The sequence below is a fragment of the Bradyrhizobium sp. 1 genome (genome assembly GCF_023073315.1).
Lineage (GTDB): Bacteria > Pseudomonadota > Alphaproteobacteria > Rhizobiales > Xanthobacteraceae > Bradyrhizobium.
In genome coordinates this window covers 452,690-507,367 of record NZ_JADPJH010000014.1, presented here as the reverse complement: position 1 = coordinate 507,367, position 54,678 = coordinate 452,690, and the positions used below count along the sequence as shown (strand labels likewise).

The window sequence follows — 54,678 nt, the reverse complement described above, 5'->3', positions numbered from 1 at the left end:
ACGGGTTCGCTCCATGATCCAGAAGTAAGGTTGGCGGGTGCGACTTTTCGTGATTTGCGCGGAACACATATGAGGCGTATGGAAAAAACGCGCGCGGTATCGAACTCGACAAGTTGACTGAACGTCCCGTCTGGTTGGCCCAACCGGCTGCCCGTCGGCGTTCAAGTCGGCACGTGAGTGGCGACGCCATGACGCAGCTGGCGAGATCTCGGCCGCGACGCCTGATCGCCGCATTCCCGACACGGCTCCTCGCCGTGACGCCGCAGCTGGCGGCGTCAACTCGCTTGGATCACGAAGCTCCCTTGGATCACGAAGCCAGATATGTGAACGTCTTCACTCGTCTTGAGCGCGTGTTGGCCGTAAGACCTCGCATCGGTCGGCCGATGCGACTCGTCCGGTCATCGCGCATGCCTCCAAGCACCTTGTTATCGCTTGCAAGAACAATGGATGGCTCGTTGCTTGATCATCGAGCGCCAGGTCCGGGAGTCTGTTGCAATGATTTCAAATCAAGCCACAGTTTATGTCGTTGATGATGAAATCCAGATACGAAACGCGATCGGAAGCCTCTGCGAGGAGACGGGGCACCAGGTGAGATTGTTTGCCTCGACGGACGAGTTCCTGAACGAGAGTCTTTCCGGCGGACCGTCATGCCTCGTGCTTGACGTCCGCTTTCCCGGCACGTCGCCGACCGGGCTCGAGCTTCAACGCAAGCTCGCTGAATCGGGCGTGCCGATACCGATCGTCTTCATCAGCGGCCATTCGGACGTCCGTGTCTCCGTCGAGGCCATGAAGCGCGGCGCGGTCGAGTTTCTGCCAAAGCCCTTCCGCGAACAGGAGATCCTCGATGCGATCAGGCACGGCATCGACCGCGATCGCAGGCGGATGGAGCGCGAAGACACAGTGCGCGGAGCACGTCAGCGCGTCGAGAGGCTGACCGCCCGCGAACGGGAGATCATGCTGCTGATGGCGGAGGGGCTCGTCGCCAAGCAGATCGCGGCAAGACTTGGGGTCAGCGAGGTGACCGCGAAGGTCCATCGCGCCAGGATGATGCGAAAGCTTGAGCTGCGTTCGCCGATTGAAGTGGTGAAATTGATCGACAGCATGGGGCAGGAGACTGCGCGGAGCAGTACGGGACAGTCGCAAGCCTAGGCTGCGCGTGGCGACCTGCCGCACAACGCCTAGTCCGTACCGATTAGCATGAACTGCAGTCTGTCGCGCAGGCCGCAATCGGTTCAGAGTCATCCCACGATGTCGAGCTCCTCCAAGACGGCATCTGTAAATTGATCAAACACTTGAACAGAAGGGATACTCCATGCGCAAATTGCTCCTCGCTTCCATCGCCGTGTTCGCTCTGTCGTCCGCCGCGCAGGCAGCCAACACGTCGACGACCGTTCAGGTCGGCATCATCAACGGCTCCAGCGTCTCGCAGCAGGGGCCGACGAATAACAGCGCGTCGTTGAGCCAGCTGGGCATCGTGAACAGCGGGACCGCTGCGCAGGGGACGACCAGCATTGGGCTGAACAACGGCAGCTCGATGACCCAGGTCGGCGTCCAGAATTCGTCGTCCACCGCGCAGGTAGCCTTCGGCAGCAACGCGAGTCAGGTCAACCAGAATTCGTTCGGACCGCCGGCAGCGCAGAGCAATTCCGCGGGTCTGTTCCAGTTCGGCTTCTTCGGAACGAACTCGAGCACCGTCTCGCAGACTGCGCACTAGGACAGCTCCGGACCGTCCGGGCGCGCCACAGCGCGGCGCGCCCGGACGACGGCCGACATTCGCGGAGGAAATGACATGCGAACCAAATTTCTTGTCGCGACAGCCGTCGCGTTCAGCTTGCTCGCTGCTGTCGATGCCCAGGCCGGCAACTCGGCCAGCGTGTTGCAATTCGGCGCAACCAGCAACTCCTTCATCTCGCAGAGCGGAGGCACCAGCAACAGCGCCACGACCATGCAGTTCGGTGCCACCAACACCGCGACGACGCTCCAGATAGGCTCGCTCATCGGCGTTAACACCTCGGTGATCGGGCAGGGCGGCACCACCGCGACCGCGACCAACTCGGCGCAGGCCGGCCAGGCCGGAGGCTCAAATTCGAGCCTGATCGGGCAGATCGGCGCCAACAACGCGGCCGGCGTAGCCCAGCTCGGAATCCTGAACGGCTCGACTGTACTCCAGCAGGCTCCATAATCGCGGTGAGGCATGTCATGAAATACATTCCAGGCGTCGCTTGGGTCGCGCTTCTCGCGCTCGGTTGCGCAACTGGGCCGGCCGGCGCGCAAAGCGTAGACATCAAGACCATCGTGTCGGTCGGCGGTCCGCCGGTGGTGCTGAACCAGAACAGTCAGCTCAACATGGCGGGCGTGTTCATGATCGGCGGCAGCACCAGTGCGACAGTGACGCAGAACGGCACCAATAATGCCACGGGCATCCTGCAATTCGGCGGAACGAATTCGGCATCGATCGGGCAGGCCGGCATGAACAATTTCGCCTTTGTCGGCCAGACCGGCCAGTCGGCGACCAGTCTGGTGTCCCAGCTCGGCACCATGAACACGGGCGCAGTGGTGCAGTTCAGCGCGGTCAACAACTCCACGATTGTCCAGAACGCACCTTGAGAGGCGCGTGAACTCATCGGCGTCGGGAACCAGCGGGGAAGCGCGATGCGATATGGCAGAGAGGCCTTGAAGCGGGTTCTGGCCGTGGCGGCGCTCTTTGCCGCCCTCGGCGCGGCGACGCCGGCGTCGGCTGGATCGGTCCAGCGCAGCGTGACCAACCGGAACGTGAGCATCGAGACGATCGTGCAATTCGGCGACAACGTTCAGCCTGTCACGATCGAGGAGAACAGCCGCGTCAATATCGCGCGGGTGATCCAGATCGGCGGCACCGGAACGGTGGATGCCACGATCATCCAGAACGGCACGCGCAATTTTGCCAACGTGATCCAGGTGGGCGGCACCACCAACGCGGCGGTCGGTCAGTCCGGTCTCAGCAACACCGCCGACATCACCCAGATCGGCAACTCCACCAATACGCTCCTGCTTCAGATCGGCGACATGAACAGTGGAGCGGTGAGGCAGTTCGGACGTTTCAACTGGCTGGCGATCTTCCAGTTCAGTCGATGATGATGGAGGTGTGACATGAGATTGCTCCTACTCGCATCCGGAATAGGTTTCATCGGCGTGGTCGCGATGGCACCCGCCGGGGCCGGCGATGGCCACACCACGGTGGTTCAGGACGAGAACGGGACGGCGGCGATTACGCAAAGCGGCGATCCGGCGCAGGCCGAGGTCAGGATCGAGAAAGAGCCCGGGCGCACCACGGTGTACCGGCGCAGCGGCGGAAACACCGCCATCGTGTCGCAGGGCACCGGCAATGCGCAGGACATGCTCGACTGGCTGCGCAAGCAGCATGGCCGCTGACGCGCGAAGGCCCACCGTCCCGGGCGGACGATGGGCCTCGACGTGAGCGGCGTTACCAGTTGCGATAGACGCCGGTCAGTGTGCCGTTATTGTTTCCTTCCGGGCCGACATCGCCCTGTGTCGAACTCGGCGCGGGGTGATTGGAGCCGTTGAGCGCGCCATACCGCCCGGTGGCTTCCGGATGGTATGCGCGCGGCTGAACCGGCTCATAGGCGGGAGCGGTACGGTCCCAGCCGGCGCGCGGTCCGTTCCAGCCGTAGCCCTGTGCCGACGCGGCCGTTGTGCCCGCGACGAGTGACGCCGTGATCAGGCAGAGGAGTTTTGACTTGTTCTGCATTGAAGATGCTCCCTTGCTTCTTGTCGGGGCCAACGACCGCGATGGGGGAGCGTTCCGGACTCCGGCGGCGGGTGCGATCAACTCCGATCAACAAGTTATGAAGCATTGTTTCCTGGAACGAAGTAACTGAAATGAGACGGGAATCCCGCGCGTTCTGCCGCACCCTGTTCCCTGTTAATCCCGTGCCTTAACCAACAATTAATTATACGTTTGCGGGTGGGTGACGGCCCGGCCTAGCGTGCGGTGGGGAGCCGCCGAAACGAGTTGGTGCGTATCATGATGTCCAGATCATATGGGGCGCTCGTCGCCTCGCTCAGCGCAGCCGCGCTGCTCCTTAGCTCCAGTGACAGTTTTGCCAGGCCCGGCGGCGCCGCGCCGCATGGCGTCGTGGCCACTGCTGCGCCTCCCGGCGCGGTGGCGCGTCCGCCGATCGCACCGGGTGCCCGGTTCCGCGGCCGCAACACGCCTTGGGTCTATTGGCCGGGCGGCGGCGGGTTCTACTACGGCGGAGGAAACGACAACCAGCCCTTCGTCGATATCGGACAGCCCGTTACCAACGACGTGCGCTACACCTACACCTATGACGTTCCCTGGGACTGGACCCATCGCTTCCCGCCGAACGCGGTGCCGTCCGACCGGCCCTATGTGCCGAGCTGTCCGACCGAGCAGGTGACGGTGCCCGGCCGCAGTGGCGGCGAGCACACCGTCAACATCATGCGCTGCTACTGAGCAGCGCTAGCCGAGCTCGAAACTGGTTACGCCAAAGACACGGTCGATCCGCAGCGTCGGAATCGGCCCCGTATACATTCGCGCCGTCTCGAACACCGGCTTGAGCCCGAGCGCTTCCGCGAGCGCGACGGCCTCGCCATTGATCGCGGGGACATCGAGAAAGATCTCGCCGCCGCCTGTGCTTGCGAGTAACGCCTGCACGATCTTCTCCGCCGTGCCGCGATCGTCGGCGACGAGCGGGCCGATCTTGTAGCCGCTCCGGCATCGCCGGATCACGCCCCAGGCGGCAAGCCTGCCATCGCGCAGCAGCGCACGGCCGACATGGCCTGGTGCCTTGATCCAAGCGCGCAGGAAGGCGCTGCGCGGCGCGGGGAAGACCGTGGCGTCGTCGGCTTCCACGAGCGCGAACGGGACTTTGTCGAGCGCGACGACATCGGCGGGCGCTGGCGCCGCGGCGACGGTGCCGCCATAGCGGATATTGGCGTAGGCCAACTGGAAGCCGGATTTCTTGTAATTGTCCTGCTGCGCCACGACGCCGTCGAGTCCGATCACCCGCGAGCCTGCATGCGCGACCGCCGCGTTCCATATCCGCAGGCCGTGGCCTGAGCCGCGAAGCTCCGCGCGCACGATGTAGAAGCCGAGGAAGGCGAAGCGATCATCGTAATTGACGCAGGAGATGGTCGCGACCGGCTCGCCGTCGATCTCGCCGATGAAGAAGCCTTTGATGTCGGGAATGGCGAAGCAGGCGGCGTCCGCAAGGCCCGGATTCCAGCCCTCGGCGGCGGCCCAGTCGATCGCGATGGAGATCTCCTCGGGGCGCAAATTGCGGATCTGCAAATCGCTCATGACGGATGCCTTCGACGGTGGACCAGCCGACGTGTCTGGCTGTAGAAGCCCTCATGATAGGCCGGGCCGGCGGCTCGCCTCAACACAGGGATGATCATCATGGCAGCAGAGAAGGTCGCACTCGTCACCGCCGGCGGCAGTGGTATGGGGGCGGGCGCTGCCCGGCGGCTCGCGGCCGACGGATTTCGCGTCGCGATCCTGTCGTCCTCCGGCAAGGGCGAGGCGCTCGCGGCCGAGCTCGGCGGCCTCGGCGTCACCGGCTCCAACAAGTCGAACGACGATCTGAAGCGCCTCGTCGACGGCGCGCTTGCCAAGTGGGGACGCATCGACGTGCTCGTCAACAGCGCCGGCCACGGGCCACGCGCGGCGATCACCGAAATTACCGACGAGCAGTGGCACACGGGCCTCGATACCTATCTGCTCAACGTGATCCGTCCGACCCGGCTGGTGACGCCGGTGATGCAGGCCCAGAAGGCCGGCGCCATCATCAACATCTCGACCGCCTGGGCGTTCGAGCCGAGCGCGATGTTCCCGACCTCCGCGGTGTTCCGCGCCGGCCTTGCCGCCTTCACAAAGATCTTCACCGACACCCATGCGGCCGACAATATCCGTATGAACAACGTGCTGCCGGGCTGGATCGACAGCCTGCCGCAGCTCGACGCGCGCCGCGACAGCGTGCCGATGAAGCGTTACGGCAAGGTCGAGGAGATCGCGGCGACGGTGTCGTTCCTGGCGTCCGAGGGTGCTGCCTACATCACCGGCCAGAACATCCGCGTCGACGGCGGGCTGACGCGCTCGGTGTGAGGCCGGCAGAATCGAATCGCGTCGGCGCTGCTTTGTCTTGACGCGACACCGTTGCGCGTTGCGGGCCTGCGTTGCGCGCCACTGCCGCGGCAGGGCAGATGTGTGGCACGTCGGCCACACTGGTTACACTTCGCACGCGATGGGCCGCAAACTACGTCACAGTCCCTGTGAACTTCGCCGCAGTCCAAGACGGGAGGCGGCGCGGCACCTATCCCAACTCTGCGCCGGATCGCTCCCACCCGCGCGCATGCGAAAACGCGAGCTCAATCGCGTGGGGCAAGGACATTGGAATGAAGAAGTATTTGCTGGCGGTTGTCTCAGTTGCCTTGGGCACCGCGTCCGTGCATGCGGCCGATCTCGCGGCGCATTACACCAAGACGCCGGTCATGGCGCCAGCCTACAACTGGACCGGCTTCTATGGCGGCCTCAACGTTGGCTATGCGTTCAATGATCCGACTGCGACCTTTACTGCGAATGACATTGTCTCCAATTCAATTATCGGAAACCTCGGTACTGCCGCAGCGCCGGTTGCCTACGATGTCAAAGGTGTTCTCGGCGGCGCGCAGGCTGGTTACAATTGGCAGGTGTCGCCGAATTGGTTGATTGGTCTTGAGGCGGATTTTCAGGGCAGTGACATTAAGGGATCGGCGGCGACTCCTTACGCGGTCATTGGGCGACCGGGGCAGATTGAAGCGCAGCAGAATGTCGAATGGTTCGGAACGCTTCGCGCTCGCGCTGGATTGCTCGCGACCAACAAGCTGCTCGTCTACGGTACGGGCGGCTTGGCTTACGGATCGGTCCGCGAAGATTCCATTCTCAGCAACACAATAGGTTTCACCGCCGTGGCCGGGGGCACTGTAAGCGCTGTCTGCGCGGCTTCAGTAGCCTGCTACACGGGACCGACGACCAAGATATTGACCGGATACACGGTGGGTGGCGGATTTGAGTATGCCGCCTGGCAAAATGTTTCCTTGAAGGCCGAGTATCTCTACGTCAATCTCGGAAGCAGTAACATCGTTTCAACAGCGCCTGCGCTTGCTGGTACTACGCCTTCGACCATCGGCACGCACTTCAGTGATCTCGACTTTCATGTTGTTCGCGTCGGCGCGAACTATCACTTCTGATTGCATCGTTCAGCGCGAAGCCACGAGCCTTGCCAGCGCGGGCAGGATCTTGTAGCGGGCGATCTCATGCGGGTATTCGCCGCGATTGGCCAGCAGCACGATGCCGATCCGCCGCGCCGGCACGAGGCCGATATAGCCGGAGGCATTATTGAGGCCGCCCGGCTTGTCGACGACAATGGCGTCGGGAAGATGCACCGTCTCCCAGGCCATGCCCTGCCCGAATTTCTCGTCGATGCGGAAGGCCTCGTGCTGCGTCATCCGCAGCGCCTCGCGCAGATGCGGATCGATCGAACGGTCGTCGACTGAGGCCGCAATGAAGGTCGAAAGATCCCGCGCTGAGGAGAACATCTGGCCGGTGCCGGGGAAGTCAAAATAGCTCTGCTGGTTGCCGATCGGGCCGACCGCCACGCCCTGGTCCGAATAGCCCTGGGCGACCCGCTGCATCCAGGCCGCGTCCATGGCGGCGCGGTTGTCCTCGCCGCGTTCCGGCACGGAGGTCGCGGTCATGCCGAGTGGCCCAAGGATGCGCTGCTCGAACAGCGTCGCGATCGGCGCGCCGTAACGGCGCTCGAGCACGAGCTGCAGCAGCACGTAGCCGGCATGGCTGTAGAGGCGCTGCTTGCCGGGCGCCTCGCCGGCCTCGGGCTTCCAGGCGTTGAACATGTCGATGAACTGCGCCCGCGAAAATTGCTCGTTCGGCCAGGGCGGATGGTCGGTCGGCAACAACAGTCCCGACGTATGCGTGGCGAGCTCGCCGACGGTGACGCGGCGGACATAGTCGCCTGTGAGTTCGGGCAGATATTTCGGCACGGGATCGTCGAGCCGCAATTCGCCGCGGAGCGCGCCGAGCGCAACCAGTGACGCCTCGAACGGCTTGCGCAGCGAGCCGAGGTTGAACAGCGTGTCCGATGTGACCGGCCGCCGCGTGGTATCGTCGGCAAAACCGTGGTTGAAGAACTCGACATGGTGGCCGGCATAGAGCGCGGCGGCGAGGCCTCCCGGCTGGTCCGGCGTCACGGTCGGCGCGAGTTCGGCGGCGACGATGTCGCGCATCTGCGCGATCATGTCGGAATCCGCGGACGCGCGCCGTGGCCCAAGCGCGACCGCAAGCGGAACGAGCGCAGCCCGGGCGAAGGTTCGCCGGGTGATCGGGGATGAGGTGACAACAGGTGGCACGTGTTCTGATGAATCATGCTTGTGCGCCCCCGGCTCTCTTTTAGCGGGGAGGGCGCGATGTCCCAATTCACGATTGCGCGTTGTCGGTTCCATTCGGACTACGGAGTTTAACTTAGCCGATCGGCTAACAATTGTTGACGCCCGTCGTCCACCGTGTATAGTTAGCTTCATGGCTAACCAATTATCCCACCTCGACCATATCTTCGCGGCCCTTGCCGATCCGACCCGGCGGGCGATCGTGATGCGGCTTTGCGTGGGCGAGGCATCGGTCGGGGAACTCGCCGACCCCTTCGACATGGCGCTGCCGAGCTTCATGAAGCACATCCATGTGCTGGAGACGAGCGGGCTCGTTCAGTCGGAGAAATCCGGCCGCGTGCGCACCTGTCGTCTCAGCCCCGACGCGCTGGTTGGCGCAGAGGACTGGTTCCAGCAGCAGCGCGCGATCTGGGAGGCGCGGCTCGACCGGTTCGAAGCTTACGTGATGAAGCTCAAGAAAGAGAGGGAGGCCGCCAAGCGGCCGTCCAGAAAAACCGACAAGAAAACCGACAAGACAACCAAACGGAAAGGTTCTGAGTGATGACGAATGCTGCCAACCCCGCTCTGTCGCAATGGTCCCTCGACCGCGAGATCGTGATGTCGCGCGTGATCGACGCGCCGCGCGATCTGGTGTTCGAGGCGTGGTCCGATCCAAAGCATCTGCCGCAATGGTTCGGGCCGAAAGGCTTCAAGCTCGAGACCTTCGAGATCGACGTGCGGGTTGGCGGTGTCTGGCGCTTCAACATGATCGGGCCGGACGGCACGGTCTATCCGAACCGCATGCGCTTCCGCCGCATCGAGCGGCCCTCGCTGATGGAGATGGACCACGGCGTCGACCAGGACGAGGATCCCGGCATGTTCCGCTTCACCGTCACCTTTGCCGAGCAGAGCAACGGCAAGACGGTGCTGATGATGCGGCAACTGGCCTCGAGCACCGCGCAGCGCGACGGCATGATCGGCTTCGGCGCCGTCGAATACGGCTACCAGACGTTGGACAAACTGGCTGCGTATGTCGCCGGGATGAAGGGGTGAGTACGCCCCTTACTCCTTCGCTTCGTCCGTCACGATGCCGCCGAGCTTCTGCCAGTGCTGGCCGTCGAACTGCACCATCTGGAACTGCTTGTTGACGCGGTAATCGGTCGGCGTCGTCGTCACCGAGATTCCCGGCAGCGTCAGGTCGAGTTCGATGTTTTTGAGGCTGGCGGCCTGGCGCATCACGTTCTCGCGGGTGAGATCGTCGCCGCATTGCTTCAGCACCTGCACCAGAAGCTGGGCGGTGATGTAGCCGTAGACGTTCAGGTTCGAATCCTTGTCACCATCAGGATAATACTTCGCCATGAAGGCGAGATAGCGCTTCATGCCGGCATCGTCCTTCCATTCGGGATCGGCGGAATCCTTGACGTAGCCGACGCTGACGACCCCCTTGGCGTTGTCGAGCCCGGCGGGCTTCAGCACCGCGCTGACCGAGGAAGCGTTGATGTCGATGATGTGCAGCGGCTTCCAGCCGATCTCCGCAACCTTCTTGATCGCCTGCGCAGCCTGCTTCGGCGTCGTGGCGCTGAACAGCACATCGGCGCCGGCGTCCTTCAGGCGCAGGATCTGTGAGTCGATCGTCGGCTCCGTGATCTCGTAGGAGGTCTCGGCCACGACCATCTTCGCCTTGTCGCCGAGACCGGCCTTGAGGCCGGCGAGATAGTCCTTGCCGAGGTCGTCGTTCTGATAGAGCACGCCGATCCTGGCGTTCGGATGGTTCTTCAGAAGATATTGTGCGTAAATTCGGCCCTCGACGAGATAGGACGGGTTGAAGCCCATCGTCCAAGGAAAGTTCTTCGGGTCGGTGAAGCGCGCCGCGCCGGTTGCCGCGAACAGCTGCGGGACCTTCTTGGCGTTGAGATATTTCTGTACGGCGACGTTCGGTGCGGTGCCGATGATCTGGAATGTCAGCAGCACCTCGTCGCTCTCGACCAGCCTGCGGGTCTGTTCCACCGTCTTCGGCGGTGAATAGGCGTCGTCATACTGGATCAGCTCAACCTTACGACCGTTCACGCCGCCCTGGTCGTTGATCATCTTCATGTAGGCGGCCTGGGTCTTTCCGATCACGGCATAGGCCGAGGCCGGACCACTCAGCGGCACGGTCTGGCCGACCTTGATTTCGGCGTCGGAGGCGCCGGCATCATATTTCTTCTGCGCCTGTGCCGCCGGGATCGACAGCGCGAGAGCGAGTGCAGAGGCCGCGACGCGTTTGAGAAGATCGGCTTTCATTTCCATTCCCTGTTTGTGACAGTCACTCGCCCTTGAGCCCGGCGTCGCGGATCAACGCGGTCCATTTTTGCGTCTCCCGGTCGATGAACTGGCCGAACTCGGCGGCGGTGCCGGGGCGCACCTCGAGACCCTGGGCGGTCAGCTTGTCCCTGATCGCGGGCTCGGCGAGCGCGCGCAAAACTTCGGCCTGGAGCTTGTCGACGATGGCGCGTGGCGTCGTGGCGGGCGCCATGAAGCCGTACCAGCCGGCGGCGGCCACGTTGGGAAAGCCCTGTTCGCGCAGGGTCGCCGCCTGCGGGTAGAGCGCGCTGCGCTCGGGCGAGGCGACGCCGAGCACGATGAACTTGCCGCTCTGGATATAGGGTAGCGCGGTCGGCAGCGCCGTCAGCGTCGCGTCGACGCGGCCGGCCAGCAGCTCGGTGTAGGAGGCCGCATCGCCGCGGAAGGGGATGTTGAGACCCTTGACGCCGGCATCCCGGAACAAGAGCTCACCGGCAAGGTGCGGCTGCGAGCCGGCGCCGGGCGAGGCGAAGGTCAGTCCATCCGGCTTCGATTTGCCGTAGGCGATCAGTTCCGGCAGCGTCTTGAACGGGGCGTCAGCGCTGATGATCAGGAACAGCGGTGCGATCACCGCCATCGCGACCGGCTGAAGGTCCTTGCGCTCATACGTCAGCTTGCCGAACAGCGCCTCGGCGGTGGCGTAGGGCGCAGCGACATAGAGCAGGGTGTAGCCGTCGCCCGGCGCATGCGCGACGGCATCGTTGGCGATACGCGTGCCGGCGCCCGGCTTGTTCTCGACGATGAATTGCTGATGCAGGCTGCGGCCGAACTCTTCGGCGAGCAGGCGCAGCGAGATGTCGTTGGAGCCGCCGGGCCCATAGGGCGAGATCAGCCGCACGAGGCGTGACGGCCAGGAATCCTCAGCGCGCGCGGAGACTGGAAGTCCGGGCAGGGATAGGGCGAGGGTGCCCAGCAATGTTCGGCGTGTGATGCTCATGATGGCCTCCCGGTGGTGGAGTGCCAGTGTTCTTGTTCATTTCCTGGCCCTCTTCTTGTTTTGCTTTTGTGTCTCGGCCGCGGGCCCTGCCGCGCCTATGATGGCGCGGATGCTGTCGGCAAGTGCCGCGATGCGCGGCCCGATCTCGCTCTCCAGCTGGCCCGGCTGGAGCCGGAACGCGGGAATGCCGCAATTGATCGAGAACGACTGCTTCGTCTCACTCACATAAAACAACGGTGCGGCGACGGCGTGGATCGAGGCCATGTACTCGCCCCAGCAGGTGCAGAAGCCGCGGCTGGCGCATTGCGCGAGCCCGGCGCGATATTTGTCGCGGAAGGCCGACCACAGCTCGGCGTCTTCGCTCGCAATACGCTCTTCGAGGCGTGCCGCATCGGCCGTCGGCAACCTCGCCGCGGCGGCGCGGCCCATCGCCGTCATGACCACGGGAATCGGCATGCCGATATCGGGGACGTGCGGGCCGACGTCGCCGGAGCGCGCGGTCTCGACATAGATCATGGAGGTCGCGTCGAGCAGGCCGATCGAGACCGTGCCGCGCACGCTCTGCGCCAGCTCCTGCATCAACGGGCGCGCAACCTGGCGGAATTGCATGTCGGCCAGCAGCGGATGCGCCATGCGAAGTGCGCGCGCGCCGACGCGATATTTGGCGCGCCCGGAATCGTAGCGGAGGTAGCCAAGCTCGGCGAGCGTATGCGTCAGCCGCGCCACCGTCGGCCGCGGAATCCCCGTCAGTGTCGACAGCTCCATGTTGCCGAGCAGCGTCGCCCCGGCCTTGAAGGCCTCGAGCACCACGAGGCCCTTGGCCAGCGTGGTCGCAAACGCGGCGTCGTCAGCGCTCGAGGCCAGCACTGCGGCGGCGGACGCGGAGGCGTGGGGCGGTTTGGACGCGGCTCGAGCCATGCAGGTTTAATGAACCCGGTGGCGTCGGTTGTCCAATAAATTCAGAGAAGCCGCTCTATGTGTCCACTATGCGGACGTAGAGCGGCGGCTTAAGCGAAGGCGAGAAATGCGCGGAAAGCACATCCGCACACGGATTTTTGTCGTGATTCCATGGCTTGTTGTGACAGGATTATTACGAGTAGATGTCATCTCGGTTACGTCGGAGCGATTCATGTTGCAGTGGCAGGCACGGTCAAATCCCCTGGCGTGGTGGTGGGGGTCCCTGACGCTGGTCAGCGCTGCCAACATTTTCGTCTGGTTCATGTTGTACCGCGAGTTCTACCCGAGCCTGGCGGGCAGCGTCGGCGGCGGTTCGGATATCGGCCTGATGTTCCTGCTCTGCGCCGGCTACGTGTTCGGCTGCGCCTTCCGCTCGTTCCTGCCGCGGGCCGACGTGCAGCGCATCTGCCTGTTCGACACCTGGCTGTCGAGCGTCTTCGTCGGCCGTACGGTCGCGACCGTGGCCGAACTGTGCTTCGTCGCGCAGTGGGCGATCATCCTGCATCAGCTGGGTCACATGACGGGCGCGCAGACCGTGGTGAACATTGCGCTCGTGATCGTGCCCATCATCGTCATCGCGGAATGCTTCTCCTGGTACGCGGTGGTGACGACCAACTTCCTCTTCAACGCGATCGAGAACTCGCTGTGGGCGGTCACCTTCTTCCTCGCCGGCATCGCGCTGTGCCGCCTCATGCCGGAATTCCAGGGACCGGTGCGCTGGGCGCTGATCTCAGGCATCGTCGGCATCGCCTGCTTCCTCGCCTTCCTCGTCACCGTCGACGTGCCGATGTATCTCAGCCGCTGGCGGGCAGGGCACGCCGAGGGCGGCAGGTTCCTCGGCTTCCTCGAAGGCCTGCACGATGTCTCGACGCGCTGGGTGGTGACCCACGACATCGCGCACTGGAAGGGCGAGCTGACCTGGATGTTCCTGTATTTCAGCGCCGCGGTGTGGTCGAGCCTGGCGCTCTGCGCGCTTTACGCGATGGAAGGCTATCTGACGCGTTATCTCGCCTGAGCGGTCAGGCTTCGCCGAGACCAATCTCTGTCAAAATCCCCTGGCGCAGTGCCAGCCGGACCAGCTCGATGTCGGAGCCGACGCCGAGCTTGTCCTTGATCAGCGAGTGCAGGTTCGCCACCGTCTTCGGGCTGACATGCAGCGTCTCGGCGATCTCGTCCGTGGTCTTTTCGGCGAGCAGCAGCCGCAGCACCTCGAATTCGCGCGGCGTGAGCACGTCGGCGGCCGAGCTCTCGCCGGCGAGCCGGCTCAGCGCGAGCTCGTGGTCGATGTCGGGGCTGATGGCGATCTTGCCGGCGAGCACGTCCATCACCGCGCGCACCAGCGTCTCGGGCGGGCTGGTCTTGGTGACATAGCCCCGCGCGCCGGCGCGGATCGCCTGCACGGCAAAGCCGGCATTCTCGTGCATGGTGAAGACGAGGATTTTTGCGGCCTTGTCCCATTGCCTGATGCGCCTGACGGCCTCGATGCCGCCGATACCGGGCATGCTCAGATCCATGATGACGAGGTCGGGCGCCTCGGATTTGAACAGGCGATAGGCCTCCGCGCCGTCCCCGGCTTCGGCGATGACGCGCAGGCCCGGCTGCTTTTGGAGCACCGAGCGATAACCCTCGCGGACGACGGAATGATCGTCGACCAGCAAGATCGTCGCGCTCATGCCGCGCGCTCCAGCAGCGGCTGATCGGCGGCTGCGAGCGGAATGGCGACGCGTAGCGCGGTGCCGCCGGACGGGCCAGCCTCAAAGCTCAACCGGCCGCGCAGGGCCGCGACGCGCTCGCGCATGCCGAGCAGGCCCATGCCGGATTTCGCGGCGGGATCGTTCGACCGTCCGTCGTCGTCGATCGCAAGCGCGATCTCGTCAGCGCGCATCGTCAATTCCAGACTCACCTTGGTGGCGCCGGCGTGCTTGGCAGCGTTGGTGAGCGCCTCCTGCACGATGCGGTACAGGCTGGCGCTGATGGTGGCCGGCAGGGTCTCGAATGTGCCGTTGAAACGGATCGCAAACCGCGTCTCGCCGCGGCTGCGCCCGTTCCACCCCGCAACCAGACCTTCGAGGCTGGCGACGAGCCCGAGCTCCTCGACGTCGGGCGGGCGCAGCCGGAACAGTGTGCCACGCAACGTCTCCATCATGCCGGTCGCGGTCCGCGCGATGCCGTCGCATTCGGACAGCAGGGATGGGCAGTCCTGCGCGGCGGTCTGGCGGGCGGAGGCGGCGAGCGCGCGGATGGCGGCCAGCGATTGGCCGAACTCGTCGTGAAGCTCGCGCGCGAGATGGCGCCGCTCCTCGTCCTGGAGCGCGATCAGCTTTCGCGTCAACTCGGCACGCTCGGCAAGCGCGGTATCGAGGCTCTCGGCGAGGTGGTTGAAGACGTCGCGGATCGCCGAGAGCTCGGCGAGGTCGAACGGCGGCAGCCGCGTCGTGAGATCGTTGGCCGCGATCCGCTCCAAGCCGGTGCGGATCATGCGGGTGGGATGCAGCGCCCGCGCCAGTGCGGCGTAGACCAGAACGCACAACAGCGGTAGCGCAATCGCCAGCGCGAGCATCAGGCGGCCGGCCTCGTGCCAGGCGTCGGCCGTCTGCACGGCGGGATCGACGGAGACGACGACCTCGCCGAGTTTCGCGCCGCGCACGATCACCGGCCGTACCGCCTCGCGGCCGGGGTCGAACATGCCGTGATAGAAGGCCGCGAAGGCCTGCGGCGCTGGGTTCGCCGGTGTCGGCGCGCCGCTGCAGAAGCGCTGGAGGATGTCACCGCTCGTGCCACGGAACGCCAGACACAGGCCGGGCGTCATCACATAGGTCGAGACAGGGTCGAGGTTGGGAAAGTCGGAGCGGGGGCTCGCGACCCACTGGATCTTGCCCTGCTGCAGCTCCAGCGTCTTGGCCACGATGACTGCGATAGCGTCGATCCGCGCATGCGCGGCGCGGTCGGCCGTAATCAGGAAATAGGCGGAGATCGCGGCGAAGCAGGCGGCCGATATCGCAGCCACGCGCAACGTCAGACGGACCTTGAGATCGGACCTCGGGCGGTTCCACATCGGCGGGCACCTGGTGCGAACGGAATTGTCGCTTCCCCATTAAACGGCAGAACGCAAGCGGCGGAAAGCGCCACCCTTACCGCAGTGCAACGTCGTGAAATTTTCCCGGCTCTGGTCGGGACTGGCGCTGCTGCGCGGCGCGAAGCCGCCGTCCAGCTTGCGACGCTGCTCCATCACACGAGGCCCGCATGCGCCGTTTCAGGTCGATCTTCTCTGCCATTCTCCTCGTCGTCCTCCCGGCGGCCTGTTCGCCTGCCGGTGCCGAGGCCGCCCTCGGCGTTGCCATGGACGATTTCAGCTATACCGACACGTCCGCCGAGCCGGCCAACCAGACCGCCGCCCACGAGCGGCGGCTTCAGGCGTTCATGGCCGCGCTCAGGCGGGATATCGGCGAAGGTGGGCGCTATCGGCTCGCCCCGTCCACCCAGGACGACGCGGCGTTCAAGGTCATCGGCGGCATCCAGAAGACGAGCACGCTGGTGCAATGGGCCAAGGTCGCCGTGATCGACGTCGGCGCCAAAAAGCTCGTGATGGACAAGCTCTACACCTTCCGCGGCGACAATGATGAATCGTGGGAGCGCGCCGAGATTTTCGTGTCCCGCGAGATCATCGCGGCACTCGCAACACCTGCGCCGATCGCGCTTGCCGTGTTCGATTTCGAGCTCGAGGACACGACCGCGGCTTCGGTGGGCGCATCGGCCACGTCGGACGCATCCTATCTGGCCGAGGTCACCGGCAGCGTGCGCGAGGCGCTCGGCCAATCCGGCCGCTATCGTATCGTCGAGGTGGGTGGCGAGGCGGCAAAGACGCCGGCGTTGCGCGACTGCAATGGATGCGAGGCCGCGATGGCGCAAAAGCTCGGCGCGGATCAGTCACTGATCGGCGTAGTGCGGCGGGTCAGCCGCACCGAGTACACGCTTGGCTTCCAGGTTCGCGACACTAAAACCGGCGCGGTGCTGGCGCGCGGCGACAGTGGCCTGCGCCTCGGCGCGGACTATTCGTGGAAACGTGGCGCCGTGCGGCTGATCAGCGACCGGCTGATCGAGAGCCAATAGCTCTAGAACGTCAGTTGCACCTTCATCGACTGCGAGCGGTCGGTCGCAAGCTCGAACGCGGCCACCGCGTTCTCGAATGGCATGGTCGCCGTGATCAGCGGTTTGACGTCGATCAGGCCTTCACCCATCAGCCGCACCGCAAGCTCGAATTCGGGATCGAAGCGGAAGGTGCCGCGCAGCTGCAATTCCTTGGCGACGATGGCGTTGATCGGCAGCGTCATCTCGCCGCCGAGGCCGAGCTGCACCAGCGTCGCGCCGGGCCTGAGCACGTCGAGCGCTGTGCGGAGCGCGGCCTGGTTGCCGGAGGCCTCGAACAATGTGTCGAATACACCCTTGCCGGCGCGCCAGGGATCGAGCGCGGTGGCATCGGTCGCGACATTGATGGCGTGGGTGGCGCCGAGCTTCCTGGCGACCGCGAGCGGCGCATCGGCGACATCGGTGACGACGATCTCGGATGCGCCACCAAAGCGTGAGACAAGAATCATCAGCGCGCCGATCGGGCCGCAACCGGTGATCAGCACGCGCTTGCCGAGCAGGGGGCCGGCCTGCTTGCCGGCATGCAGGCATACTGCGAGCGGTTCGGCGACCGCGGCTTCCGCCAGCGACAGTCTGTCGGAGATCGGCACGGCCTGCGTCGCATCGACGGTGAGGAACTCGCGAAAGCCGCCCTGCACATGGGGAAAGCGCATCGCGCTGCCGAGGAAGCGCATGTCGAGGCACTGGTTGCGCATGCCTTCCTGACAATGCAGGCACTGGCCGCACGGCTTGCTCGGATTGACCGCGACGCGTGTGCCCGGCTTCACATTGGTGACGCCGTCACCGACAGCTGCGACCACGCCGGCGATCTCATGCCCCAGCGCCATCGGCTGCTGGATGCGGACGACGCCAAAACCGCCGTGGTGATAGTAGTGCAGGTCGGAGCCGCAGATGCCGCCATTGGCGATCTTGACGCGGACTTCGCCCGGGCCAGGCGCCGTGTCAGGGTAGTTGTCGATCCGCAGATCTTTCGGGGCGTGAATGACGACGGCGCGCATGGCTTGCTCCTCGGACTTTCGCGATCACATCGCGGAGATCATGCCACCATCGACATAGATGATCTGGCCGTTGACATAGGTGGAGGCATCCGACGCGAGGAAGATCGCAGCGCCGACCAGCTCGTCAGGCCTGCCCCAGCGCTTTGAGGGGATGCGGCCCATCAGCCAGTTGTTGAAATCGGTGTTGTTGACCAGCGCCTCGTTCATGTCGGTGAGCATGTAGCCGGGGCCGATCGCGTTGGCCGTGATGCCGTGCTGGGCCCATTCCACTGCCATCGATCGGGTCAAATTCTTGATGCCTCCCTTGGCCGCGGTGTAGGGCGCAATCGTCGGACGCGCGAGCTCGCTGCCGAGCGAACCGATATTGATGATCTTGCCTTGCTTGCGCGGGATCATGCGCTTGGCCGCCTCGCGGCCGATCACGAAGGCGCTGGTGAGGTCGGTCTCGATCACCTTGCGCCATTCGTCGGTGGTGAACTCGACCAGCGGCTTGCGGTGCTGAATGCCGGCATTGTTGACGAGAATGTCGACCGCGAGCCCTTCGCGGTCGAAACGCTCGAAGCTGGCCACGATCGCCGGCTCGTCCGTGACGTTGAAGGCGGCGCCTTCGGCCTGGAGACCGGCAGCGTGAAACTCGGCGACGGCCTGCTCGACCCGCTTGGGATCGACGCCGTTGATGATGATCTTCGCGCCGGCCCTGGCCATGCCCTCGGCAATGGCGCGGCCGAGCCCGCGGGAGGAGCCGGTGATCAGTGCAGTGCGGCCGGAGAGGTCGAACAGGGCGGTGCTCATCTCAAAAGATCCTCAAGCGTTGGAGCGGCGCACGGTGAGATCGCTGCGGCCGAATACAGCGGGCAGAAGGTCGACGCCGAGGCCGGGTCCTTCCATCGGATAGACAAAACCGTCCTTGATGACAGGCATCGTGGTGACGAGTTCATTGTACCAGCCCTTGTAGAAGGCGCGCACGGATTCCTGGATCAGCGTGTTGGGCTGGCTGAACGACATGTGGATGGCGGCGATGAAGCCGATCGGGCCGATGCAATCGTGCGGTGCGAAAGGACGGTGATAGGTCTCGGCCATCGCCGCGATCTTGCGGCCCTCGGTGAGGCCGCCGGTCCAGCACAGATCGGCCATCACCACATGCATGGCATCGCGGTCGAGCATGTCCTTGTAGGGGAAGCGCGAGCCCAGTGTCTCGCTGGCGCAGACCCAGACGTCTGTCGATCGCGCATATTCGGCCAGCGCCTGCGGCGAGTTCATCCGGATCGGGTCTTCGTACCAGGTCGGCTTGTACGGTTCGAGCGCGCGCGCGATCTGCTTGGCGGTCGGCAGGTTCCACAATGAGTGGAGCTCGACCATGATCTCCATCTTGTCGCCGACGGCTTTGCGGATTTTCTCGAACGGCTCGATCGCCTGCTTCATCTGCGCGGCGGTGATGTAGAGACCCTTGTTTTCCTGTGCCGCCGGATCGAACGGCCAGATCTTCATCGCCGAGATGCCGCTTTCGAGCAGGCTTTCGGCCAGCCCATCGGCGTGGTGCATGAAGCCGTCGAGATCCTCATAGGGACCTTTGGCAGCGCCGAGATTCCAGTTCGCGACCGGGCTGATATTGGTCGAGCGGACATATTGGGTGCCGGCGCAGGTGTTGTAGATGCGCTGCTTGTCGCGGCAGAGGCCGCCGAGCATCTGGTGCACCGGCTGATTGCAGACCTTGCCGAACAAATCCCACAACGCGATGTCGATGGCGGACGCGGCGCGATATTCGACGCCGGTCGAGGACTGCGCCATCGGCAGGTTCAGCATGTCGCGGTGGATGGCTTCGATGTGGAGGGGATTGCGGCCGAGCAGGCGGCCGGCAAACGTGTCGTGGATCTGCGCTTCGACCGCGCCCGCGCCGTAGAAGGTTTCGCCGAGACCGATCATGCCCGTGTCGGTGTGGACGCGCACCCAGATGACGTTGGAGAATTCCTCGGTGCGCAGCGTCTCGATCGACGTAATCTTCACAGCAATTATCCTCCCGTCACAGGCGCCTCGCGCCTCGTTGTTATGCCGCACCGCAACATGTTGCGGGCGCGCGGAAGTCTTACGCCTGCTTGTAATATATCACAACATGTTTTAAGGCTGCGACAAATAAGGCGCCACCCTGCAACGAGAGCGCGGGCTGACGGGAGAGAACAACATGGCACGCCGCAAGCGCGCGCTCGAGGTGGTGAGACACGACGACGACGGCGAGGGCAAGCCCTCGCGGCGCAACCGTCTCAACTTCTTCGAGCTGGCCTATCAGAGGATCGAAGAGCTCCTCGTCCATTGCGAGCTCAAGCCCGGACAATTCATGACGATGCTGGAGTTGCAGCACATCACCGGCTTCGGGCGCACGCCGGTACATCACGCCGTCAATCGTCTCTCCGCCGATACGCTCATCATCATCCGTCCGCGCCACGGCCTGCACATCGCGCCGATTGATCTCGCGCGTGAGCGGATGCTGCTTGGCCTCCGCCGCGACATGGAGCGTTTCGTGATCCGCCTTGCGGCCGATCGCGCCAGCCTGTCGCATCGCAATCAGGCGCTGCACATCGACCGTCTGCTGCGCGAGCGCCGCGCCACGCTGACGCTGGACGAATTCAACAGCATCGATCGCCGCATCGACGCGTTGGTGCTGGAGTCCGCCGGCGAGCCCTTCCTGGTGCATACGCTGCGGCCGCTGCACACGCTGTACCGACGCATTGGCTACATCCACCATCGCTTCATGCCGGGGCAGGCCGACCTGTCAGGCACGATCGATCATCATCTCGCCATTCTCGCAGCCGTCGCCGGCCGCCGCGTCGAGGATGCCGTGAAGGCGAGCGATGCATTGATCGACTACATGGACCAGATGTTCACGGGCATGGAGGCCGGCATCGACCCGCGCCTGCTCGATTGCAGCATCGAGCCGCTGCTTGGCGCTTAAAAAGTGCTTGGTGCTTAAAAAGTACTTGGCGCGTAAAGAGTTTTGAAGAGAGGACCAAACATGTCGACGATGGCCGTGCCACAACCGACCGCGAGCGAAGCCGCGGTCCGCTATCTCATTACCAACTACAGTCCCAAGGGCAACAAGGTCGGTTGGCTGATGATGGCCTCGATCCTGGTCGAGGCCTGGGATCTCTATTCGATCGCCTTCGTGCTGATCTTCATCAAGGAGCAGTACAATCCCGATCCGCTGATGCTGGGTCTCGCCGCGGCGGGCACGCAGGGTGGCGCGCTGATCGGCGCGCTGCTCGGCGGCTGGCTGTCCGACAAGATCGGCCGCCGCGTGATGTTCCTGATCACGATGGTGATGTTCATCGTGCTGGCGCTGGCGCAGGCCTTCGTGCCGAACGTGACCTGGCTCATCGTGATCCGCTTCCTGCTCGGCGTTCCGCTCGGCTCGGACATCTCGACCGGCTACACCTACATCATGGAATCCATGGCCAAGGGTGAGCGCGAGGTCATGGGCAATCGCTGGCAGTTCATGTTCGCCGTCGGCGAGGTCCTGACCATCGGCGTCATCGTGATCTTCCTGCTGCTCGACATCCAGCACGAGATGCTGTGGCGGGTGACGCTGGGCCTCGGAGCGGTGCCGGCGCTGATCATCCTGATCATGCGTCACGACGTGCCGGAGACGGCGGTGTGGCTGGTGCAGAAGGGACGCTATCGCGAGGCCAAGAAGGTGGCGCGCGAGATGTTCAACGACGATCTTGCCATGCTGCCCGACCAGGACGTGCAAGTGCCGAAGGTCAGCACGCGTGCCTTCATCGCCGATCTCAAGAAGGATCCGATCCGCTGGCGCGCCACGATCTACGGCTGGATCGCCTGTTTTGCGCAAGGCAGCGAGTTCTCGACCTTCGCGTTCTACCTGCCGGTGCTGTTCGTGATGGTTGGCGTGTCGAGCGTGCTCGGCATCAACCTGGTGACGATGGCGCTGTTCTCGTTCGCCGCATTGTCGGGCTGGGTCGGGCCGCTGCTGACGCCGAAGATCGGCCATCGCGGCATCGCGATCGCGGGCTTCTCGATCGTGCTGGCCTCGCTGCTGGTCGCGGCCTTCGCGCTCTACACCGACAACAAGATCCTGCTGCCGTTCGCGGCCGCCGCCATGTTGTGGGGGCACTATTGGGACGCCTCGAACTGCATGACGATCCCGACCATGGTCGCCAAGCCGAAATATCGCGGCACCGCCAGCGGCTTCGCCTACATGTTCGTGAAGCTGCCGTCGTTCCTGGCGATCTTCCTGTTCCCGACGGTGTTCGCTGCGATCGGCCAGGCCAATGCCACGCTGATGGTCGCGATCTTCCCGACGATCGGATTGCTCGCCGCAATCTTCATCCTGCCGGAAGTCTACGGCTACGAGAACGACTGATCTAAGGCGCGATGATCTCATCGCGCCTTAGTCTTTTATTTGAGCATGATCTTGCCGGGAAAACCGCTGCACACTTTTCCGGATCATGCTCGCGTTACCTGATCGCGGCGGCCAAGGCCGCGATCAGGGCCGGCGGTGTCACCAACAGTCCGAGCTTGAGGAACCGCCAGGCGCCGACCTCGATCTTTTCGCGGCGGAGTGCGACCAGCCACAGGATGGTCGCGAGCGAGCCTGTCACCGACAGATTAGGGCCGAGATCGACGCCGATCAGAATGGCGCTGACGACGGGCGCGGGGAGGTGATCGCTGGCGGCAACCGAACCTGCGACGAGGCCGACCGGCAGATTGTTCGCGATGTTGGTGGCGATCCCCGTCGCGATGCCGACGCTCCAGGCGGCCTGCGGCACGGATTGCGCCACCGCCTGGTGCAGCAGCGCGCTGAGCTGTCCGATCACGCCGGTCTTGATCAGCGCCTCCACCATCACGAAGAGACCGCCGACCAGCGGAAGCACGCTCCAGGAAACGCCTTTCAATACGGGCAGCGGCGATTGCCGGCTGATCAGCAGCACGATCGCGGCCGTCACCATCCCGCAGATGAAGGTCGGCAAGCCCAGCTGCTTGTCCAGCGCAGACGCTGTGACCAGCACGACGCCGATCGCGACGATGCCGGCGGCCGTGAGCTTGCCACCGAGGCCGAGCTTTGGATGCGGCACGCTGCGTGCGATAGTCTCCTCCTTCAATGCACGGTGCTGGGTCAGACGCAGCACGACATAGGTGAGCAGGATCGAAGCCGCCGAGGGCAGGGCGAACAGGCGCAGCCATTCCGTCAGTTGCGGCATGTGCGCGCCGAACACGACGAGATTGGCCGGATTTGAGATCGGCAGCACGAAGCTCGCGGCATTCGCAATAAAGGCGCAGACGAACAGATAAGGCAGCGGTTTTGCGCCGGCTGCGCGCGTCGCGGCGTAGACGGCGGGCGTCAGCACGATCGCGGTGGCGTCGTTGGAGAGCAGCACGGTGACGACAGTGCCGACGAGATAGATCAGCAGGAACAGCCGCTGCGGCGAGCCGCCTGCGTATTCCACCGCTAGGGCTGCGAGATAGTCGAACAGGCCCTCGAGCCGGGCGAGTTCGGCGATCAGCATCATGCCGATCAGGAAGAGATAGACGTCGAGGCCTTTCTCGATGCCGAGAAGCGCGTCCTGCCAGGGCAGGAAGCCCGGCAGCACCAGCGCCGCGGCGCCGATGACGGCCCAGATCGCCTCCGGCAGCCTAAAGGGACGGATGATGACGCCCGCGGTCGCGGCGACGATGATGCTCCAGGCCCAGATGGCGTCAGACGGCACGTTCAATCCTTGAAGTGGGTTTCATTCGGCAGCGATAACCGATGCTGGAGCCGCTGTCTTCCCTTGTCCCGGGAGGTCGCCATGCCGCGTCTCGGGCAAGGCGAGGAGGCAGACGACGGCGCCGACCGCCGCGACCGCGCCGAGCGTGATGAACGCGGCGCTGTAACCGGCGCCGACCACAACGAGCCCGGCCAGTGTCGTCGACAGTGCCGCGCCGATGCTTTGCGCAGTGATGACGGCGCCTTGCGCGACGTTGAATCGGCCGGTGTTGCGCATGAGGTCGGCGACGATGACGGGGAAGATCGCGCCAAAAATACCGGCGCCGACGCCATCGAGAAGCTGCACGCCGACCAGCCAGAACCGATTGTCCGAGAGCGTATAGAGCGCTCCCCGAAGCGGCAGGATCAGCAATGCGGCGAGGAGCGCTTATGGCCCCAGCGGTCAGCCTTCGCACCGACCAGCATCGCGAACGGAACCATCACCAATTGCGCGGCGACGATGCAGGCCGACATCAGGCTGGTGCCCATGTTCTTGTCCTGGAGCGCGAGCTTTTGTCCGACCAGCGGCAGCATGGCCGCGTTAGAGAGGTGAAACAGCAGCACGCAGATTGCGAAGACGAGCAGGGGGCGGCAGGTCAGCAGCACGGCGAGGCCGGACGGCTGTTCTTGGAGGCGCGCAGCGCCGGCGTCGTGCAACCCGCGGGCAAGGTCGTGGTCGATGGCCCGTTCCGGGATCGCAAGGATGCTGACGAGGCTCGCGATCGCCATGATGGCGAGAAGGTAAAACACGACGGTCGGGCCGAACCAGTAAGCGGTGAGTCCTGCGAGCCCGGCTGCGACCGCGTTGCCGGCGTGATTGAACGTCTCGTTACGGCCGATCCGCCGGGTGAAGGCGGCATGGCCAAAGATGCCGAGCGAGACGGCGGCGATCGCCGGCGGAAAGATGACGGCCGCGGCCTGCGCGATGCCCTGCGAGATCGCGACCGGCCCGAAGTTCGGAAACAGGGGCAGCGACAGCGAGGCGAACGTCACCATGATGGCGGCGACAACCATCACCAGCCGTTTCGCCCGCGTGGCGTCGACGAGTGCACCCGCCGGCGTCTGCGCCACGATGCCGGCGATGATCGCGATCGACATCACGAGGCCGATCCGCGCCTCGTCCCAGCGTTGCTCGGTGAGGAGATAGACGGCGAGATACGGACCTAGTCCATCTCGGACATCGGCAAGGAAGAAGTTGGCCGCATCCAGCGCACGACCTGCCTGCCTTGCCTGATCCGGGTTTTCGCGCGACATCGATTTTCTCGATCGAGGCTGGGAAGCGTCCCGGCAGAAACCGATCTCACGCCCGCTTTGTTCCGCCTCAAAACTTCACCGCCAGCAGCACCGCGCCGGCGCCGATCATGGCGATGCCGACCCAGCCCTGCGCGCTCGGCCGCTCGCCGAGAAAGGTGAAGGCGAAAAGCGCGACCAGCACGACGCTGAGCTTGTCGATCGGCGCCACCAGCGTGGCGGGACCGAGCTTCAGCGCACGAAAATAACAAAGCCATGACGCTCCAGTCGCAAGCCCCGACAGCACCAGGAACATCCATGTCTTCGACGAGACCGCCGAAGGAACCGCGAACTGGCCAGTGAAGAACAGTAGCACCGAGAAGGCGAGCAGCACCACGATGGTGCGGATGAAGGTGGCCAGATCCGGATTGATGTTCTCGACGCCGATCTTGGCGAAGATCGCGGTCAGTGCGGCGAAGCAGGCGGATAGCAGCGCCCAGGTTTGCCAGGTGGAGAGGAGGGCGGATTTCATAACCTTCAAAAGCCTGTCGGGTTGGGCGGCGCGATAGCGCCGTCATTGCGAGGAGCTCTTGCGACGAAGCAATCCAGACTGCCGCCGCCGAATGATTCTGGATTGCTTCGCTGCGCTCGCAATGACGGAATCTGTGGAGGCGTCTCGCGATGTTCATTCTCACCGCGCCACCGACAGCTTCTCCGTGATCGCCTTGCGCAGGATGCGCGACAGCGACTCCACCGAATACGGCTTCTGGATCAGCTCGAACCCTCGATGGGCGTTCTCCGCGAGCACGTTGCTGTAGCCGGAGGTGAGCACGACGGGCAGGCCCGGATAGCGCTCGCGGATGATGCCGGCGAGCTCGACACCGTTCATGCCTGGCATGATGACGTCGGAGAATACCAGATCGACCGCAAATTCGTTCTCGCCGAGGATCGCAAGGGCGGCATTGGCGTTGGCGACGCGGCGGACGACATAGCCGAGGTCTTCCAGAAGCTCTGTCGAGAACTGGCCGACATCGTCATTGTCCTCGACCACGAGCACGCGATAGCCGCGCCCGCTGGTCGAGGTCTCGCTGGTCAGCGCTGCGGCTTCCTTCTCGGCGGCCGGGCTCTGCGCCTGCGGCAGGTAGATCGTGAAGGTCGCGCCTTTGCCTTGCGTGCTCGTCACCGCAATGTCGCCTTCGGACTGCTTTGCGAAGCCGAATGCCTGGCTGAGGCCGAGGCCGGTGCCCTTGCCGACCTCCTTGGTGGTGAAGAACGGCTCGAAAATGGCGTCGATGTTCTCAGGTGCGATGCCGCTGCCGGTGTCCGCCACCGAGATCGCGACATAGTCGCCGCCGCGCGCCGATTGCGCGCGCAGGCTGGGGATGCCCGTGACCTTGCGCACGGCGATGGTGAGACGGCCTTCGCCATCCATGGCGTCGCGGGCGTTGATGGCAAGGTTGATCAGCGCGGTCTCGAATTGCGCGATGTCGGCGACGGTGAAGCAATCGGCATCGTCGATTTCGACGACGATCTCGATGCGGCCTCCGACCAGCGGCCGGACCAGTTGCGCGACGGCCTCGACCTGGCTGCCGACGTTGAAGATCTGCGGCTTCAGGGGCTGCCGGCGCGCGAAGGCCAGAAGCTGCGCGGTCAGCTTCGAGGCGCGCTCGACAGTGTCGGAGATGGCGTCGACATAGCGGCGGCGGCGCTCCTCCGGCAGTTCGCGACGGCGCAGGAAATCGGTCGCCGAGCGGATGATGGTGAGGAGGTTGTTGAAGTCGTGGGCGACGCCGCCGGTGAGCTGGCCGATTGCCTCCATCTTCTGCGATTGCCGCAGCGCCTCTTCGCCGCGGCGGCGTTCGGTAATGTCGACGGCTTCCGGCACCGCGCCGGTGATGTTGCCGTGGCGGTCGAGCACGGGGCGCATGCCGAACTCGAAATCGCGCTCGCCAATGGGAAGGCGCAAGCGCATCTCCATCCGCACCGCTTCGCCCTTGAGGACCGTGTCGAAGGCCTTGCGCACGGTCGCGCTCATGCCGTGGGTGCCTGTGAACCAGGGTGTTTCCCACAGCAGCTTGCCGATCACGTCCTCGGAGCTCGCCTTGACGCCGTCGAGCACGGTGTTGTTGGCGTAGAGCAATTCGCCCCTGAGGTTGACCAGACCCTGGTACTGGTTGCTGGTCTCCAGGATCGCGCGCAGGCGTGCCTCGTTGGATTCAAGCTCGGCGGTGCGCTCGACGATACGCTGCTCCAGCGTCTCGTTGAGCTGGCGGAGTTCGATCTCGGCCTGCTTTGCCGCGGTGATGTCGTGGGCGACGCCGATGAAGCCGATATGCTTGCCGGTGGGGTCCCAACGCGGCTGCGATTCCGAACGCAGCCAGCGCCATTCGCCGGAGGAATCCTTGTAGCGCGCCTCCAGCGCGAACGGTTTGAGCGACGCTTCGCCCTGGACGGATTGCTGCAAGACATGCGGCAGGTCGTCCGGATGCAGCACCTTGCGCCAGTCGAAGGCGATGGCCTGGTCGTAGGGCAGGCCGACGAAGTCGACATAGGCCTGGTTGGCGAACGACCGCGTGCGGTCGAGCTTTGTCACCCAGATCGGCACCGGCGCGCTGTCGGCGATCAGCCGGAAACGCTCCTCGCTCTCGCGCAGCGTCTCGCGCGCCAGCGCCTGGCCGGTGATGTCGATATGGGCGCCGACGAGGCGGATGGCGCGGCCGTCCGCGTCGCGTTCGATCTTGGCGAGGACACGGATCCAGCGGGTCTTCCCGTCGCTCGGACGGATGATGCGATATTCGGCGGTGTAATCCTCGCTGGTCCCGGAAAGCACCTCGAAGAAGTGTTTCACCGTGGCGTCGCGGTCGTCCGGATGGATGCGGGTGACCCAGTCCTCGTGCGGTTCATCGGCGGCCTCAGGCGGCAGGCCGTGGATCATCAGATATTCAGGCGATCGGCGGTTCTTGAAACCCTCGCGGAAGTCGACCTCGAGGCCGCCGACCTTGCCGATGCGCTGGACGCGCGCGAGCTCGGCCTCGCGCTCCTGGAGCGCGCGATAGGCGTTGTCGCGCTCCCGCGCGATGTCTTCGAGGTGCTGGCGCAGCCTTTCGGCGGCGATGGTCTCGGGCAAAGGATCGTTCAAGGTGCCGGCCGTTGTGATGCGTGAGCGAACGTGCCGGACCGATATTCACACAGACGGAGCGTGATGGCCATTGTCCGGAGGGGAATATGCGCCACTGAACACATTGTGGTGGGTATGAACGAACGCCGGGTCTGGCTATTTGTTCCAAACATTGGAACGATGAGCCGTCGGAGCGCGTATCTGCGAGGCGCCACAACTCTTATTCGCAAAACTCCGTTTCCGAAGAGGCTAAATCTTGAAGCTTTTTGTCTGCCAGTCCTGCGGCAACGTCCTCTATTTCGAGAACCGCGTCTGCGAACGCTGCGGCCATCGGGTCGCCTTCCTGCCGGAGAAGGAGACGATGTCGGCGATAGAGCCCGATGGGGAGGGCTGGGCCACGCTCGCCGACAAGGGCAAGGGCCGCGTGCTGTGCCGCAATGCCGAGTACGATGCCTGCAACTGGCTGACGGATGCAGGCGATACCACCGGCTATTGCCGCGCCTGCCGCCACAACGGCATCGTGCCTGACCTCTCCGACCCCGTTCAGCTCGCCGGCTGGCGCGAGCTGGAGGTGGCGAAACAACGGCTGTTCTATTCCCTGATCCGCTGGAAGCTGCCGCTTCAGACCCGGCAGGACAATCCCGAGCATGGCCTGATCTTCAATTTCCTCGCCGACGACCCGAACAGCGGGGAGAAGATTCTGACCGGTCACGACAACGGGTTGATCACGATCGCGCTCACCGAGACCGACGCCATCGAGCGGGAGCGCCGCAGGCTGGAGATGGGCGAGCCTTACCGGACGCTGCTCGGCCATTTCCGTCACGAGGTCGGACACTATTTTTGGGATGTGCTGGTGCGCGACGGCGGCAAGCTGGAAGAATGCCGCGCCGTATTCGGCGACGATTCAGTCGATTACGGCGAGGCCCTGCAGCGCCACTACGCCGAAGGTGCGCCGCCGGACTGGCAGCAGAGCTACGTCTCGTCCTACGCCACCACGCACCCCTGGGAAGACTTTGCCGAGACCTGGGCGCACTATCTCCACATCGTCGATACCTTGGAAATGGCCTCCGAGTTCGGCATGGAGGTGCGCCCCAAGGTCGACCACGACGGGGAGTTGACTGCGCGAATCCGTTTCAACCCCTACGAGGCAAGAGGCATCGAAGCGATCGTCAACGCATGGCTGCCCTTCACCTTCGCCATGAACAGCGTCAACCGTGCCATGGGCATGCGCGACCTCTATCCATTCATCCTGTCGCCCGCGGTGGTCGCCAAACTGGGCTTCATTCACGGCCTCGTCCGGGACGTGGCCAAGGCCATGAAGCCATAGGCCGCTGAAGGGGCAAGCCGGGCCGTTCAGGTCTTGCGCTGGTACGCCAGAGGGGCCGGATTTAGACCGTTGCCTCCGGCCGATTTTGATGTACCACGGGAGCCACACGGCCCGTTCCCCACAGGTCTCGACGGCCAGGGAAGGGTCCCGCCCAAGGTCGAGATTCAAGAAAAGCATGTTCAAACGCATTCTGATCGCCAATCGCGGCGAAATCGCCTGCCGGGTCATCAAGACCGCTCGCCGCATGGGCATTCAGACGGTTGCAGTCTATTCCGAGGCCGACCGCGATGCTCTCCATGTCGAGATGGCCGACGAGGCCGTGCTGATCGGGCCGCCCGCCGCGGCCGAGAGCTATCTGGTGATCGAGAAGATCGTCGAGGCCTGCCGCAAGACCGGCGCCGAGGCCGTGCATCCCGGTTACGGCTTCCTGTCCGAGCGTGAGGCGTTTCCGCGCGCGCTGGAAGCCGCCGGCATCGTCTTCATCGGCCCGAACCCCGGCGCGATCGCCGCAATGGGCGACAAGATCGAATCCAAGAAGGCGGCTGCGAAAGCCAAGGTCTCGACCGTGCCGGGCTATCTCGGCGTGATCGAGGACGACAAGCACGCGGTCAAGATCTCCGACGAGATCGGCTATCCCGTGATGATCAAGGCCTCCGCCGGCGGTGGCGGCAAGGGCATGCGCATCGCGCATTCCAAAGCCGAAGTGTCCGAGGGCTTCAATCTCGCCAAGGCCGAGGCCAAGGCCTCGTTCGGCGACGACCGCGTCTTCGTCGAAAAGTTCATCGTCAATCCCCGCCACATCGAGATCCAGGTGCTGGGCGACAAGCACGGCAACGTCATCTATCTCGGCGAGCGCGAATGCTCGATCCAGCGCCGCAACCAGAAGGTCATCGAGGAAGCGCCGTCGCCGCTGCTCGACGAAGCCACCCGCCGCAAGATGGGTGAGCAGGCCGTCGCGCTCGCCAAGGCCGTGAACTACGATTCCGCCGGTACCGTCGAATTCGTCGCGGGGCAGGACAAGAGCTTCTTCTTCCTGGAGATGAACACCCGCCTTCAGGTCGAGCATCCCGTCACCGAGCTTGTGACCGGCGTTGATCTCGTCGAGCAGATGCTCCGCGTCGCCGCCGGCGAGAAGCTCGCGATGACGCAGAAGGACGTCACGCTGACCGGCTGGGCGGTGGAATCGCGCCTCTATGCCGAAGATCCGTTCCGCGGCTTCCTGCCCTCGATCGGGCGTCTGGTGAAATACCGTCCGCCGGCAGAAGTCAGCAAGGACGGCATCACCGTGCGTAACGACACCGGCGTGCAGGAAGGCGGCGAGATCTCGATCCATTACGATCCGATGATCGCAAAGCTGGTCACGCATGCGCCCTCGCGCGCGGCCGCCATCGAGGCGCAGGCCGTCGCGCTGGATTCGTTCTATGTTGACGGCATCCGTCACAACATCCCGTTCCTGTCCGCGCTGATGCACCATCCGCGCTGGCGCGAAGGCAATCTCTCGACCGGCTTCATCGCCGAGGAATTCCCCAAGGGTTTTGCGGTGCGCGTGCCCGAAGGCGAGGTCGCGCGTCGGATCGCCGCGGTCGGCGCCGCCGTCGACCACGTGTTAGGAGAGCGCAAGCGGCAGATCTCGGGCCAGATGGGCGGTCGCATCGTGCAACGCGAGCGCCGCCGCGCGGTCTGGCTCGACCGCCGGGAGATTCTGCTCGAGGTCGCGCGCGAAAGCGAGGCAATCGCGATCCGCTTCGTCGATGCCGCCGGCAAGGCCGGTGATGCGCATCTGTTGCAGTCCGCATGGAAGCCGGGCGATCCGGTCTGGCAAGGTACCATCGACGGCCATGTCGTTGCGGTGCAGACACGCCCGATCGCCAACGGCATCCGCCTCGCGCATCAGGGCGTCGAGGTGCCGGTCTATGTCTGGACGGAAGCGGAAGCGGCATCGGCGAAGCTGATGCCGGTGAAGACGGCTGCCGACACCGGCAAGAAACTGCTTTGTCCGATGCCCGGCCTCATCGTCTCGATCGCGGTGACCGAGGGTCAGGAGGTCAAGGCCGGCGAGACGCTCGCGGTGGTCGAAGCCATGAAGATGCAGAACGTGCTCCGCGCCGAGCAGGACGGCACCGTGAAGAAGATCCACGCCAGTGCGGGGGCCACGCTTGCGGTCGACGCGCTGATCCTGGAGTTTGCGTAAGAATGTGAGTGGGGCTCTCGCCGGGGCCCACAAGCACCGACGGAGTATGTTGCGGCTGCGTCGCAATACTTGAGAGGGCACCATGGCCTTTCGTTCCCGCCGCGAGAAATTGCGTTCGATCCTGTCGGGCTCAGCCTGCATCCATCCCGGCTCGGTCTACGACGCGATCTCGATCCGCATTGCCGAGGACCTCGGCTTTCCCATCGGCATGTTCGGCGGCTCGGTTGCCTCGCTCGCGGTGCTCGGCGACCCTGATGTTACGCTGATCACGCTCACCGAGCTTTGCGAGCAGATGCGGCGGATGTCGCGCGCAGCGGCACTGCCGGTGCTGGTCGATGCCGATCACGGCTATGGCAACGCGCTCAACGTGCGCCGCACGGTGCAGGAGCTGGAGACCGCGGGCGCTGCCGGCCTCACTATCGAGGACACGCTGTTGCCGGCCGCCTTTGGTGAAGCCAAGCCGCAGCTGATCTCGCTGGAAGAAGGCGTCGGCAAGATGAAGGCCGCGCTCGATGGCCGTGGCGATCCCTCGCTGGTCATCATGGGCCGCACCGGTGCTGCCTCGGTCACGTCGCTCGACGACACCATCCGCCGTGCCAGGGCTTATGAGGCGACCGGCGTCGACGCGCTGTTCTTCACCGGCATCAAGTCGCGCGCCGAGCTCGAGGCGATTGTCGCCGCCACCCATTTGCCGATCGTGCTCGGTGGTGCGCCGGACGAATTGAACGCGATCGACTATCTCACCAGCCAGCGCGTGCGCATCGCGCTCCAGGGCCACGCGCCGATCGCGGCCGCGACGCAGGCTGTCTACGAGACGCAAAAGGCGCTGCGCGAGGGCACGCCGCCGAAGGCGCTGACGGGATTGCCGTCAGCGGAGCTGACTAATCGCGTCATGCGCGAAGCCGAGGTAAAAGCGCGCAACGCAGACTTTCTCGGGCTGAAGAAATGAGCCAGGCGATCCTCCAGGTCATGATCCGTGGGCGCGTGCAGGGCGTCGGCTATCGCGCCTGGGTCGAATATCAGGCCACCACGTGCGGACTGGGAGGCTGGGTCCGCAATCGCAGCGACGGCAGCGTGGAAGCGCTGTTCGCGGGCACGCCGAAGCATGTTGCCGACATGGTCGCCCTGTGCCGCCACGGCCCGCCGTCGTCGCGCGTCGACAGCGTGACGAGTGAGACGGCGAGTGCGGATGAGCTGAACTTGCGCAGGGCGGGGGAAGCGTTCTCGGTGTTGCCGACGGTGTAGGTGCGGCGAGGTTAAGAGTCACCGCGGCAGCTTCGAAATCGCCTCGCTCAGCTCGTGGATCTCATACGGCTTGCGCAGGATCGGGAACTCGCCGCGGACGTCGGCGGCGGCTTCGCTGTAGCCGGTGGCGAGCAGGATCGGCAGGCCGGGGTGGACCTGGCGCAAATGATGGGCGAGGCCGAGCCCGTCCATCTTGCCGGGCATGACGATGTCGGAGAAGACGAAGTCGACGCCGTTATGCTCAAGCTCGCGCAGCGCGGACTCAGCATCCGCGACCCGGCGCACACGATAGCCGAGCTGCTCCAGCAAGCCGATGCTGACGATGGCGACATCGGGATTGTCCTCGACCAGCAGCACCGTGCCGTTGCCGAGAACCGGCACGGGATCGGGTGCCTCGATCGATACGGTCGCGGTTTGACGCGGCAGCAGGATGGTGAAAATGGTGCCCTTGCCAAGCTCGCTTGCGACCTTGACCGTGCCGCCGGCCTGATGCGCGAAGCCGTGCACCTGCGACAGGCCGAGGCCGGTGCCTTTTCCGACCGGCTTCGTTGTGAAGAACGGCTCGAAGATCTTGTCGACGACGTCGGAGGGGATGCCAAGCCCGGTATCGGCGACGGTGATGGCGACGTACTCGCCGCTATGCAGCGGATCGTCCAGGACGATGTTGTGCGCGCCGATCGTTACCGTGCCGCCGTCTGGCATGGCATCGCGGGCGTTGATGACGAGATTGAGCAGCCCGGTCTCGAACTCTGAGACGTCAGCCCTGATCGGCCAGACCTCGCGGTCGATCTCGAAGGCGAGACGAACGGCGCTGCCGACGCCGGCGTGAAGCACCTCGCGGATCGCCTCGATACGGTCGCCGAAGCGGATCGCCTGTGGATTGACGCTCTGGCGCCGCGCGAAGGTCAGGAGCTGGCTGGTCAGCGCGGCGCCGCGCTTGGTGGCGGTATCGATCGCCGAGATGGCGCGCTGCAGCTTGGTGTCATCGGGGACGTCCTTCTTCAGGATGTGAAGGCTGCCGCTGATGATCATCAGGAGATTGTTGAAGTCGTGCGCGACGCCGCCGGTGAGCTGTCCGAGCGCATCGAACTTCTGTGACTCGGCGAGCTGCGTCTGCATCGCTTCCAGTTTGAGCTGCGCATTGCGCCGCTCCGTGATGTCGCGGGTGATCTTGGCAAAGCCGACGAGGTTGCCGTCCTCGGTGATCGGGTCGATGATGACGCTCGCCCAGAAGAACGTGCCGTCTTTGCGGACGCGCCAGCCTTCCTCCTCGTAGCGGCCATGGTCGCGTGCGATGCCGAGCGCACGGGCAGGCTTGCCGTTGGCGCGGTCGGTCTCGGTGTAGAAGCGGGAGAAATGCTGGCCGAGGATTTCGTCGGGCGAGTAGCCCTTGATGCGCTCGCCACCAATGTTCCAGCTTGTGATGATCCCGGTGGGGTCGAGCATGTAGAGCGCGTAGTCCGCGACTCCCTCCACCAACAGCCTGAAACTGCGCTCGCTTTCGAACAAGTCTCTCTGTTGACTGGACTTTTTAACCATTCCGGACCCCGCCTCGACGGGGACAAACGCTTGAATGCTCGTTTGGTTCCCGCCGCCTGAAGGATTCTTAGGCAAATCAGCCCGGCGGTATGCAGCAGCGCAGGCCGGGCACTTGACATGCAATCGCGATTATCAGATATTTCTGTCATGACAGAAATAACCGGAAAGAAGAAACTCCCTGCCGCCGTCGAGCGCTTCATCCTGCATTGGGGCGACATGGGGGATCAGTGGGGCGTCAATCGCTCGGTCAGCCAGATCCACGGGCTGCTCTATCTCGCCGAGGCGCCGATGACGGCCGAGGACATCGCCGACACGCTCGGTATGGCACGCTCGAATGTCTCCAACTCGCTCAAGGAGTTGCTGGCCTGGAACCTGATCCGGCGGGTGCCGATCCTTGGCGACCGCCGCGACCACTACGAGGCCGAGACCGATATCTGGGAGGTCGCGGCTCGGATCGCGGCGCGGCGCAAGGAGCGGGAACTCGACCCGGCGATCACGGCGCTCCGGGCCTGCGTGTCCGATGCCACCGACGACCCCACCATCAATCCGGTCGCGAGCAAACGGCTGAAGGAGATGCTCGCCTTCACCGAGCTCGCCGACCACTGGTTCATGCAGATGCTGAAGGTGCCGCGGCCGCGATTGGTCGCGCTGATGAAACTCGGCGAGAAGATCGCCAGCCTGCTGCCGCTGGGCAAGGCCAAATAGCGTTGAGGAGGGTACGATGACGTCGGCTCGATTATCAGGCTCCAACGCATCACCCGCCGCTCACATCAAGCTGCTCGACGACCGCCGCTTCCGCGCGCTGCTGTCCGACGAGGATTGGGGCCGCCTGCCGCTCGCGACCTGGCGGCGCTTTTCAAAGCGCGTCGCCGACGGCGACAGCGTCGTCTATGTCGGCGTGGTCGACGAGGTCGCTTTCAATGACATCGGATGGTGGTTCGCGCAGGCCGCGCGCCTGATCGGCGGCCCGTTGCCGACCGGTCGCGACACCGGTGTGCCCATGATCGTCACGGTCACCGAGGACGGCGCGACCGGCGGCCAGACCTGGACCCGCATCTGCGCGCGCAAGCGCGGCTTTCCGCAGGTGATCCATTCCGCCAAGCGTTTTGCCGGGCCGACCGGGCTCGAGGAATATGTCGGCTTCGGCGTTTCGATGGCGCTGCGCATCGCGGTCGAAGACGAGACGCTGACCTTCCGCAGCGCTGGTTATGGGTTGCAGCTCGGACGCTTCTGGATCCCGCTGCCGCAATGGCTCACGCCGGGCGACCTCACGGTGACGCACAGCGATCTCGGCGAGGGTGCCTTCCGCTTCACCCTCGATGTCATTCATCCGCGTTATGGCGCGCTGATCCACCAGTCCGCCATGTTCAGGGAGACCGTATCATGACGCCGCTGTTGTGGACGCTCATCGCCATCCAGATCGTGATGGGCGTGTTCGACACCTTCTATCACCATGAATTCACCGAACGCCTGGCCTGGCGTCCGTCACAGCGTTTCGAGCTGAAGCTGCATGGCATCCGCAACATGCTCTATGCGCTGCTGTTCCTGCTGCTCGGCTGGCTCGAGGTCTATGGCGTGCTGGCGCTGGCGATCGTCGCAGTCCTGGTCGCCGAGATCGTCATCACGCTGATGGATTTCGTCGAGGAGGATCTGAGCCGAAAACTGCCGCCGAGCGAGCGCATCAACCACACGCTGCTCGCGATCAATTACGGCGCCATCCTGGTGCTGCTGCTGCCCGTGCTGATCGATTGGGCGATGCAGCCCTTTGGCGTGACTGTCATCTATCAGGGCCTGCTCAGTCTTGCGGCGACCGCCTGCGCGGTCGGTGCAGCGCTCTGCGGCGTCAGGGACTTTGCGGCGATGCGCCGGCTCGGCCGCATGCGAAGCGTCCCCGCGCTGGGGCTCGTTGAAAAACTTCCCGGCCGCAAGACCGTGCTGATATCAGGCGCCACCGGATTCATCGGCAGCCGCCTTGCGGCGAGCCTCGGGGGTGCCGGACATCACGTCATCGCGCTGATCCGCAACCCCGCGAACGCCGGGATGCTGCCGCCGCCGGTCACGCTGATCACCAGCCTCGATCAACTCGCGTCGGACACGCAGATCGACGCCATCGTCAATCTTGCCGGCGAGCCGATCGGCAACGGCCTGTGGACCGAGGCGAAGCGCGCGAAGATCATCAACTCCCGCATCGACATGACCGGCGAGGTCGTCAAGCTGATCGCGCGGCTCGACCGCAAGCCCGAGGTGCTCGTCAGCGGCTCCGCGATCGGCTGGTACGGACTTTGGGCCGATCAGGTCCTGACGGAATCGGCGAAGTCCCACGCCTGCTTCAGCCACGAGCTTTGCGCGGCCTGGGAGAATGCGGCGCGGCCGGCGGAGCAGCTTGGCGTGCGCGTGGTCAATCTGCGCATCGGCCTCGTGCTCGGCACGGAAGGCGGCTTCATCACGCGCCTGCTGACGCCATTCGAGTTCGGGCTCGGCGGTCCCATCGGCACCGGGCGGCAGTGGATGTCCTGGATCGAGCGCGACGATCTGATCCGGCTGATCGCCTATGTGATGGCAACGCCAGATCTCACTGGCCCCGTCAACGCCACCGCGCCGATCCCGGTCACCAATGCAAAATTCACCGAGGAACTCAGCCGCCGTCTGCACAGGCCCGCGGTGTTCCGCATCCCCGGCGGCCTCTTGCGCCGGATCGGCGGCGGCTTTGCGGAGGAGCTTCTCCTCGGCGGCCAGCGCGTGCTGCCGAACAAGGCGCTCAGCCGCGGTTTTGTGTTCCGGCACGAGACGCTGCGCAGCGCGTTCGAGGCGATCTTGTGAGGTGAGAGCATGTCCTGCGATAGCTGCCCGCGCGTGGTGAACGGTTGGTTTCGAGGATGCTTGACGGCAGCGACGACATTGGGGGCGTTGCCAGTCATTGGAACGATCCTGATGCTGCCCTATCGAGGTTTCCAGGAAAGCCTGGGCTCCACTGTCGCCGTAGTCGTGTTTGTCTTGTTGATGTTGGTCCTTACCTGCTTACTAAGCATGATGCCGGCTGCGCTCGTGATCTTGTTCAGCGAGTCATTGCGAATTCGCTCCGTACTGTTCTACGCGCCGACCGGCGCTGCGATAGGAGCCTTGATTGCCGATCTTGTTTTCAGGACCAGCCTTCTGTTTGATGCGCTCTTTGGTCTGGCTGGATGCCTCGCTGGGATCGCATATTGGTTTGTCGCGGGCAGATACGCGGGCGAGAGCGTCGGCGATCTGAGCGCTAAGCCGCCACGCTGCGAAACGTTGCCGCGACCGCGCGCAACGCCGCGAGCTTGGCGGGATCGCTGACTTTCGAATGCAGCATCACTTTCGAACTGCCGAGTTTCGGCAGCTTGTGCGCGAGCCCGATGTCGATCAGCCCGGGAGGTGCGATCCGCCGCGCCAGCGGCGCGATGGCAAGTCCGGCGAGGGCAGCCGCGACCACGGCGGTGACGCCGCCGCCGACAAAGCGCTCGCGCCAGGCGATGCCGGCCTTGTCGAGCGCGCGGACGGCGACGGCACGGACGCCGCAGGGCGGGGCGAGTGTCGCGAGCGGCAGCGGCTCACCCTTCGGCAACGCGAAGCGGCGTGATGCGAACCAGCCGAACTCGTCCACAGTCAGCTTCTCGCCGCCGCGGCGGCTTCCTTCCTGGCGGACGATCACCGCATCCAGCTCGCCCGCGTCATAGGCATCCTGCATCGCGCGCGAGAAGCCGATGGTGACGGCGAGGGAGATTTGACGACATCGTGTGCAGACGTTCGAGCAGCGGCACCAGTTCCGGGCCCGCGGCGTGGTCGGAGATGCCGAGCGAGAGCGACTGCGCGATGGGAGCCTCGCCCGACAGCGCGCGGTCATGCGCGGCCATCAGCACGCGGGCGCGATCGAGGAAGCCCACGCCCTCGGCGGTGAGCCGGACCGCACGCGGCGAGCGTTCGACGAGGCGCTTTCCGAGCAAAGTCTCCAGCCGTTGCAGCTTGAGGCTGACAGCAGCTTGGGTCGTGCCGAGCGCCTCGGCAGCACGGGTAAAACTCTGGAGCTCGGCAACCAGCAGGAAGGCCTTGATGGTGGCGATGTCGAGTGTGGCAGTCATTATGAATACTTATCACTGGTATCAACAGAGATAACATATCAAAATGACGGGCGAAGGTCTAGCTTCTCTCCAACGCCGCGCAAATCGCGCGACACCTTGAGGAGAACGACCATGCCCCTGATCACCGTGTCCTACACCAGCTCCCGCCAGTCGGCCTCGCTGAAGGCCGACATTGCGAATGCCGTGTCCGAGCTCACCGCAAAAATCCTGCACAAGGACCCGGAGGTGACCGCCATCATCGTGAAGTCAGTCGATGCCGGCGACTGGTTCGCCGGCGGCAAGTCGCTCGCCGAGCAGAAGCTCGCCAGCTACTGGATCGATATCCACGTCAGCGAAGGCACCAACACCAAGGACGAGAAGGCAGCCTATCTTGCTGCCATGTTCAAGCGCATGGCCGAGATTTTGGGGCCGCTGCATTCCGAGACCTATCTGCATGTCGACGAGGTCAAGGGCGACGCGTACGGCTTTGGCGGCCTGACCCAGGAGCGGCGATACATCGCCGGCAAGCTTGAGGTGTCGCTGCAGGCGGCGTGATGCCGTAAGCCGCGGGTGAGCAATCTCACCCGCGGCCTGATCATCAGCTCGCCGCGCTGAACTGAACCTCGGCATTGTTCAGGAAACACGTCTTGTCGAACAGTTTTAGATCCAGCGGGTTTGGTAGCCTGACATTGCTGAGATCAGGACAGGCTTTCATCGACGGATCATAGGACCGGTCGATCTGCGAGATGAAGACCACGATCAGTCCCATGTCCCGTGCGAACGATTTCAGCGTGCGCACCTGAACGGTGAGATCAGGGTTTTCCCGCCTCTGGTCGAGCAGTTGCAGATAGTCGATCACCACGACCGTGCCGCGTGGCGCTGCGGCCATCTGCTTGACGACATAGTCGGCGCTGATCGCATCGGAGCAATCGACCTCGAACAGCTTGTCGAACTGCGCGGGATCTACGCCGATCGCGCGGAGGCGATCCAGAACGTCCCTCTCGGTGTATTCGAGCGAGAAGAACACGGCGCGATGGCCCGACTTCATGGCCTCCACGGCAAGTTCGAGGCTCATCAGCGTCTTGCCCTGGCCGGGGCGCGCCCCGACCAGCACGAGATCGCCCGGCTGGAATTGTGGGAACAGGCGATTGGCCGGCGTGGCCGCGCCAGCTTTCGCCGCGAGCATGCTCCAGGCGGAAAACCCTTCGCTCGCGGCAACGCGGTCAAGTGCTGTGTGGAGCGGAACGCCTTCCTCGCGCGACAAGCGTTTTGCTTTGCGCTTCAGATGATAGATGGGTGCGGACAACTTCATAGAGAACCTCCCATTGCGAGCTGAAACGCAATCCCTCCTTATGCCCAGTGCTCGAACAGTCGGTTCGATGATCAACTCGCCCGGCATGAGGTCTGCTTTCCCGGCGGAGGGGGGAGGCGTGGGCGGCACCGGAATCAAGCATAACCGATTCCGTGCGAGCGGAGAACGCGGGCAGTGCGTCTCCAACAGGAAACGCTAGACAGCCACTTCCGGTACCAACGCCTTGGTCGGCCCGAACAGCTCCTCGAAGGCTTGGCGCAGAGCGATATCGACGTCGGCCATGGCCACGAGCTGGCCGAGATCGACCAGTGACGTCACGCCGTAGCGGGGATCGGCGACGCCGCAGGGCACGATGCCGGCGAAATGCGAAAGCTCCGGCTCAACATTGATGGCGATGCCGTGGAACGAGACCCAGCGCTTCAGCCGCACCCCGATCGCGGCGATCTTGTCCTCGTGCTCGGGCCCCTTGTCGGGCCGCTTCACCCAGACGCCGACCCGGTCCTCGCGCCGCTCGCCGCGAACGTTGAAGGCGGCGAGCGTCTTCAGGATCAGCTCTTCCAGGCTCGCGACATAGGCCCGCACGTCAGGCCGGCGGCGCTTCAGGTCGAGCATGATATAGGCCACCCGCTGGCCGGGCCCGTGATAAGTCAGCTGCCCGCCGCGCCCGGTGGCAAAGGTCGGGAATTTGGGATCGAGAAGGTCGCTATCCTTGCCCGAGGTGCCGGAGGTGTAGAGCGGGGGGTGTTCGAGCAGCCAGACCAGCTCCGGAGCCTCGCCTGCCGCAATCGCCGCGACTCGCGCCTCCATGGCGGAAACCGCGTCCGGATAGGGCACGGGCGTGTCCGAAATCCGCCACTCCACGGGTTCGCCGCCAGCAGCGGAAAACGGCGTTAAATCCAGGTTTTGGCGAGGGTTTTGAGGCGAATTAACCATTGGCTAACCATAACGGGGTGATGATCGCAGGCGCAAATGCCGAGTGCATAGTCCTAGTCCCAAGTTGCGGCGGTCCTGACAGTGCCCACTCTCGATAAAGTCACCGTGGATCTCATGGTCGTCCTCGGGACGACCACCATGCCGATCCATCAAGTATTACGTCTTTCCCGCGGCGCCATCATCGAGCTGGACGCAACCGAGGCCGACGAGGTCAAGGTTTTGGCAAACAACCTGCCGGTCGCCTCCGGCGTCGTGCTGGTGGACCGCAATCGAATCGCGGTCGAGGTCAAGCAGATGCTGCCGCGCACGCAGGGGACGCGGTAGCGGCCTAACAGGGCTTCGGCACCCGATAGGGCCGATCCGGGCAGTGAATAGGGATTTTCCTTCCAAGCTTGTGGAATTCGGGGCCCTTGCAGGCTTGTATCCCTCTGATGGATTTGTTAGATCGGCGACCGCTGATCCGGCCAGCCTAACGACCTCAGGCCGGTATCTCCTTGCGCTCGTGGCGGAATTGGTAGACGCGCTGCCTTGAGGTGGCAGTGGGTAACACCGTGGGGGTTCGAGTCCCTCCGAGCGCACCATACGGCGGATTACGCCGTTTTGGCCGGGGTAGGGGCCTGTTTCGGCCGAAATCCACCTGCAGATCAAGTCGATGATCTGATCATCAAACATCAGGCGAAAGTGGCTGCATCGGACGAGATGCGTCTGAGCGAATCTGTTCAGCCAATCCGATTTGCCGAGATGATGTCGTTTTCGCCACGATCGAGCGACATCTTAATATTGCGTTCTTGTAAAATAACACGCTGTAATTGATAATCCCCGAGAGATGCGAATGATCGGTCGCTGGCTCCCGGGTCCGAGCACGGGCTGTCGGAGTCGGGCACCTTTGCAAGGAGGGCAGCATGACGCTCAAGCCGGGATTCCAATTCGCGGAGGCGCAACTTCTGCTCGAGATGGCGCAGCATGCCTATGCCGGCACGCCATCGCTGTCCGAAGCGGTGGCAACCTGCGGCGTGCCCCCCGTGCCCGATCCAAGTTCAAATTGGGCGATCCGCAAGGACCTCACCCCGACGAGTGCCACGCTGTTGGATAATTACTGGCAGGTCTGGCAGAACCAGAGTGACACCACCCAATACGCGATCGCAGTGCGCGGCACGGTCACAAGTGCGGCCAGCGTGTTGGCCGACTTGCTGTTCCCCCTGATCAACGCGCGCTTTGACGTGAAGCTCGATTCGATCTCGCTGCCGTTTTACCTCGCCCGCGATGAGGGTGACAGCGCGGTGAAAGCCGGTGTGCATTCGGGCTTCGCTCTGAGTTTGCTGCTCATGCTGTTCACCACCGATAGCCCATTGTTCGTGACTCTGGCGCTGCTCGCGGAGCAGGGCAACGACGTCTACCTCACCGGGCACAGCCAGGGTGCCTCGATCGCTACGCTGCTGACCTCGCTGGTCCGGCACTCGACGGATGTTTTTAAGGGGCCGGTCTACAAGACATATACCTTCGCGCCCGCCAAGGGCGGCAACGACCATTACGCATACGATTACGCGCGGCTTGCCGCGGTCGACGGATATGGCTGGGCGGTGACGTCGACGCAGGACTGGGTGCCGCAGGCGCCGTTTGCCCTGGAGTGGATATCAGACCTCAACACGCCAAATCCGCTGCGTGGATTCGGCGGCACTCCCAATCCCGAGGCATTGATCGCGCTCGGCAGCGTCATCACCGACGGTGAGAGCGCGGTCAATCGTGTTCGCGACGATGCGGTGAGGCGGCTCAAGCTGCGGGTCGAGAGTCTTTCCTTGAGACTGATGTCCGAGACGATCCATTTGAATGCCGCCGATCTCGGCGCGGCAAATGCCGCACCGATCACGGGATCAACGATCTCGGATGTGATCCAACAGATTCTCGACCAGCTTCAGGCCTCGCTAAACTATGCCGACGTCGGCGCGCTGCTGCCGCTATTCGCCAACCCGGGCGGCAACCCGACCGATGGGACGCCGGGATGCCAGACGCAGGACTATTTCTGGCAGCACCACCTCGGCAACTACCTGAAATACATGAAGCAGCAATATGGCGGCTGAGCCGACAATGACTGCGCGCGCCTTCCGAGCGCATCGCCTTCATCCCTATCGTTGTTTCGGCTGGATTTCGGTGAGTGCCTCGCACGGCGCCCGTTGGTCCAAGCGATCATCAGCTTGTCCGCCGGTCAAAGTGACCGGCGGGAAAATGCTGTCGTAGATCGCACGCGCCTCGCGGATGAGGCGCTCTCGCTCGAGTTCGGATTTCGGAACGAAGCGGACGATTTCGGTCATTGGTGGTCCGCCTGGGCGATCTGATCCGCGCGACGCCAGACCGGGAAGGGGTCTGCGAGCTTGGCCCATTCGGTGACGCTCATCGCAGGCTTTCCCGGGACGAGGCAGGCGTCCAGGCGGGCGCGGATCGCGTTTTCATCCATGCCGGTGCCGATGAACACGATCTCCTGGCGGCGATCGCCATAGATCTCGTTCGAGTTCGCGCGCAGCTGCTTGCGCCAGGACGGATCATCCGGCCATCGCTCTGCGGGCACGCTCGCCCACCAGAAGCCAAGGGCATCCGTGCGCGTGATCGAACCAGCCTGGCTGATCTCGCCAAGCCATTGCGGGCGCGTCGCCAGCCAGAAATGTCCCTTGGCGCGAATGACGCCCGGCCAGGGCTCCCTCACGAACTTGTCGAATTTCTCGGGATCGAACGGCCGGCGCGCGCGATAGACGAAGCTGGTGACGCCGTATTCTTGCGTCTCCGGCATATGGTCGGCAAAGCCGTAGAGCTCCCTGAACCAGAGCGGATGCGCTTGCGCCTTTTCGAAGTCGAACCGGCCGGTGTCGAGAATGCGATCGAAGGCGACCCGGCTGTGGTTGGCTTCGATCAGCTCCGCTTCCGGATTGAGCGCGCGGATGATTTTTCGCGCTGCTTCGCGTTGCGCCGGCGAGGCGTCGTCGACCTTGTTGAGAACGATCACGTCGGCAAATTCGATCTGCTCGACGAGCAGATCGACCAGCGTGCGCTTGTCGTTTGCCAGCGCTTCGCCGCGCTGCTCGAGAAAATCCGTCGACGAATAATCCCTGAGCAGGTTCACCGCGTCGACCACGGTGACCATGGTGTCGAGGCGTGCCACGTCGGAGAGGCTTTCGCCGTCCTCGGAACGGAAATCGAAGGTCGCTGCAACCGGCAGCGGTTCGGAGATGCCGGTGGATTCGATCAGGAGATAGTCGAGGCGGCCGTTCGCGGCGAGGGCGCGCACCTCTTTCAGGAGGTCGTCGCGCAGCGTGCAGCAGATGCAGCCGTTCGTCATCTCGACCAGCTTCTCGTCAGTCCGGGACAGGTTCGCACCGCCATCGCGGACCAGATCCGCATCGATGTTCACCTCGCTCATGTCGTTGACGATCACCGCCACCTTCAGGCCGTGCCGGTTGTTGAGGACGTGGTTCAGCAAAGTGGTCTTTCCAGCCCCGAGGAAGCCGGACAAGACGGTGACGGGGAGTTTGGGCATGGAGATCGAAGAGCCTTTTCAACGGGATAGGACGACGACGCTTGAGAGAGGGCATTGGGACTGGATATGTAATGTTATAACATTACATTCATTGTCGGCGCCGTCGTCAAGTCGTTTTGCGGGCTCAGCCGAAATTCACGCGAACATCTGGTTGCTTGACGTTACTCGCCCGCTGCGGAGCGATCGATTTCTGCTCACGCACTCCGTGCGGAGCGCCGTAGCGATTGCGGCGGCTGGCCGAAGGCGCGGATGAAGGCGCGGCGCATCCGCTCGGGGTCGCGAAAGCCGGTGGATTGCGCGACGCGTTCGATCGCCTCGCCCGAGGACTGCACGCGCTCGCGCGCCACCTCGACACGTAATCGCTCGACGGCCTTGGTCGGCGTCGAGCCGGTTTCGGCGATGAAGGAGCGCACGAAATGCCGCGCGCTCAATCCCGCGCGCTCGGCAAGCGCCTCGACCGTGAGCTGCGCGTCCAGATTTTCGCGCACCCAGGACAACAGGCCGCCGAAGCGGCCGTTCGGCGTCTTGATTTCGAGCAGGGTCGAGAACTGCGACTGCCCGCCGCCGCGGCGATGATAGAGAACGAGCTGCCGGGCGGTGGCTTGCGAGATCTCCTCGCCATGGTCCTCGGCAATCATGGCGAGTGCGAGATCGATCCCTGCCGTGATGCCAGCCGACGTCCAGACGTGACCATCCCGGGTGAAGATCTGGTCAGGCTCCAGCCTGATCTTCGGGTAGCGCCCGGTGAAGTCGCTTGTGCAGGACCAGTGTGTGGTTGCACAGCGGCCGTCCAGCAGTCCTGCCTCGGCGAGCAGATAGGCGCCGGAGCACACGCTGGCGATGCGCACGCCGCGCCGCGCCAGCCTTTGAATGAAAGCGATCGTCGTCCTGCAACGCGCGGCGGCCTCGACGCCTTCGCCTCCGGCCACGAACAGCGTCGTGACCCCGCTTGCCGATCGCAAGCCGCGGGCCAGCATCTCGGTGCCCGACGAACTGCGCACCGCGCCGGCTCTGGCCGCGACCGTGATCACGCGCGGCGCATGCGGCGCGTGACGTCTTGCGATCTCGAACACCGAGATCGGGCCCGCCGCGTCCAGCAACTGGAATTCGGGAAAGATCAGGAAGCCGATCATGGACGCGTCCAAAAATGAGGGAATTACGCCGTTTCCGATCTCAAGGCGAACATGACAGGCTGTCACCGTCAAGCACGATGTCGAGGTTGGTCATGTCGGGTCCGTTGCAAATCGGTCTTCTGGTTTTTCCCCGCGTCACCCAGCTCGATCTCACTGGTCCGGCGCAAGTCTTCTCCAGCCTGCCTGATGTGACTGTGCATCTGGTCTGGAAACGCATCGAACCCGTGCCAAGCGATTCCGTGATCATGCTGACGCCGACCATTACCTTCGCCGATTGCCCGCAGCTCGACGTGATCTGCGTTCCCGGCGGCTACGGCACCGACGAGCTGATGCTCGACGACGAGGTGCTGGCGTTCCTGCGCAGGCAGGAGAGGGGCGCGACTTATGTCACGTCGGTGTGCACCGGCTCGCTCGTGCTCGGCGCTGCCGGCCTCTTGCAGGGATATCGCGCGGCGACGCACTGGACGGCCGTCGATGCCTTGCCGTTCTTCGGCGCCTCGGTGTCGCGCGAGCGGGTCTGCATCGATCGCAACCGCATGACGGGCGGCGGCATCACGGCGGGCATCGATTTCGCGCTCACCCTGGTCTCGATGTTGAGGGGCCGGGCGGCTGCGGAGATGATCCAGCTCCGCATGGAATACAATCCCGCGCCACCGTTCGAGGCCGGCTCGCCGGATACGGCACCGGCTGCGATCGTCGCGGCGATGAAGGAGCGCGTCGCGCCGGCGCAGGCGCGGCGGCTGGAGTTCGTCAGGAAGGCCGTGGGTCAGCAGGGATAGCACCTGCGAAATCGGCGATCGGAATCGGGATCATTGGGGCAGGTCATCGCTGACATCCGTCGCGATGCTGGAATGGAGGGGGCAATGGCGCCTTGTCGTGTTCGGAAGTTGCAGTCATGGCGCGTCCCGCTCGCCCGGTTCACCTTCGGACTTGCCCTGACGCTGGGTTCGGTCGCGCTAGCGGAGCGTAGCGCGGCTGCCGACTTCTCTGGCGGTGTTATCAAGGTCGGCATCATCAACGATCAGTCCGGCCCATTGTCGGACAATTCCGGACCAGGCTCCGTCGTCGCCGCAAAGCTGGCCATTGAGGATTTTCAGAGGGCGACTCCTGGCATCAAGGTGGAGATCATCTTCGCCGACCATCAGAACAAGCCGGATATAGGTGCCCAAATTGTCCGCAAATGGTTCGACGTTGACGGCGTCGACATGGTCGCCGATGTCGGCAATTCGGCGGTGGCGCTCGCCATCCAGTCGATTGCGCGCGACAAGAACAAGATCGTCATCTATTCGGCGGTCGGCACCACCGAGATCGGCGGCAAGCAATGTTCGCGCACCGGGTTGATGTGGCTGCACGACAATTACAATCTCGTCTCCGGATCGGTTCGCAGGCTGGTGTCCCAGGGCTACGACAGCTGGTTCTTCATCGCGGCCGACTACGCGTTCGGACGCAACATGGTGGAGGTGTCCCAGCGTGTGCTTGCGGAAGGAAGCGCAAAGTCGCTTGGTGCCGTCTTTCATCCGCTCGGAAACGCCGATTACGGCTCGTTCCTGCTGCAAGCCCAGGCCTCGAAGGCCAAGGTCGTCGCCTTTGCCAATGCCGGTGAGCAGCTCGTGACCGTGATGAAGCAATGGCACGAGTTCGGAATGAACATGGGGTCTCAGAAGCCGGTCGCCGAGCTGATGTTCCTGACCGACGTGCACGCCATGGGCATCGAAACCGCCAAGGGACTGACGACCGTCACGGCCTGGTATTGGGCCCTCAACGATGAGACGCGCGCGTTCGGCCAGAGGTTCTACAAGCTCCACAAGGCCATGCCGACCGCGCCGCAGGCCGCCGTCTACTCCGCCGTGCTACACTATCTGAGAGCGGCAGCTGTGGCTGGAACGGACGAGACGGGCGCGGTGCTCGATAAAATGCGCGCGATGCCGGTGGACGATTTCTACGCGCGAGGCGCACGGCTGCGCGCCGACAACAAGCTCGTGCACGATTTCTATCTCGTCGAAGTCAAGAAGCCCGCGGAGATCAAGACCCCCTGGGACTATTACAACGTCGTCGAGAAGATACCCGCCGAAGACGCCTATCTTCCGCTCAGCCAGAGCGAGTGCCCGCTGCTCAAGCTGTCCGGAAACTAGCGTCGGGCGGAGGCGCGGCCCCTCAACCATATTCCTCGCCAATCCCGTATTCCTTGTAGATCTCCAGCGGATCGACATCCGGAAACAGGCGGCATTTGGCCTGGGCGAGGTGCAGGCTCACCGCCGCCGGCTCCTTGCCGTTCGCCAGCATCTTGCGGATGTCGTCCATATGCGCGTTCGGCCGGTGCTTGGGTTCGAGCTGCTCCAGCGCGACCAGCGCGGTCGCGAGCGCCTCGGTCAGAACCCAGTCGTCGTGGCCCGTGATTCCCTTCTTCGGCATCGGCAGACCCCAGATGTGGCGGCACCGGATAGTCTAGCGCGACTTCCGCCAAATCTCCATTGAGCCGTGGCGTACCGCGCGCGGAACGGGCCGGTCGGCGCGGTCCGGCTTGCATTATGGCCGCGCGTGGCTAAAAGGCGGCAATTGCGCGGACGATCGTATCTTTGTTGAAACAAAGTTGGCGTAGACGGGCCTTGCGCGGCGTTCAGCTCGGCTGTTCCGGCCCGTGGTCCGTATCCCTGAACTCTCGGAAGCCAAACGGTCGTACCGCTCAAGGCTGGAGCCAGCATGGTCTTTCTAAGCTTCGTCTACCGCTTCGTGACCAACTTCGCCTTCATGGCCATGGTCTATTTCAGCCTGAACTTCATGGAGAAATACCAGAACCGGGCGATCATCGCGATCCTGGTGCTGGTCTATGCCGGCATGCGCGCCGCCTCGACGCTGCGCGCATTCTACTTCTACCAGAAGATCGAGAGGCTGGAGGCCGAGACGAAGCGCTTGCAGGGCCCGATCAACGACGGCTCGGGCGGGACCAGCGCGCGCAAGCAGGTTGTGGCCGACGTGGCCCGGCTGCGCCGCGACGGCGAGCTGAAGTCCTATATGGACCTGTTCTTCCTGGCGCTGATCGTGCTGCTCTGCGTTGCCGCCATCATGCGGCAGTGACGGCTTAAGCGCGTTTCTTCACGCTGGTCGCGATCCGGGTCGGGCGGGGCGTTGTCCCCTTCTGTGCAGTACCGTTGGCCTGCGCGGCATGCTTCGGCGTGCCGTGTGCAGCGTGCGCGGTCCGGCCGACGCGTGACTTGCCCGCCCTGATGCTTCCAGACTTGCCCTTGCCCGCGCGGGGTGCCTCGGCCGCCATCGCCAGCCGCGTTGCGGCGCGCCGCGACAGGGTCGTCGACAGCAGCACCTCGATCGAGCCTTCCGGGATCGCAAAGAGATCGTGGCCGGGGACGGGCAGGGTGGCTGCGACATCCAACTGCCCCTTGGTCCGGCGCGGCAGCACCGGCTGATGCTCGGTCTGCGCATTGAGGTCGGCCAGCGAGGGCGCCGGCAGCGTCCTCGTCTGCGTGAACACGAAGTTCGGAACTGAAGGCCAGCGCGCGATCGGCGTCGTCTCGGTCGGCGGATGCAGCAGCCATTCCACCGCTGTCGTCGGCGTCGCCGGCAGGTCGGCGGTCGCTGGCACCACATGGACGATGCGATAGCCGCGCGCCTTGAGGTCGCGGATGATTTTTGGCAGCGCCGCAACGGTGCGCGGCTGGATGTCGTGCAGCAGCAAAATGCCCTTGCCCTTGGCCTCCAGCCGCTGCATCGCGAGCTGGTAGACGCGGTCGGACGACACATGGCGCCAGTCGTCGGCGGGGAAGTCGGCGCTCCAGACCTGGATGCCGCGCGAGATCAGAAGGTTCTCGACGGCGTCGGCGCGCATCAGGCCGGGAATGCGAAAGAACGGCGCGAGCTTGGACGGATCCGTCATTGCGGCCGATGTCCACTCGATGCCGCCATTGATCTGCGCCTCGGCCTTGTCGAGCGGCATCCGGTCCATTGTGAGCGGATGCGTCATGCTGTGGGTGCCGACGGTGTGGCCCGCGGCCACCAGCTTGCGCACGCCTTCCGGGTTCGCCTTGGCCTGTTCGCCGATGATGAAGAAGGTCGCCTTGATGCACTCGTCATCGAGCATCTTGAGGATCTGGTTCGAATATTTCGGCAGCGGACCGTCGTCGAAGGTCAGGACGACTTCATGGTCCTTCAGCGGCAGCGTCTCGCGATACTGCATGGTGCCGATGCGCGGATGCTCGTGCGGATCGACCACGAGGGTGCGGGAGGTCCCGAGCGCGTCAGGATGGCCGGGGCATTCGGCTGCGACGGCCGCCGGCGCACCGACGGTCAGAAACCCGAGGAATCCGCCGAGACAGAGGACGATCCACGATCGCGTCCGAAAAACAACGCTACTTCCGATCATGAACCCCGTCTGCCCTCTTACGCGATTGCCGCCATAGGTGGTCGGAGACGCACCGAAACGGTTCAGGTGCAATACCTTCCATCCTTGCATGGCGTATCATGAACAGATTGTTAACAGGGCCTAGGTCACCCCATTTTGCGCCGACGTGACATTCCGGCATCAGCGCGTATCGGCGTTCTTCTGTGACAGGCCCGCCGGGACCACGTGAACCACGCGAAATCCGTTCTCTTTCAGATATCGCAGGAAGGCCGGCATGATCGCGGCGGTGCGCGCCTTGGGGTCGTGGAAGAGGATGATACCCTTGCCCGCGGCGGCGAGGCGCTCGGTGACGAGCTTCAATTCCTGTTCCGGCGTCATCTCGTTCCAGTCGCTGGCCCAGAGATCTGCCCCGAACACGACGATGCCGCGCGACTGCAGCAGGTCGAGTTCGGCCTGCGTCGCCTCGAAATAGGGGAAGCGGAAAAACGGCGTCGAGGGTGTCGTCGTCGAGGTGCCCTTCAGCGCCATCTCGTCGGCGGCAATGCCGCGGTCGATCTCGGTCTTTGCCTTCTCGAACGGGATCCGCGCCATGAACGGATGTGACCAGGTGTGGTGGCCGATGGTGTGGCCCTCGCGCGCGATGCGCTTGACCATGTCGGGGTGCTCGGAGGCGTGCAGGCCGATCAGGAAGAAGGTCGCGCGCACGCATTCCTGTGCCAGCGCCGCCAGCACCTTCGACGTCGTCGGCGGATGCGGGCCGTCGTCGAAGGTCAGCACGACCTCGTGATCGGCCAGCGCCAGCGTCTGCGGAAAGCTCTTCAGGCCGACGCGCGGCGTGGTCTTGGCATCGACGCTCAGAATGCGCGAGGTGCCGAGCGCGTCCTTGCGTGGGCACTCGGCAGCATCCGTTGAGGCGATGCCGGAGAGGGCCGCGAGGACCGCAGCCAGCGACATCGAGGTCCATTTCCGCCGAAGCATCTTTGCCATTGCGCTCAGAGTTGCCTTGTGGGTATTGCCTGAACCATCAGCTCAGACCACTCGTTCCAACCTGTCAAACGGCGAGGCGCACCATGGATGAACATATGGACGGTGCCCCATCCGCTGCGGATTCGGTACTCGACCACGTGCCGATGCGCAATGAAGACGGCGATATCAGGCACGAATTCGTCGCGGAAATTGCCCATGCGATCGAGGCCGGCGACAGCGCCGCACTGCGCGCCTGCGTCGCCGAGCTGCACGAGGCCGATCTCGGCGATTTGATCGGCGCGCTCGAGCCCGATGACCGCGTCCGCCTGGTCGAGCTGACCGGGCGCGACTTCGACTTCTCCGCACTGAACGAAGTTGACGAGACCGTCCGCGACGACATCCTCGAGGAGTTGCCGCCGGAGACGGTCGCGGAAGGTGTCCGCGAGCTCGAATCCGACGACGCGGTCGAGCTGCTGGAAACCCTCGACGAGGCGGAGCAGGAGGAGATCCTCGAGAAGCTGCCCTTGAAGGAGCGCGTCGCGCTCGAACGCAGCCTGCTGTATCCGGAAAATTCCGCCGGCCGCCGGATGCAGACCGAGTTCATCGCGGTGCCGCAGGATTTCACCGTCGGGCAAGCGATCGACTACATGCGCGAGACGCCGGATCTGCCCGACCGTTTCTACGAGATTTATGTCGTCGACAAGGACCAGCATTGGCATGGCGCGGTCTCGCTCGACGTCCTGCTCCGCGCCCGCCGCCCGGTGGCGCTGGCCGAGCTGACCGACGAGGACCGCCGCCGCGTCTCCGTCCTGGAGGACCAGGAGGAGGTGGCGCGCATGTTCGGCAAGTACAATCTCGTCGCAGCACCGGTGCTCGACACCCAGGATCGCCTCGTCGGCGTCATCACCGTCGACGACGTTGTCGACGTCATCGAGGAGGAGGCGGACGAGGACCTCAAGGCGCTCGGCGGCGTCAACAGCGACGAAGAACTCTCCGATACCGTGTTCACCATCGCGCGTGCCCGGTTCAACTGGCTGCTGGTCAATCTCGCCACCGCCTTCCTGGCGTCCTCCGTGCTCGGCCTGTTCGAGGGCCAGCTCGAGAAGATGGTCGCGCTCGCCGTGCTGGCGCCGATCGTGGCGAGCCAGGGCGGCAATGCCGCGACCCAGACCATGACGGTCGCGGTGCGCGCGCTGGCGACCCGCGAGCTCGGCTCCTCCAACGCCTGGCGCGTGGTGATGCGCGAAGGCCTGGTCGGCCTCGTCAACGGGCTTGCCTTCGCCGTGATCACGGGCATCGCGGCAGTGGCCTGGTTCAAGATCCCGGGCCTCGGCATTGTCATCGGACTTGCAATCATCGTGAACCTCTTCGCCGGCGCGCTCGGCGGCATTTTGATCCCGATGGCGCTCGAACGTGTGAGGGCCGATCCGGCCGTGGCGTCAGGCACGTTCGTCACCACGGTGACGGATGTGGTCGGTTTCTTCTCGTTCCTCGGCATTGCGACGCTCTGGTTCGGATTGAGGTAAGGGGAGTCTGGAGCGTACGCTCTCTCGCTCGTGTCCCGGGCGCGCTGCGGCGCGTAGCGCTGCTGCGCAGAACCGGGACCCAGAAAGCGACGCGATACGTCGCCGCGAGATGGGCCCCGGCTCTGCAGCGCACCGCTGTAGAAGCGCTGCGCCGCGTCCGGGGCACGAGACCGCTATCTTTAATCCGAACTTAAGCGTGCTGCCGCATCATCACCCGGGCTTGGGGAAATGGACATGCGTGTGCGGCTGAAAGCGGACGGACGGATCGTCGAGTTGCGGGACGGGCAAGAGCTTCCGGTGCAGCCATTTCCGGTCCAGCCGGCGGCGAATATCGCGCCCGCCGACACCAGCTCTCATGCGGTACGCGATCTGCGCCGCCGTGCCTGCCTGACCCAGATGGAGTTCGCCGCAAAACTCGGCGTTCCCGTCGAGACCATCCGCAACTGGGAGCAGGGCAAGCGCGCCCCGCGAGGACCGGCCCGCGCACTGCTCGCCGTGATCGCGCACGCGCCCGACACTGTGTTCCAGGCGCTCGCAAAAGCCTGACGGCAAAACCTCGCGCGAACCTCCCGTTAGCATTGCCCTGAAGATCCGGCCTCGCGGCCGGCGGCTTGCGTTGGCAGCGTCGCGGGCGAGGTCCATAATGGCGTCCGGGGCTGCCGCAACAGAGGGGATTCCTCATGCTGTTCGTCGAGGCCACTGGTGCAAGGATCCCGGCGATCGGGCTCGGGACCTGGGAGCTGAGCGGGCGCACCTGCGCCCGCGTGGTCGAGCAGGCGCTGCGCCTCGGCTACCGCCACATCGACACCGCACAGGCCTACGACAATGAGCGCGAGGTCGGCGACGGCTTGCGCTCCTCCGGGGTGCGCCGTGACGATATCTTTCTGACGACAAAAGTCTGGACCAACCATTTCGCGCCTCACGACCTCGAACGCTCGGTCAAGGAAAGCCTGGCGCGCATGCGGCTTCCTTCCGTCGATCTCCTGCTGCTGCACTGGCCCAATTCGCACGTGCCGCTGGCGGAGACACTGGGTGCGCTGTCGCATGCCAAGCGCATGGGTCTGACCCGCCATATCGGCGTCTCCAACTTCACGGTGGCGCTGATCGAGCAAGCGGTCGCGCTGTCGCCGGAGCCGCTCGTCTGCAACCAGGTCGAGTACCATCCTTATCTTGACCAGACGAAGGTGAGGGCGGCCTGCGACCAGCACGGCCTCGCGCTGGTCGCCTACAGTCCGGTCGCCAAGGGCCGGATCAAGACCGACCCGACGCTCGCCGGGATCGGGCGAACCCATCGCAAGACGCCGGCCCAAATCTGCCTGCGCTGGCTTGTGCAACAGAATGTTGCTGCAATCCCGCGGACTTCGCGCGTCGAGCGCTTGTCGGAAAACATCGAGATCTTCGATTTCGAGTTGGCGGACGACGAGATGGCCCGGATCGCCGCGTTGGCCAATCCCAGGGGCCGCCTGACCGATTTCGGCTTCGCGCCAAAATGGGATTGAGGGGGGCCTCCGTTATGCTAGGACCAGCCCGGAAACCCAAAGTCAGGCGATGGAACTGCGGAAGATCATACGGACGGACCTTGCAGCGTCTGCGATCGCGCATCTGACGCTGGTGGGGCTGATCATCCTGATCAGCGAGGTCCATCCGTTCCACGCCGCGCCACCCGAGACTGTTGCGGTCGACATCGTCACGCCGGAGCAGGTGAAGGAGCAGGAGACGAAGGCGGAGGAGGCCGCAAAGGAGAAGGCGCCGGAGCCCACGCCAACCCCGACCCCCGAGCTGCGACTGCCGAAGCTGGATGTCACCGACAAGGACAAGGCGGAGGCAGCACCGAAGCCGGCCGCCAAACCGCAGGCCTCGCCACAATCATCGCAGCAGAAATCCTCCCCCGAACCGCAGCAGCCGGCGCAGCAGAAACAGCCGCAGCCGCAACCCTCACAAGCGCCGAAGCAGCGCGAGGCTACCGCTCAGCAACCGCAAGCTCAGCAGCCTCAGCCTTCGCAGCCCCAGCCGCAGCCATCGCAATTGCCGCCGCAACAGCCGCTGCCGCAGTCGCAGGCTCAGCCGGCGCCGCAGTCGTCACCGGCGCCGCCGGAGCCGCAGGCGGCTCCCCCGGTCTATCAGGCGCCCGAACCCGACGTCACCGTCAAATACGGCGTCATGCTGGGCCTACCGCCCGAATTGCCGCCCGAGCCGAAAGACGCGCCGAAGGATGACGGTGGCGACGCCAAGGATTCGATCGGAGCCAAGCTGCCGCCTGAGGTCGTCGCCGAGCTTCGCCGGCACTTGCGGAGCTGTTCGAAACTGCCGGCCGGTGTTGCGCCGACCGATGCCGTGCGCGTCAAGCTGCGCGCGGTGCTCGCCACCGACGGCACGCTGGCGCGCGAGCCGATCCTGATCGAAGCGCCGCCGTCTGCGAAGGGCGTGGCCATCGTGAAGTCCGCGATGAGCGCGCTCCAGGCCTGCCAGCCCTACAAGATGCTGCCGGTGGACAAGTACGAGGAATGGAAGGTGCTGGACCTGCCGTTCAGTCCGCGGGATTTCGGCGGGTAGCGCCGGGCTACAACAGCTTGCGTCGCCCGACGGGCAAAACACCCGCCGGGCTGTCAATCCGCGCG

At 64.4% G+C, this 54,678-nt stretch carries 55 protein-coding genes, 1 tRNA gene and 2 pseudogenes; 33 read left to right on the top strand and 25 right to left on the bottom strand.

Annotated elements, in window-relative coordinates:
• The first annotated feature begins 495 nt into the window (after positions 1 to 495).
• From IVB29_RS11105 to IVB29_RS11080, 6 genes are all read left to right on the top strand, one after another.
• Positions 496 to 1,149, top strand: a complete 654-nt coding sequence (locus IVB29_RS11105) for a response regulator (RefSeq protein ID WP_247503419.1) — start codon at positions 496 to 498, stop codon at positions 1,147 to 1,149.
• Positions 1,150 to 1,312: 163 nt separating this feature from the next.
• On the top strand, positions 1,313 to 1,714 hold the full coding sequence (locus IVB29_RS11100; protein WP_247503418.1) for a curlin subunit CsgB: 402 nt from the start codon (positions 1,313 to 1,315) through the stop codon (positions 1,712 to 1,714).
• A gap of 75 nt (positions 1,715 to 1,789) precedes the next feature.
• Complete coding sequence (locus IVB29_RS11095; protein ID WP_247503417.1) at positions 1,790 to 2,182, top strand: curlin; 393 nt, start codon at positions 1,790 to 1,792, stop codon at positions 2,180 to 2,182.
• A gap of 17 nt (positions 2,183 to 2,199) precedes the next feature.
• A complete protein-coding gene (locus IVB29_RS11090; protein ID WP_247503416.1) occupies positions 2,200 to 2,607 on the top strand; it encodes a curlin in 408 nt (135 codons plus the stop codon).
• Between the two features lie 66 nt (positions 2,608 to 2,673).
• The gene (locus IVB29_RS11085) at positions 2,674 to 3,114 is read left to right on the top strand and encodes a curlin repeat-containing protein (protein WP_276576850.1); all 441 of its coding nucleotides are present in this window, start codon (positions 2,674 to 2,676) and stop codon (positions 3,112 to 3,114) included.
• Between the two features lie 15 nt (positions 3,115 to 3,129).
• Positions 3,130 to 3,411, top strand: a complete 282-nt coding sequence (locus IVB29_RS11080) for a hypothetical protein (RefSeq protein ID WP_247503414.1) — start codon at positions 3,130 to 3,132, stop codon at positions 3,409 to 3,411.
• A 52-nt stretch (positions 3,412 to 3,463) separates the two neighbouring features.
• On the opposite strand, the gene IVB29_RS11075 is transcribed toward IVB29_RS11080, so the two are convergent.
• The gene (locus tag IVB29_RS11075) at positions 3,464 to 3,748 is read right to left on the bottom strand and encodes a hypothetical protein (protein ID WP_247503413.1); all 285 of its coding nucleotides are present in this window, start codon (positions 3,746 to 3,748) and stop codon (positions 3,464 to 3,466) included.
• A 276-nt stretch (positions 3,749 to 4,024) separates the two neighbouring features.
• Here IVB29_RS11075 and IVB29_RS11070 point away from each other — a divergent pair, with 276 nt between their 5' ends.
• Positions 4,025 to 4,477 (top strand): hypothetical protein, encoded by a 453-nt coding sequence (locus tag IVB29_RS11070; protein WP_247503412.1) that lies wholly within the window; start codon positions 4,025 to 4,027, stop codon positions 4,475 to 4,477.
• Between the two features lie 6 nt (positions 4,478 to 4,483).
• On the opposite strand, the gene IVB29_RS11065 is transcribed toward IVB29_RS11070, so the two are convergent.
• A complete protein-coding gene (locus IVB29_RS11065) occupies positions 4,484 to 5,323 on the bottom strand; it encodes a GNAT family N-acetyltransferase (RefSeq protein WP_247503411.1) in 840 nt (279 codons plus the stop codon).
• A 99-nt stretch (positions 5,324 to 5,422) separates the two neighbouring features.
• Between IVB29_RS11065 and IVB29_RS11060 the strand changes: the two genes are divergently transcribed.
• Together IVB29_RS11060 and IVB29_RS11055 are read left to right on the top strand one after the other, a co-directional pair.
• Positions 5,423 to 6,127 carry an SDR family oxidoreductase gene (locus tag IVB29_RS11060; protein ID WP_247503410.1) on the top strand — a complete coding sequence of 235 codons (705 nt, stop codon included), beginning with the start codon at positions 5,423 to 5,425 and terminating at the stop codon, positions 6,125 to 6,127.
• 290 nt (positions 6,128 to 6,417) lie between these two features.
• Complete coding sequence (locus tag IVB29_RS11055; RefSeq protein WP_247503409.1) at positions 6,418 to 7,251, top strand: outer membrane protein; 834 nt, start codon at positions 6,418 to 6,420, stop codon at positions 7,249 to 7,251.
• A gap of 9 nt (positions 7,252 to 7,260) precedes the next feature.
• Here IVB29_RS11055 and IVB29_RS11050 read toward each other — a convergent pair whose 3' ends face one another.
• Complete coding sequence (locus IVB29_RS11050; RefSeq protein WP_247503408.1) at positions 7,261 to 8,316, bottom strand: serine hydrolase; 1,056 nt, start codon at positions 8,314 to 8,316, stop codon at positions 7,261 to 7,263.
• 280 nt (positions 8,317 to 8,596) lie between these two features.
• On the opposite strand from IVB29_RS11050, the gene IVB29_RS11045 reads away from it, so the two are divergent.
• Positions 8,597 to 9,004 carry a metalloregulator ArsR/SmtB family transcription factor gene (locus IVB29_RS11045; RefSeq protein ID WP_247503407.1) on the top strand — a complete coding sequence of 136 codons (408 nt, stop codon included), beginning with the start codon at positions 8,597 to 8,599 and terminating at the stop codon, positions 9,002 to 9,004.
• Positions 9,004 to 9,495, top strand: coding sequence for an SRPBCC family protein (locus tag IVB29_RS11040; protein WP_247503406.1), 492 nt, complete (start codon positions 9,004 to 9,006; stop codon positions 9,493 to 9,495). Before IVB29_RS11045 ends, IVB29_RS11040 begins: the two co-directional genes overlap by 1 nt.
• A 9-nt stretch (positions 9,496 to 9,504) precedes the next feature.
• On the opposite strand, the gene IVB29_RS11035 is transcribed toward IVB29_RS11040, so the two are convergent.
• Genes IVB29_RS11035 through IVB29_RS11025 form a run of 3 tightly spaced genes read right to left on the bottom strand, consistent with a single transcriptional unit; the run spans position 9,505 to position 12,640 of the window.
• Entirely contained in the window at positions 9,505 to 10,725 is a 1,221-nt protein-coding gene (locus tag IVB29_RS11035; protein ID WP_247503405.1) for an ABC transporter substrate-binding protein, read from the bottom strand.
• A gap of 22 nt (positions 10,726 to 10,747) precedes the next feature.
• A complete protein-coding gene (locus tag IVB29_RS11030) occupies positions 10,748 to 11,722 on the bottom strand; it encodes a tripartite tricarboxylate transporter substrate binding protein (RefSeq protein ID WP_247503404.1) in 975 nt (324 codons plus the stop codon).
• Positions 11,723 to 11,758: 36 nt separating this feature from the next.
• Positions 11,759 to 12,640, bottom strand: a complete 882-nt coding sequence (locus tag IVB29_RS11025) for an IclR family transcriptional regulator (RefSeq protein WP_247503403.1) — start codon at positions 12,638 to 12,640, stop codon at positions 11,759 to 11,761.
• 211 nt (positions 12,641 to 12,851) lie between these two features.
• Here IVB29_RS11025 and IVB29_RS11020 point away from each other — a divergent pair, with 211 nt between their 5' ends.
• Positions 12,852 to 13,694, top strand: coding sequence for a hypothetical protein (locus tag IVB29_RS11020; RefSeq protein ID WP_247503402.1), 843 nt, complete (start codon positions 12,852 to 12,854; stop codon positions 13,692 to 13,694).
• A 4-nt stretch (positions 13,695 to 13,698) separates the two neighbouring features.
• Here the strand turns inward: IVB29_RS11020 and IVB29_RS11015 are convergent, their stop codons facing one another.
• Positions 13,699 to 14,352, bottom strand: coding sequence for a response regulator transcription factor (locus IVB29_RS11015; RefSeq protein ID WP_247503401.1), 654 nt, complete (start codon positions 14,350 to 14,352; stop codon positions 13,699 to 13,701).
• Positions 14,349 to 15,734, bottom strand: a complete 1,386-nt coding sequence (locus IVB29_RS11010; protein ID WP_247503400.1) for a HAMP domain-containing sensor histidine kinase — start codon at positions 15,732 to 15,734, stop codon at positions 14,349 to 14,351. Before IVB29_RS11010 ends, IVB29_RS11015 begins: the two co-directional genes overlap by 4 nt.
• A 188-nt stretch (positions 15,735 to 15,922) precedes the next feature.
• Here IVB29_RS11010 and IVB29_RS11005 point away from each other — a divergent pair, with 188 nt between their 5' ends.
• Positions 15,923 to 16,789: a DUF3280 domain-containing protein gene (locus IVB29_RS11005; protein WP_247503399.1), complete on the top strand. Its 867-nt coding sequence runs from the start codon at positions 15,923 to 15,925 to the stop codon at positions 16,787 to 16,789.
• 2 nt (positions 16,790 to 16,791) lie between these two features.
• Here IVB29_RS11005 and IVB29_RS11000 read toward each other — a convergent pair whose 3' ends face one another.
• Genes IVB29_RS11000 through IVB29_RS10990 form a run of 3 tightly spaced genes read right to left on the bottom strand, consistent with a single transcriptional unit; the run spans position 16,792 to position 19,827 of the window.
• A complete protein-coding gene (locus IVB29_RS11000) occupies positions 16,792 to 17,823 on the bottom strand; it encodes an L-idonate 5-dehydrogenase (protein ID WP_247503398.1) in 1,032 nt (343 codons plus the stop codon).
• A 24-nt stretch (positions 17,824 to 17,847) separates the two neighbouring features.
• Positions 17,848 to 18,615 (bottom strand): SDR family oxidoreductase, encoded by a 768-nt coding sequence (locus IVB29_RS10995; RefSeq protein WP_247503397.1) that lies wholly within the window; start codon positions 18,613 to 18,615, stop codon positions 17,848 to 17,850.
• Positions 18,616 to 18,627: 12 nt separating this feature from the next.
• The gene (locus tag IVB29_RS10990; RefSeq protein WP_247503396.1) at positions 18,628 to 19,827 is read right to left on the bottom strand and encodes a mandelate racemase/muconate lactonizing enzyme family protein; all 1,200 of its coding nucleotides are present in this window, start codon (positions 19,825 to 19,827) and stop codon (positions 18,628 to 18,630) included.
• Positions 19,828 to 20,002: 175 nt separating this feature from the next.
• Between IVB29_RS10990 and IVB29_RS10985 the strand changes: the two genes are divergently transcribed.
• Entirely contained in the window at positions 20,003 to 20,770 is a 768-nt protein-coding gene (locus tag IVB29_RS10985; protein WP_247503395.1) for a GntR family transcriptional regulator, read from the top strand.
• A gap of 60 nt (positions 20,771 to 20,830) precedes the next feature.
• The gene (locus tag IVB29_RS10980; protein ID WP_247503394.1) at positions 20,831 to 22,195 is read left to right on the top strand and encodes an MFS transporter; all 1,365 of its coding nucleotides are present in this window, start codon (positions 20,831 to 20,833) and stop codon (positions 22,193 to 22,195) included.
• 94 nt (positions 22,196 to 22,289) lie between these two features.
• Here IVB29_RS10980 and IVB29_RS10975 read toward each other — a convergent pair whose 3' ends face one another.
• The 4 genes and pseudogenes from IVB29_RS10975 to IVB29_RS10960 all read right to left on the bottom strand — a co-directional run bounded on the left by IVB29_RS10975 (position 22,290) and on the right by IVB29_RS10960 (position 27,947).
• Positions 22,290 to 23,540 (bottom strand): arsenic transporter, encoded by a 1,251-nt coding sequence (locus IVB29_RS10975; RefSeq protein ID WP_247503393.1) that lies wholly within the window; start codon positions 23,538 to 23,540, stop codon positions 22,290 to 22,292.
• Positions 23,541 to 23,561: 21 nt separating this feature from the next.
• Positions 23,562 to 24,832 (bottom strand): annotated as a pseudogene (locus IVB29_RS10970) (MFS transporter).
• Positions 24,833 to 24,899: 67 nt separating this feature from the next.
• The gene (locus tag IVB29_RS10965; RefSeq protein WP_247503392.1) at positions 24,900 to 25,340 is read right to left on the bottom strand and encodes an EamA family transporter; all 441 of its coding nucleotides are present in this window, start codon (positions 25,338 to 25,340) and stop codon (positions 24,900 to 24,902) included.
• 159 nt (positions 25,341 to 25,499) lie between these two features.
• On the bottom strand, positions 25,500 to 27,947 hold the full coding sequence (locus tag IVB29_RS10960; RefSeq protein ID WP_247503391.1) for a PAS domain S-box protein: 2,448 nt from the start codon (positions 27,945 to 27,947) through the stop codon (positions 25,500 to 25,502).
• Positions 27,948 to 28,182: 235 nt separating this feature from the next.
• On the opposite strand from IVB29_RS10960, the gene IVB29_RS10955 reads away from it, so the two are divergent.
• The 4 genes from IVB29_RS10955 (at position 28,183) to IVB29_RS10940 (ending at position 32,689) form a co-directional block, all read left to right on the top strand.
• Entirely contained in the window at positions 28,183 to 29,253 is a 1,071-nt protein-coding gene (locus tag IVB29_RS10955) for a putative zinc-binding peptidase (RefSeq protein WP_247503390.1), read from the top strand.
• A gap of 175 nt (positions 29,254 to 29,428) precedes the next feature.
• Positions 29,429 to 31,444, top strand: a complete 2,016-nt coding sequence (locus IVB29_RS10950; protein WP_247503389.1) for an acetyl/propionyl/methylcrotonyl-CoA carboxylase subunit alpha — start codon at positions 29,429 to 29,431, stop codon at positions 31,442 to 31,444.
• A gap of 82 nt (positions 31,445 to 31,526) precedes the next feature.
• Positions 31,527 to 32,393, top strand: coding sequence for an isocitrate lyase/PEP mutase family protein (locus IVB29_RS10945; protein ID WP_247503388.1), 867 nt, complete (start codon positions 31,527 to 31,529; stop codon positions 32,391 to 32,393).
• Positions 32,390 to 32,689, top strand: coding sequence for an acylphosphatase (locus IVB29_RS10940; RefSeq protein ID WP_247503387.1), 300 nt, complete (start codon positions 32,390 to 32,392; stop codon positions 32,687 to 32,689). The genes IVB29_RS10945 and IVB29_RS10940 overlap by 4 nt, the downstream gene beginning before the upstream one ends.
• Positions 32,690 to 32,707: 18 nt before the next feature.
• On the opposite strand, the gene IVB29_RS10935 is transcribed toward IVB29_RS10940, so the two are convergent.
• On the bottom strand, positions 32,708 to 34,228 hold the full coding sequence (locus IVB29_RS10935; RefSeq protein ID WP_247503386.1) for a PAS domain-containing sensor histidine kinase: 1,521 nt from the start codon (positions 34,226 to 34,228) through the stop codon (positions 32,708 to 32,710).
• A 147-nt stretch (positions 34,229 to 34,375) separates the two neighbouring features.
• On the opposite strand from IVB29_RS10935, the gene IVB29_RS10930 reads away from it, so the two are divergent.
• The 3 genes from IVB29_RS10930 to IVB29_RS10920 are packed head-to-tail and all read left to right on the top strand — an operon-like array spanning position 34,376 to position 37,048.
• Entirely contained in the window at positions 34,376 to 34,933 is a 558-nt protein-coding gene (locus IVB29_RS10930) for a MarR family transcriptional regulator (protein ID WP_247503385.1), read from the top strand.
• A gap of 16 nt (positions 34,934 to 34,949) precedes the next feature.
• Entirely contained in the window at positions 34,950 to 35,615 is a 666-nt protein-coding gene (locus IVB29_RS10925) for a DUF4166 domain-containing protein (protein ID WP_247503384.1), read from the top strand.
• Positions 35,612 to 37,048, top strand: coding sequence for a TIGR01777 family oxidoreductase (locus tag IVB29_RS10920; RefSeq protein WP_247503383.1), 1,437 nt, complete (start codon positions 35,612 to 35,614; stop codon positions 37,046 to 37,048). Before IVB29_RS10925 ends, IVB29_RS10920 begins: the two co-directional genes overlap by 4 nt.
• Positions 37,049 to 37,481: 433 nt before the next feature.
• On the opposite strand, the pseudogene IVB29_RS10915 reads toward IVB29_RS10920, so the two are convergent.
• Positions 37,482 to 38,331, bottom strand: a pseudogene (locus tag IVB29_RS10915) (LysR family transcriptional regulator).
• Positions 38,332 to 38,442: 111 nt separating this feature from the next.
• On the opposite strand from IVB29_RS10915, the gene IVB29_RS10910 reads away from it, so the two are divergent.
• Complete coding sequence (locus IVB29_RS10910) at positions 38,443 to 38,865, top strand: 4-oxalocrotonate tautomerase family protein (protein WP_247503382.1); 423 nt, start codon at positions 38,443 to 38,445, stop codon at positions 38,863 to 38,865.
• Positions 38,866 to 38,908: 43 nt separating this feature from the next.
• Here IVB29_RS10910 and IVB29_RS10905 read toward each other — a convergent pair whose 3' ends face one another.
• On the bottom strand, positions 38,909 to 39,622 hold the full coding sequence (locus IVB29_RS10905) for a DNA helicase (protein WP_247503381.1): 714 nt from the start codon (positions 39,620 to 39,622) through the stop codon (positions 38,909 to 38,911).
• Positions 39,623 to 39,817: 195 nt separating this feature from the next.
• Positions 39,818 to 40,555 carry a lipoyl(octanoyl) transferase LipB gene (gene lipB / locus IVB29_RS10900; protein WP_247503380.1) on the bottom strand — a complete coding sequence of 246 codons (738 nt, stop codon included), beginning with the start codon at positions 40,553 to 40,555 and terminating at the stop codon, positions 39,818 to 39,820.
• Positions 40,556 to 40,636: 81 nt separating this feature from the next.
• Between lipB and IVB29_RS10895 the strand changes: the two genes are divergently transcribed.
• From IVB29_RS10895 to IVB29_RS10885, 3 genes are all read left to right on the top strand, one after another.
• Positions 40,637 to 40,879 (top strand): FliM/FliN family flagellar motor switch protein, encoded by a 243-nt coding sequence (locus tag IVB29_RS10895; RefSeq protein ID WP_008141759.1) that lies wholly within the window; start codon positions 40,637 to 40,639, stop codon positions 40,877 to 40,879.
• Positions 40,880 to 41,051: 172 nt separating this feature from the next.
• Positions 41,052 to 41,136, top strand: a tRNA-Leu gene (locus IVB29_RS10890).
• 321 nt (positions 41,137 to 41,457) lie between these two features.
• Positions 41,458 to 42,633: a hypothetical protein gene (locus IVB29_RS10885; protein ID WP_247503379.1), complete on the top strand. Its 1,176-nt coding sequence runs from the start codon at positions 41,458 to 41,460 to the stop codon at positions 42,631 to 42,633.
• Positions 42,634 to 42,678: 45 nt separating this feature from the next.
• Here IVB29_RS10885 and IVB29_RS10880 read toward each other — a convergent pair whose 3' ends face one another.
• The 3 genes from IVB29_RS10880 to IVB29_RS10870 form a co-directional block, all read right to left on the bottom strand.
• Positions 42,679 to 42,864 carry a hypothetical protein gene (locus IVB29_RS10880; RefSeq protein WP_247503378.1) on the bottom strand — a complete coding sequence of 62 codons (186 nt, stop codon included), beginning with the start codon at positions 42,862 to 42,864 and terminating at the stop codon, positions 42,679 to 42,681.
• Positions 42,861 to 44,081 (bottom strand): zinc metallochaperone GTPase ZigA, encoded by a 1,221-nt coding sequence (zigA, locus tag IVB29_RS10875; protein WP_247503377.1) that lies wholly within the window; start codon positions 44,079 to 44,081, stop codon positions 42,861 to 42,863. Before zigA ends, IVB29_RS10880 begins: the two co-directional genes overlap by 4 nt.
• 194 nt (positions 44,082 to 44,275) lie before the next feature.
• Positions 44,276 to 45,214 carry a GlxA family transcriptional regulator gene (locus IVB29_RS10870; protein ID WP_247503376.1) on the bottom strand — a complete coding sequence of 313 codons (939 nt, stop codon included), beginning with the start codon at positions 45,212 to 45,214 and terminating at the stop codon, positions 44,276 to 44,278.
• A gap of 92 nt (positions 45,215 to 45,306) precedes the next feature.
• On the opposite strand from IVB29_RS10870, the gene IVB29_RS10865 reads away from it, so the two are divergent.
• A complete protein-coding gene (locus tag IVB29_RS10865) occupies positions 45,307 to 45,993 on the top strand; it encodes a DJ-1/PfpI family protein (protein WP_247503375.1) in 687 nt (228 codons plus the stop codon).
• Positions 45,994 to 46,077: 84 nt separating this feature from the next.
• Positions 46,078 to 47,346 (top strand): ABC transporter substrate-binding protein, encoded by a 1,269-nt coding sequence (locus IVB29_RS10860; RefSeq protein WP_247503374.1) that lies wholly within the window; start codon positions 46,078 to 46,080, stop codon positions 47,344 to 47,346.
• 22 nt (positions 47,347 to 47,368) lie between these two features.
• On the opposite strand, the gene IVB29_RS10855 is transcribed toward IVB29_RS10860, so the two are convergent.
• On the bottom strand, positions 47,369 to 47,626 hold the full coding sequence (locus IVB29_RS10855; protein WP_247503373.1) for a hypothetical protein: 258 nt from the start codon (positions 47,624 to 47,626) through the stop codon (positions 47,369 to 47,371).
• Positions 47,627 to 47,914: 288 nt separating this feature from the next.
• On the opposite strand from IVB29_RS10855, the gene IVB29_RS10850 reads away from it, so the two are divergent.
• Positions 47,915 to 48,289, top strand: coding sequence for a hypothetical protein (locus IVB29_RS10850; protein WP_247503372.1), 375 nt, complete (start codon positions 47,915 to 47,917; stop codon positions 48,287 to 48,289).
• A 4-nt stretch (positions 48,290 to 48,293) separates the two neighbouring features.
• Here the strand turns inward: IVB29_RS10850 and IVB29_RS10845 are convergent, their stop codons facing one another.
• Together IVB29_RS10845 and IVB29_RS10840 are read right to left on the bottom strand one after the other, a co-directional pair.
• Positions 48,294 to 49,589, bottom strand: a complete 1,296-nt coding sequence (locus tag IVB29_RS10845; protein WP_247503371.1) for a polysaccharide deacetylase family protein — start codon at positions 49,587 to 49,589, stop codon at positions 48,294 to 48,296.
• A 159-nt stretch (positions 49,590 to 49,748) separates the two neighbouring features.
• Positions 49,749 to 50,522, bottom strand: a complete 774-nt coding sequence (locus IVB29_RS10840) for a polysaccharide deacetylase family protein (protein WP_247503534.1) — start codon at positions 50,520 to 50,522, stop codon at positions 49,749 to 49,751.
• Between the two features lie 116 nt (positions 50,523 to 50,638).
• Between IVB29_RS10840 and mgtE the strand changes: the two genes are divergently transcribed.
• From mgtE to IVB29_RS10820, 4 genes are all read left to right on the top strand, one after another.
• Positions 50,639 to 52,060 carry a magnesium transporter gene (gene mgtE, locus IVB29_RS10835; RefSeq protein ID WP_247503370.1) on the top strand — a complete coding sequence of 474 codons (1,422 nt, stop codon included), beginning with the start codon at positions 50,639 to 50,641 and terminating at the stop codon, positions 52,058 to 52,060.
• A gap of 228 nt (positions 52,061 to 52,288) precedes the next feature.
• Entirely contained in the window at positions 52,289 to 52,606 is a 318-nt protein-coding gene (locus IVB29_RS10830) for a helix-turn-helix domain-containing protein (protein ID WP_247503369.1), read from the top strand.
• A gap of 134 nt (positions 52,607 to 52,740) precedes the next feature.
• A complete protein-coding gene (locus IVB29_RS10825; protein ID WP_247503368.1) occupies positions 52,741 to 53,559 on the top strand; it encodes an aldo/keto reductase in 819 nt (272 codons plus the stop codon).
• A 49-nt stretch (positions 53,560 to 53,608) separates the two neighbouring features.
• Positions 53,609 to 54,613 carry a hypothetical protein gene (locus IVB29_RS10820; protein WP_247503367.1) on the top strand — a complete coding sequence of 335 codons (1,005 nt, stop codon included), beginning with the start codon at positions 53,609 to 53,611 and terminating at the stop codon, positions 54,611 to 54,613.
• Positions 54,614 to 54,678: the final 65 nt, after the last annotated feature.

Excerpts from the sequence above, each read along its gene's own strand:
- IVB29_RS11105 (WP_247503419.1), top strand. The coding sequence starts at position 496 with ATGATTTCAAATCAAGCCACAGTTTATGTCGTTGATGATGAAATCCAG.
- IVB29_RS11100 (WP_247503418.1), top strand. The coding sequence starts at position 1,313 with ATGCGCAAATTGCTCCTCGCTTCCATCGCCGTGTTCGCTCTGTCGTCC.
- IVB29_RS11095 (WP_247503417.1), top strand. The coding sequence starts at position 1,790 with ATGCGAACCAAATTTCTTGTCGCGACAGCCGTCGCGTTCAGCTTGCTC.
- IVB29_RS11090 (WP_247503416.1), top strand. The coding sequence starts at position 2,200 with ATGAAATACATTCCAGGCGTCGCTTGGGTCGCGCTTCTCGCGCTCGGT.
- IVB29_RS11080 (WP_247503414.1), top strand. The coding sequence starts at position 3,130 with ATGAGATTGCTCCTACTCGCATCCGGAATAGGTTTCATCGGCGTGGTC.
- IVB29_RS11075 (WP_247503413.1), bottom strand. The coding sequence starts at position 3,748 with ATGCAGAACAAGTCAAAACTCCTCTGCCTGATCACGGCGTCACTCGTC.
- IVB29_RS11070 (WP_247503412.1), top strand. The coding sequence starts at position 4,025 with ATGATGTCCAGATCATATGGGGCGCTCGTCGCCTCGCTCAGCGCAGCC.
- IVB29_RS11065 (WP_247503411.1), bottom strand. The coding sequence starts at position 5,323 with ATGAGCGATTTGCAGATCCGCAATTTGCGCCCCGAGGAGATCTCCATC.
- IVB29_RS11060 (WP_247503410.1), top strand. The coding sequence starts at position 5,423 with ATGGCAGCAGAGAAGGTCGCACTCGTCACCGCCGGCGGCAGTGGTATG.
- IVB29_RS11055 (WP_247503409.1), top strand. The coding sequence starts at position 6,418 with ATGAAGAAGTATTTGCTGGCGGTTGTCTCAGTTGCCTTGGGCACCGCG.
- IVB29_RS11050 (WP_247503408.1), bottom strand. The coding sequence starts at position 8,316 with ATGATCGCGCAGATGCGCGACATCGTCGCCGCCGAACTCGCGCCGACC.
- IVB29_RS11045 (WP_247503407.1), top strand. The coding sequence starts at position 8,597 with ATGGCTAACCAATTATCCCACCTCGACCATATCTTCGCGGCCCTTGCC.
- IVB29_RS11040 (WP_247503406.1), top strand. The coding sequence starts at position 9,004 with ATGACGAATGCTGCCAACCCCGCTCTGTCGCAATGGTCCCTCGACCGC.
- IVB29_RS11035 (WP_247503405.1), bottom strand. The coding sequence starts at position 10,725 with ATGAAAGCCGATCTTCTCAAACGCGTCGCGGCCTCTGCACTCGCTCTC.
- IVB29_RS11030 (WP_247503404.1), bottom strand. The coding sequence starts at position 11,722 with ATGAGCATCACACGCCGAACATTGCTGGGCACCCTCGCCCTATCCCTG.
- IVB29_RS11025 (WP_247503403.1), bottom strand. The coding sequence starts at position 12,640 with ATGGCTCGAGCCGCGTCCAAACCGCCCCACGCCTCCGCGTCCGCCGCC.
- IVB29_RS11020 (WP_247503402.1), top strand. The coding sequence starts at position 12,852 with ATGTTGCAGTGGCAGGCACGGTCAAATCCCCTGGCGTGGTGGTGGGGG.
- IVB29_RS11015 (WP_247503401.1), bottom strand. The coding sequence starts at position 14,352 with ATGAGCGCGACGATCTTGCTGGTCGACGATCATTCCGTCGTCCGCGAG.
- IVB29_RS11010 (WP_247503400.1), bottom strand. The coding sequence starts at position 15,734 with ATGTGGAACCGCCCGAGGTCCGATCTCAAGGTCCGTCTGACGTTGCGC.
- IVB29_RS11005 (WP_247503399.1), top strand. The coding sequence starts at position 15,923 with ATGCGCCGTTTCAGGTCGATCTTCTCTGCCATTCTCCTCGTCGTCCTC.
- IVB29_RS11000 (WP_247503398.1), bottom strand. The coding sequence starts at position 17,823 with ATGCGCGCCGTCGTCATTCACGCCCCGAAAGATCTGCGGATCGACAAC.
- IVB29_RS10995 (WP_247503397.1), bottom strand. The coding sequence starts at position 18,615 with ATGAGCACCGCCCTGTTCGACCTCTCCGGCCGCACTGCACTGATCACC.
- IVB29_RS10985 (WP_247503395.1), top strand. The coding sequence starts at position 20,003 with ATGGCACGCCGCAAGCGCGCGCTCGAGGTGGTGAGACACGACGACGAC.
- IVB29_RS10980 (WP_247503394.1), top strand. The coding sequence starts at position 20,831 with ATGTCGACGATGGCCGTGCCACAACCGACCGCGAGCGAAGCCGCGGTC.
- IVB29_RS10965 (WP_247503392.1), bottom strand. The coding sequence starts at position 25,340 with ATGAAATCCGCCCTCCTCTCCACCTGGCAAACCTGGGCGCTGCTATCC.
- IVB29_RS10950 (WP_247503389.1), top strand. The coding sequence starts at position 29,429 with ATGTTCAAACGCATTCTGATCGCCAATCGCGGCGAAATCGCCTGCCGG.
- IVB29_RS10945 (WP_247503388.1), top strand. The coding sequence starts at position 31,527 with ATGGCCTTTCGTTCCCGCCGCGAGAAATTGCGTTCGATCCTGTCGGGC.
- IVB29_RS10940 (WP_247503387.1), top strand. The coding sequence starts at position 32,390 with ATGAGCCAGGCGATCCTCCAGGTCATGATCCGTGGGCGCGTGCAGGGC.
- IVB29_RS10935 (WP_247503386.1), bottom strand. The coding sequence starts at position 34,228 with ATGGTTAAAAAGTCCAGTCAACAGAGAGACTTGTTCGAAAGCGAGCGC.
- IVB29_RS10930 (WP_247503385.1), top strand. The coding sequence starts at position 34,376 with ATGACAGAAATAACCGGAAAGAAGAAACTCCCTGCCGCCGTCGAGCGC.
- IVB29_RS10925 (WP_247503384.1), top strand. The coding sequence starts at position 34,950 with ATGACGTCGGCTCGATTATCAGGCTCCAACGCATCACCCGCCGCTCAC.
- IVB29_RS10920 (WP_247503383.1), top strand. The coding sequence starts at position 35,612 with ATGACGCCGCTGTTGTGGACGCTCATCGCCATCCAGATCGTGATGGGC.
- IVB29_RS10910 (WP_247503382.1), top strand. The coding sequence starts at position 38,443 with ATGCCCCTGATCACCGTGTCCTACACCAGCTCCCGCCAGTCGGCCTCG.
- IVB29_RS10905 (WP_247503381.1), bottom strand. The coding sequence starts at position 39,622 with ATGAAGTTGTCCGCACCCATCTATCATCTGAAGCGCAAAGCAAAACGC.
- lipB (WP_247503380.1), bottom strand. The coding sequence starts at position 40,555 with ATGGTTAATTCGCCTCAAAACCCTCGCCAAAACCTGGATTTAACGCCG.
- IVB29_RS10885 (WP_247503379.1), top strand. The coding sequence starts at position 41,458 with ATGACGCTCAAGCCGGGATTCCAATTCGCGGAGGCGCAACTTCTGCTC.
- IVB29_RS10880 (WP_247503378.1), bottom strand. The coding sequence starts at position 42,864 with ATGACCGAAATCGTCCGCTTCGTTCCGAAATCCGAACTCGAGCGAGAG.
- zigA (WP_247503377.1), bottom strand. The coding sequence starts at position 44,081 with ATGCCCAAACTCCCCGTCACCGTCTTGTCCGGCTTCCTCGGGGCTGGA.
- IVB29_RS10870 (WP_247503376.1), bottom strand. The coding sequence starts at position 45,214 with ATGATCGGCTTCCTGATCTTTCCCGAATTCCAGTTGCTGGACGCGGCG.
- IVB29_RS10865 (WP_247503375.1), top strand. The coding sequence starts at position 45,307 with ATGTCGGGTCCGTTGCAAATCGGTCTTCTGGTTTTTCCCCGCGTCACC.
- IVB29_RS10860 (WP_247503374.1), top strand. The coding sequence starts at position 46,078 with ATGGCGCCTTGTCGTGTTCGGAAGTTGCAGTCATGGCGCGTCCCGCTC.
- IVB29_RS10855 (WP_247503373.1), bottom strand. The coding sequence starts at position 47,626 with ATGCCGAAGAAGGGAATCACGGGCCACGACGACTGGGTTCTGACCGAG.
- IVB29_RS10850 (WP_247503372.1), top strand. The coding sequence starts at position 47,915 with ATGGTCTTTCTAAGCTTCGTCTACCGCTTCGTGACCAACTTCGCCTTC.
- IVB29_RS10845 (WP_247503371.1), bottom strand. The coding sequence starts at position 49,589 with ATGATCGGAAGTAGCGTTGTTTTTCGGACGCGATCGTGGATCGTCCTC.
- IVB29_RS10840 (WP_247503534.1), bottom strand. The coding sequence starts at position 50,522 with ATGTCGCTGGCTGCGGTCCTCGCGGCCCTCTCCGGCATCGCCTCAACG.
- mgtE (WP_247503370.1), top strand. The coding sequence starts at position 50,639 with ATGGATGAACATATGGACGGTGCCCCATCCGCTGCGGATTCGGTACTC.
- IVB29_RS10830 (WP_247503369.1), top strand. The coding sequence starts at position 52,289 with ATGGACATGCGTGTGCGGCTGAAAGCGGACGGACGGATCGTCGAGTTG.
- IVB29_RS10825 (WP_247503368.1), top strand. The coding sequence starts at position 52,741 with ATGCTGTTCGTCGAGGCCACTGGTGCAAGGATCCCGGCGATCGGGCTC.
- IVB29_RS10820 (WP_247503367.1), top strand. The coding sequence starts at position 53,609 with ATGGAACTGCGGAAGATCATACGGACGGACCTTGCAGCGTCTGCGATC.